60 protein-coding genes (1 of these 60 cut by a window edge) are annotated in these 55,816 nt (G+C 64.9%); 36 read left to right on the top strand and 24 right to left on the bottom strand.

Annotated elements, in window-relative coordinates; all coding sequences use genetic code 11:
• From C2I35_RS21105 to C2I35_RS21095, 3 genes are all read left to right on the top strand, one after another.
• On the top strand, positions 1–267 hold the 3' end of the coding sequence (locus C2I35_RS21105; RefSeq protein WP_103765015.1) for a porin. Its footprint begins 834 nt before the window's first position; only the last 267 of its 1,101 coding nucleotides appear in the window; its start codon lies off the left edge, out of view; its stop codon occupies positions 265–267.
• 104 nt (positions 268–371) lie between these two features.
• The gene (locus C2I35_RS21100; RefSeq protein ID WP_103765033.1) at positions 372–1,205 is read left to right on the top strand and encodes a sulfotransferase domain-containing protein; all 834 of its coding nucleotides are present in this window, start codon (positions 372–374) and stop codon (positions 1,203–1,205) included.
• Complete coding sequence (locus C2I35_RS21095; RefSeq protein WP_103765014.1) at positions 1,198–2,064, top strand: sulfotransferase domain-containing protein; 867 nt, start codon at positions 1,198–1,200, stop codon at positions 2,062–2,064. Before C2I35_RS21100 ends, C2I35_RS21095 begins: the two co-directional genes overlap by 8 nt.
• An 82-nt stretch (positions 2,065–2,146) precedes the next feature.
• Here C2I35_RS21095 and C2I35_RS21090 read toward each other — a convergent pair whose 3' ends face one another.
• Positions 2,147–2,743 (bottom strand): YceI family protein, encoded by a 597-nt coding sequence (locus tag C2I35_RS21090; protein WP_103765013.1) that lies wholly within the window; start codon positions 2,741–2,743, stop codon positions 2,147–2,149.
• 83 nt (positions 2,744–2,826) lie between these two features.
• Between C2I35_RS21090 and C2I35_RS21085 the strand changes: the two genes are divergently transcribed.
• The 10 genes from C2I35_RS21085 (at position 2,827) to C2I35_RS21040 (ending at position 12,153) form a co-directional block, all read left to right on the top strand.
• On the top strand, positions 2,827–3,570 hold the full coding sequence (locus C2I35_RS21085; RefSeq protein WP_103765032.1) for an endonuclease/exonuclease/phosphatase family protein: 744 nt from the start codon (positions 2,827–2,829) through the stop codon (positions 3,568–3,570).
• A gap of 79 nt (positions 3,571–3,649) precedes the next feature.
• Positions 3,650–4,375: a CDP-alcohol phosphatidyltransferase family protein gene (locus C2I35_RS21080; protein ID WP_245890586.1), complete on the top strand. Its 726-nt coding sequence runs from the start codon at positions 3,650–3,652 to the stop codon at positions 4,373–4,375.
• Positions 4,376–4,383: 8 nt separating this feature from the next.
• Complete coding sequence (locus C2I35_RS21075) at positions 4,384–5,985, top strand: sulfatase-like hydrolase/transferase (protein ID WP_245890585.1); 1,602 nt, start codon at positions 4,384–4,386, stop codon at positions 5,983–5,985.
• Positions 5,982–6,881: a lysylphosphatidylglycerol synthase transmembrane domain-containing protein gene (locus C2I35_RS21070; protein ID WP_103765011.1), complete on the top strand. Its 900-nt coding sequence runs from the start codon at positions 5,982–5,984 to the stop codon at positions 6,879–6,881. The genes C2I35_RS21075 and C2I35_RS21070 overlap by 4 nt, the downstream gene beginning before the upstream one ends.
• Entirely contained in the window at positions 6,878–7,930 is a 1,053-nt protein-coding gene (locus C2I35_RS21065) for a glycosyltransferase family 4 protein (RefSeq protein WP_103765030.1), read from the top strand. Before C2I35_RS21070 ends, C2I35_RS21065 begins: the two co-directional genes overlap by 4 nt.
• Before the next feature lie 93 nt (positions 7,931–8,023).
• On the top strand, positions 8,024–8,389 hold the full coding sequence (locus C2I35_RS21060; protein WP_425442954.1) for a 6-pyruvoyl trahydropterin synthase family protein: 366 nt from the start codon (positions 8,024–8,026) through the stop codon (positions 8,387–8,389).
• Positions 8,373–9,173, top strand: coding sequence for a methyltransferase domain-containing protein (locus tag C2I35_RS21055; RefSeq protein WP_103765009.1), 801 nt, complete (start codon positions 8,373–8,375; stop codon positions 9,171–9,173). The genes C2I35_RS21060 and C2I35_RS21055 overlap by 17 nt, the downstream gene beginning before the upstream one ends.
• Positions 9,174–9,185: 12 nt before the next feature.
• Positions 9,186–10,010, top strand: a complete 825-nt coding sequence (locus C2I35_RS21050) for a RibD family protein (RefSeq protein WP_103765008.1) — start codon at positions 9,186–9,188, stop codon at positions 10,008–10,010.
• Between the two features lie 53 nt (positions 10,011–10,063).
• A complete protein-coding gene (locus C2I35_RS21045) occupies positions 10,064–11,179 on the top strand; it encodes a GTP cyclohydrolase II (RefSeq protein ID WP_103765007.1) in 1,116 nt (371 codons plus the stop codon).
• 8 nt (positions 11,180–11,187) lie between these two features.
• Positions 11,188–12,153, top strand: a complete 966-nt coding sequence (locus C2I35_RS21040; protein WP_245890584.1) for a zinc-dependent alcohol dehydrogenase — start codon at positions 11,188–11,190, stop codon at positions 12,151–12,153.
• Positions 12,154–12,162: 9 nt separating this feature from the next.
• On the opposite strand, the gene C2I35_RS21035 is transcribed toward C2I35_RS21040, so the two are convergent.
• The 3 genes from C2I35_RS21035 to C2I35_RS21025 are packed head-to-tail and all read right to left on the bottom strand — an operon-like array spanning position 12,163 to position 14,242.
• On the bottom strand, positions 12,163–12,951 hold the full coding sequence (locus C2I35_RS21035) for a metal ABC transporter permease (protein ID WP_103765029.1): 789 nt from the start codon (positions 12,949–12,951) through the stop codon (positions 12,163–12,165).
• Positions 12,951–13,727, bottom strand: a complete 777-nt coding sequence (locus C2I35_RS21030; RefSeq protein WP_103765005.1) for an ATP-binding cassette domain-containing protein — start codon at positions 13,725–13,727, stop codon at positions 12,951–12,953. Before C2I35_RS21030 ends, C2I35_RS21035 begins: the two co-directional genes overlap by 1 nt.
• A complete protein-coding gene (locus tag C2I35_RS21025; protein ID WP_103765004.1) occupies positions 13,724–14,242 on the bottom strand; it encodes a Fur family transcriptional regulator in 519 nt (172 codons plus the stop codon). The genes C2I35_RS21030 and C2I35_RS21025 overlap by 4 nt, the downstream gene beginning before the upstream one ends.
• Before the next feature lie 56 nt (positions 14,243–14,298).
• Between C2I35_RS21025 and C2I35_RS21020 the strand changes: the two genes are divergently transcribed.
• On the top strand, positions 14,299–15,378 hold the full coding sequence (locus tag C2I35_RS21020; RefSeq protein ID WP_103765003.1) for a zinc ABC transporter substrate-binding protein: 1,080 nt from the start codon (positions 14,299–14,301) through the stop codon (positions 15,376–15,378).
• A 6-nt stretch (positions 15,379–15,384) separates the two neighbouring features.
• On the opposite strand, the gene C2I35_RS21015 is transcribed toward C2I35_RS21020, so the two are convergent.
• Both C2I35_RS21015 and C2I35_RS21010 read right to left on the bottom strand, forming a co-directional pair.
• A complete protein-coding gene (locus C2I35_RS21015; protein ID WP_103765002.1) occupies positions 15,385–16,086 on the bottom strand; it encodes a histidine utilization transcriptional repressor HutC in 702 nt (233 codons plus the stop codon).
• A complete protein-coding gene (locus C2I35_RS21010; RefSeq protein ID WP_103765001.1) occupies positions 16,083–17,447 on the bottom strand; it encodes a formimidoylglutamate deiminase in 1,365 nt (454 codons plus the stop codon). The genes C2I35_RS21015 and C2I35_RS21010 overlap by 4 nt, the downstream gene beginning before the upstream one ends.
• 72 nt (positions 17,448–17,519) lie before the next feature.
• Between C2I35_RS21010 and hutI the strand changes: the two genes are divergently transcribed.
• The 7 genes from hutI to C2I35_RS20975 all read left to right on the top strand — a co-directional run bounded on the left by hutI (position 17,520) and on the right by C2I35_RS20975 (position 26,120).
• Positions 17,520–18,722: an imidazolonepropionase gene (hutI, locus tag C2I35_RS21005; protein WP_103765000.1), complete on the top strand. Its 1,203-nt coding sequence runs from the start codon at positions 17,520–17,522 to the stop codon at positions 18,720–18,722.
• Positions 18,719–20,239 carry a histidine ammonia-lyase gene (gene hutH / locus C2I35_RS21000; RefSeq protein WP_103764999.1) on the top strand — a complete coding sequence of 507 codons (1,521 nt, stop codon included), beginning with the start codon at positions 18,719–18,721 and terminating at the stop codon, positions 20,237–20,239. The genes hutI and hutH overlap by 4 nt, the downstream gene beginning before the upstream one ends.
• Positions 20,236–21,024 (top strand): N-formylglutamate deformylase, encoded by a 789-nt coding sequence (gene hutG, locus C2I35_RS20995; protein ID WP_103764998.1) that lies wholly within the window; start codon positions 20,236–20,238, stop codon positions 21,022–21,024. The genes hutH and hutG overlap by 4 nt, the downstream gene beginning before the upstream one ends.
• Positions 21,021–22,694: a urocanate hydratase gene (gene hutU, locus C2I35_RS20990; protein WP_103764997.1), complete on the top strand. Its 1,674-nt coding sequence runs from the start codon at positions 21,021–21,023 to the stop codon at positions 22,692–22,694. Before hutG ends, hutU begins: the two co-directional genes overlap by 4 nt.
• Before the next feature lie 233 nt (positions 22,695–22,927).
• A complete protein-coding gene (locus C2I35_RS20985) occupies positions 22,928–24,013 on the top strand; it encodes a TRAP transporter substrate-binding protein (RefSeq protein ID WP_103765028.1) in 1,086 nt (361 codons plus the stop codon).
• Between the two features lie 62 nt (positions 24,014–24,075).
• A complete protein-coding gene (locus C2I35_RS20980; protein ID WP_103764996.1) occupies positions 24,076–24,573 on the top strand; it encodes a TRAP transporter small permease subunit in 498 nt (165 codons plus the stop codon).
• Positions 24,570–26,120, top strand: coding sequence for a TRAP transporter large permease (locus tag C2I35_RS20975; RefSeq protein WP_211286206.1), 1,551 nt, complete (start codon positions 24,570–24,572; stop codon positions 26,118–26,120). The genes C2I35_RS20980 and C2I35_RS20975 overlap by 4 nt, the downstream gene beginning before the upstream one ends.
• A 219-nt stretch (positions 26,121–26,339) precedes the next feature.
• Here C2I35_RS20975 and C2I35_RS20970 read toward each other — a convergent pair whose 3' ends face one another.
• The 11 genes from C2I35_RS20970 to C2I35_RS20920 form a co-directional block, all read right to left on the bottom strand.
• Positions 26,340–26,810 carry a Dps family protein gene (locus C2I35_RS20970; protein ID WP_103764995.1) on the bottom strand — a complete coding sequence of 157 codons (471 nt, stop codon included), beginning with the start codon at positions 26,808–26,810 and terminating at the stop codon, positions 26,340–26,342.
• Between the two features lie 119 nt (positions 26,811–26,929).
• Positions 26,930–27,352: a hypothetical protein gene (locus C2I35_RS20965; protein WP_103764994.1), complete on the bottom strand. Its 423-nt coding sequence runs from the start codon at positions 27,350–27,352 to the stop codon at positions 26,930–26,932.
• A 67-nt stretch (positions 27,353–27,419) separates the two neighbouring features.
• A complete protein-coding gene (locus tag C2I35_RS20960; RefSeq protein WP_103764993.1) occupies positions 27,420–27,680 on the bottom strand; it encodes a DUF1289 domain-containing protein in 261 nt (86 codons plus the stop codon).
• 49 nt (positions 27,681–27,729) lie between these two features.
• Positions 27,730–27,897: a hemin uptake protein HemP gene (gene hemP / locus C2I35_RS20955; RefSeq protein WP_103764992.1), complete on the bottom strand. Its 168-nt coding sequence runs from the start codon at positions 27,895–27,897 to the stop codon at positions 27,730–27,732.
• A 168-nt stretch (positions 27,898–28,065) separates the two neighbouring features.
• Entirely contained in the window at positions 28,066–28,434 is a 369-nt protein-coding gene (locus C2I35_RS20950) for a glyoxalase superfamily protein (RefSeq protein ID WP_103764991.1), read from the bottom strand.
• On the bottom strand, positions 28,431–28,757 hold the full coding sequence (gene hmuQ / locus C2I35_RS20945) for a heme-degrading protein HmuQ (protein ID WP_103764990.1): 327 nt from the start codon (positions 28,755–28,757) through the stop codon (positions 28,431–28,433). The genes C2I35_RS20950 and hmuQ overlap by 4 nt, the downstream gene beginning before the upstream one ends.
• Before the next feature lie 10 nt (positions 28,758–28,767).
• Positions 28,768–29,517 (bottom strand): ChaN family lipoprotein, encoded by a 750-nt coding sequence (locus tag C2I35_RS20940; protein WP_245890583.1) that lies wholly within the window; start codon positions 29,515–29,517, stop codon positions 28,768–28,770.
• 11 nt (positions 29,518–29,528) lie between these two features.
• Positions 29,529–30,311, bottom strand: coding sequence for a heme ABC transporter ATP-binding protein (locus C2I35_RS20935; protein ID WP_103764989.1), 783 nt, complete (start codon positions 30,309–30,311; stop codon positions 29,529–29,531).
• On the bottom strand, positions 30,308–31,375 hold the full coding sequence (locus C2I35_RS20930; protein WP_103764988.1) for a FecCD family ABC transporter permease: 1,068 nt from the start codon (positions 31,373–31,375) through the stop codon (positions 30,308–30,310). The genes C2I35_RS20935 and C2I35_RS20930 overlap by 4 nt, the downstream gene beginning before the upstream one ends.
• A gap of 3 nt (positions 31,376–31,378) precedes the next feature.
• Positions 31,379–32,272, bottom strand: a complete 894-nt coding sequence (locus C2I35_RS20925) for a heme/hemin ABC transporter substrate-binding protein (RefSeq protein ID WP_371931660.1) — start codon at positions 32,270–32,272, stop codon at positions 31,379–31,381.
• Entirely contained in the window at positions 32,272–33,324 is a 1,053-nt protein-coding gene (locus tag C2I35_RS20920) for a hemin-degrading factor (protein WP_103764987.1), read from the bottom strand. The genes C2I35_RS20925 and C2I35_RS20920 overlap by 1 nt, the downstream gene beginning before the upstream one ends.
• A gap of 202 nt (positions 33,325–33,526) precedes the next feature.
• Here C2I35_RS20920 and C2I35_RS20915 point away from each other — a divergent pair, with 202 nt between their 5' ends.
• Positions 33,527–35,572: a TonB-dependent receptor domain-containing protein gene (locus C2I35_RS20915; protein ID WP_103765024.1), complete on the top strand. Its 2,046-nt coding sequence runs from the start codon at positions 33,527–33,529 to the stop codon at positions 35,570–35,572.
• 191 nt (positions 35,573–35,763) lie between these two features.
• On the opposite strand, the gene C2I35_RS20910 is transcribed toward C2I35_RS20915, so the two are convergent.
• Both C2I35_RS20910 and C2I35_RS20905 read right to left on the bottom strand, forming a co-directional pair.
• The gene (locus tag C2I35_RS20910) at positions 35,764–37,209 is read right to left on the bottom strand and encodes an FAD-binding oxidoreductase (protein ID WP_245890581.1); all 1,446 of its coding nucleotides are present in this window, start codon (positions 37,207–37,209) and stop codon (positions 35,764–35,766) included.
• 91 nt (positions 37,210–37,300) lie between these two features.
• Positions 37,301–38,206: a LysR family transcriptional regulator gene (locus tag C2I35_RS20905; RefSeq protein ID WP_103764985.1), complete on the bottom strand. Its 906-nt coding sequence runs from the start codon at positions 38,204–38,206 to the stop codon at positions 37,301–37,303.
• 142 nt (positions 38,207–38,348) lie between these two features.
• Here C2I35_RS20905 and comD point away from each other — a divergent pair, with 142 nt between their 5' ends.
• The 6 genes from comD to C2I35_RS20875 all read left to right on the top strand — a co-directional run bounded on the left by comD (position 38,349) and on the right by C2I35_RS20875 (position 43,633).
• Complete coding sequence (gene comD / locus C2I35_RS20900) at positions 38,349–38,846, top strand: sulfopyruvate decarboxylase subunit alpha (RefSeq protein ID WP_103764984.1); 498 nt, start codon at positions 38,349–38,351, stop codon at positions 38,844–38,846.
• 1 nt (position 38,847) lies between these two features.
• Entirely contained in the window at positions 38,848–39,411 is a 564-nt protein-coding gene (gene comE / locus C2I35_RS20895; protein ID WP_103764983.1) for a sulfopyruvate decarboxylase subunit beta, read from the top strand.
• A 46-nt stretch (positions 39,412–39,457) separates the two neighbouring features.
• Entirely contained in the window at positions 39,458–40,414 is a 957-nt protein-coding gene (locus C2I35_RS20890; protein WP_103764982.1) for a tripartite tricarboxylate transporter substrate binding protein, read from the top strand.
• Between the two features lie 24 nt (positions 40,415–40,438).
• Positions 40,439–41,941 (top strand): tripartite tricarboxylate transporter permease, encoded by a 1,503-nt coding sequence (locus C2I35_RS20885; protein ID WP_103764981.1) that lies wholly within the window; start codon positions 40,439–40,441, stop codon positions 41,939–41,941.
• The gene (locus tag C2I35_RS20880) at positions 41,941–42,396 is read left to right on the top strand and encodes a tripartite tricarboxylate transporter TctB family protein (RefSeq protein ID WP_103764980.1); all 456 of its coding nucleotides are present in this window, start codon (positions 41,941–41,943) and stop codon (positions 42,394–42,396) included. Before C2I35_RS20885 ends, C2I35_RS20880 begins: the two co-directional genes overlap by 1 nt.
• A gap of 73 nt (positions 42,397–42,469) precedes the next feature.
• Complete coding sequence (locus C2I35_RS20875) at positions 42,470–43,633, top strand: mandelate racemase/muconate lactonizing enzyme family protein (RefSeq protein WP_103764979.1); 1,164 nt, start codon at positions 42,470–42,472, stop codon at positions 43,631–43,633.
• A gap of 414 nt (positions 43,634–44,047) precedes the next feature.
• Here C2I35_RS20875 and C2I35_RS20870 read toward each other — a convergent pair whose 3' ends face one another.
• The 5 genes from C2I35_RS20870 to C2I35_RS20850 form a co-directional block, all read right to left on the bottom strand.
• Positions 44,048–45,547 (bottom strand): AMP-binding protein, encoded by a 1,500-nt coding sequence (locus C2I35_RS20870; RefSeq protein ID WP_103764978.1) that lies wholly within the window; start codon positions 45,545–45,547, stop codon positions 44,048–44,050.
• Positions 45,544–46,947: an acylating sulfoacetaldehyde dehydrogenase gene (gene sauS / locus C2I35_RS20865; RefSeq protein WP_103764977.1), complete on the bottom strand. Its 1,404-nt coding sequence runs from the start codon at positions 46,945–46,947 to the stop codon at positions 45,544–45,546. Before sauS ends, C2I35_RS20870 begins: the two co-directional genes overlap by 4 nt.
• Positions 46,948–47,010: 63 nt before the next feature.
• On the bottom strand, positions 47,011–47,973 hold the full coding sequence (locus tag C2I35_RS20860; RefSeq protein ID WP_103764976.1) for a Bug family tripartite tricarboxylate transporter substrate binding protein: 963 nt from the start codon (positions 47,971–47,973) through the stop codon (positions 47,011–47,013).
• Between the two features lie 43 nt (positions 47,974–48,016).
• Complete coding sequence (locus C2I35_RS20855; RefSeq protein WP_103764975.1) at positions 48,017–48,481, bottom strand: tripartite tricarboxylate transporter TctB family protein; 465 nt, start codon at positions 48,479–48,481, stop codon at positions 48,017–48,019.
• Positions 48,478–50,007 carry a tripartite tricarboxylate transporter permease gene (locus C2I35_RS20850; protein ID WP_103765023.1) on the bottom strand — a complete coding sequence of 510 codons (1,530 nt, stop codon included), beginning with the start codon at positions 50,005–50,007 and terminating at the stop codon, positions 48,478–48,480. Before C2I35_RS20850 ends, C2I35_RS20855 begins: the two co-directional genes overlap by 4 nt.
• A 112-nt stretch (positions 50,008–50,119) precedes the next feature.
• Between C2I35_RS20850 and C2I35_RS20845 the strand changes: the two genes are divergently transcribed.
• From C2I35_RS20845 to C2I35_RS20810, 8 genes are all read left to right on the top strand, one after another.
• A complete protein-coding gene (locus tag C2I35_RS20845) occupies positions 50,120–51,139 on the top strand; it encodes a LacI family DNA-binding transcriptional regulator (protein ID WP_103764974.1) in 1,020 nt (339 codons plus the stop codon).
• Between the two features lie 599 nt (positions 51,140–51,738).
• Entirely contained in the window at positions 51,739–52,536 is a 798-nt protein-coding gene (locus C2I35_RS20840; RefSeq protein ID WP_103764973.1) for a sterol desaturase family protein, read from the top strand.
• Positions 52,537–52,608: 72 nt separating this feature from the next.
• Positions 52,609–52,980, top strand: coding sequence for a hypothetical protein (locus C2I35_RS20835; RefSeq protein WP_103764972.1), 372 nt, complete (start codon positions 52,609–52,611; stop codon positions 52,978–52,980).
• A gap of 57 nt (positions 52,981–53,037) precedes the next feature.
• On the top strand, positions 53,038–53,232 hold the full coding sequence (locus tag C2I35_RS20830; protein WP_103764971.1) for a hypothetical protein: 195 nt from the start codon (positions 53,038–53,040) through the stop codon (positions 53,230–53,232).
• Positions 53,229–53,534, top strand: coding sequence for a DUF6166 domain-containing protein (locus C2I35_RS20825; RefSeq protein ID WP_103764970.1), 306 nt, complete (start codon positions 53,229–53,231; stop codon positions 53,532–53,534). Before C2I35_RS20830 ends, C2I35_RS20825 begins: the two co-directional genes overlap by 4 nt.
• Positions 53,531–54,700 (top strand): Zn-dependent alcohol dehydrogenase, encoded by a 1,170-nt coding sequence (locus C2I35_RS20820; RefSeq protein WP_211286205.1) that lies wholly within the window; start codon positions 53,531–53,533, stop codon positions 54,698–54,700. Before C2I35_RS20825 ends, C2I35_RS20820 begins: the two co-directional genes overlap by 4 nt.
• Entirely contained in the window at positions 54,697–55,479 is a 783-nt protein-coding gene (locus C2I35_RS20815; protein ID WP_103764969.1) for an alpha/beta fold hydrolase, read from the top strand. Before C2I35_RS20820 ends, C2I35_RS20815 begins: the two co-directional genes overlap by 4 nt.
• 114 nt (positions 55,480–55,593) lie before the next feature.
• On the top strand, positions 55,594–55,816 hold a 223-nt coding region (locus C2I35_RS20810; RefSeq protein WP_146050103.1), incomplete at its 3' end, for a GntR family transcriptional regulator.

The raw sequence follows: 55,816 nt of genomic DNA, 5'->3' as shown, positions 1-55,816 counted from the left end.
GTTGGTGACCAAGAAGGTTACAGCGTTGGTGTGGCATACGATGCCGCTGGTCCCTGGACCTTTGGCCTCGAAGCCTACATCGGTGAAGTCGACAACGGCGCAGGCAATCCCGACGGCGAATACGAGTACTACAAACTCGCCGCCAACCGGGACCTGGGACCGGGCGTCAGCTGGACCACCTACCTGCTTCAGGGTCAAACCCAAGACGCAGTTGGTGGCGACATCGACGGTACCGCGATCGGCACCGCGATCAACCTGAGCTTCTAAGCTTAGCTTGAACGACTTTGAACGGCGGGGGAGTGTACTCTCCCGCCGTTTTCTTTTAGGGAACGGGAAACCGTTCCCTTTTTGATGTGCCTCGAAGGATGGACATGAAACGAAGTATTGTCTGGCTGGCCTCTTACCCGAAATCCGGAAATACGTGGATGCGGATTTTCCTGGCCAACTATCTTTCCGATGCGAAGAAACCGTTGGAAATCAACCAGATCCAGCGTTTTGGATTTGGGGATTCCAAGCCGAATCGATACATGGCGGCGGCAGGCCGAAAGATTGACATTACCGATCCCGAAGCAACGCTGCGCGTGCGTGATCGGGTCCTCCAGGGGATCGTGGCGAATAATGCGGATGTGAATTTCGTCAAAACGCACAACTGTCGGAACCAGGCGTTTGGTGTTGAGCTTATCCCGGCGCGCTATACCAGGCAGGCGATCTACATTCTGCGCAATCCTTTGGATATGGTTTTGTCCTACGCGCGCCATTACGGCATGACACATGAGCAAACCGTTGAGTTCATCGGTCGAGCGGACAGTGCCAACCAGGCCGATGCGACAACCACCTGGCAGTTCCTGGGCAATTGGAGCGATCACGTCAAGGATTGGACCCAGGGCGGGGCCTTTCCGGTATTGGCACTGCGCTACGAGGACCTGCTGGACGACCCGCAGACGCATTTCGCCAAGACGCTGGAGTTCATGGGGGTGCCGATCGTGCCCGAGAGGCTGGACCGGGCGATCCGCTTTGCCAGTTTTGATGAGCTGAAAAAGCAGGAAGACAAATCGGGATTCCAGGAAAAGTCGCCTCATTCCGAACGGTTTTTTGCCAAGGGTCAGGCAGGGCAGTGGAAAGATGACCTGGATCCCGCGTTGGTCGCGAAGGTCCGGCGGGACCATAAGCGGATGATGAAGAAATACGGGTATTACAGTGTCTGACCTGAGACGGATCATCTGGCTGGCCTCGTTTCCGAAATCGGGCAATACGTGGCTGCGCAGCCTTTTGGCGCATTATTTCATGCCGCCGGGAATGGCGCCTGATATCAATAACTTGCGCCAGTTCACCACTGCCGATATTCGGCAGGATTTCTTTGACGCCGCCAACGGAGCGCCGTTCCGAGGCAAGAGCGTGGACGATTGGCTGAAGGTGCGCACCAAGGCGCTGCACATGATCGCGGGGGCCAAGCCGGGCAAGCATTTCGTCAAGACCCATTGCACGCCGATCCGGGTGGGCCCGGTGGACCTGATTCCGCCAGAGGTCACGGCGGGAGCGCTTTACATCATGCGCAATCCGTTCGACGTGGCGCCGTCCTTTGCCCGGCATACCTCCGTTTCGCTGGACGAGGCGATTGCCAAGATGTGCGACCCGGACAACGTGATGGGCACCGAAAGCGGCATTCTGGATGCGCTGGGGCGCTGGGACGATCACGTAAACCGGTGGGCCACGGTGCCGGGAATGCCGCGGCATTTGATCCGGTACGAAGACCTGCTGGAAAAGCCGGCCAAGAGCATGGAGCGGTTGCTGGATTTCCTGAGCGTCAAGCCGGACCGGCCGAAGTTGGCCAAGGCGATCAAGGCCACCAGTTTCGAGGCGATGAAGAAACAGGAAGAAAAGCACGGTTTCACGGAGCGGCCCGAGGGCATGAAAAGCTTCTTCGCCAAGGGCAAGGCTGGCGGGTGGAAGGACGATTTGACGCCGGCGCAGGTGGGCCGTATCCGCGAGGCTTTCGCGTCGGTGCTGGAACGCTGGTATCCCGAGATGATGGACGAAACAGCTCAATTCGCCGCCTCGGCCTGACGCCGCCCGCATCAGGAGCGGGTGGCAACGCCATGTCAGATAACGAAATTTCGCGCTCGCGGCCTTTGGTCCGCCCGCCGGGTCAGTCCATCCGCATCGCTTCGGTCTCGATCATTATGTCGACCGTATCGCCCACCAACCCGTTCTCGACCCCGTAGGTCATGCCGAATTCGCTGCGCTGGATGCTGGTCTGCATCGACAGGCCCAATACGAAACGCTCGTGGCCGAACGGATACTCGGCGGCCTTGTTGAGCGTGACATTCAACGTCACCGGGCGGGTTTCGCCCAGGATCGTCAATTCGCCCTCGACGGTGCCTTCGGTGTCGGAGGTGGCGGTGCCGCCATTTGCGGTGAAGGTGATCTCGGGGTGGTTGGAGACGTCGAGGAAATCCGCCTTGCGGACATGCTCGTTACGGCCTTCGTGAAAGGTGTCGACACTGGTGGAGGCGATGGTGACGCTGACCTCGCCCAGTTCCCGGGTTTCGCTGTCGTAGTCGAAGCTGCCCTCGACGCCGGGAAAGATGCCGAGGGTTTTGGCATAGCCGATGTGTTCGACGGTGAAAAAGACGGTAGTGTGGCTGGCATCGAGCTCGTACCGGGCCATTTCTGCGTGGGCGGTGACCGGAACGGCGGCGAGCGTGATCGCGGCCAAAGCGCAAGTCGGGAATTGAAGTCGCATGAGGTCTCCTGTCATTGAAAGAATATGAAAGGTTATCACGGAAAGGTAACGCAACAGGTGAGCCCAGCAAGATGGAAATGCCGATGAGCGGCCCGCGCCTGAGGTGTGCCAGCTGGAATGTGCACCGTGCGAAGGGCACCGATGGGCGTGTCGATCCCGGCCGGGTGCGTGCGGCCATCGCGTCGGCGCTGGCGCCCGGGGGGCTGGATGTGCTCGCGTTGCAGGAGGCGGACGCGGAGTGCCGCCCGCACGGGCGTATCCTGGATGTGGCGGGAATTTCAGCCGATACCGGTCTGATCTGGCAGCATGAGCGGCCCGAACTGCGCTGGGGTGCGCAGAGCGACGGGTTCCTGGGGACGATCCTGTTCCTGGCCCCCCGTCTGGAGGTCGGGTTTCGCGACGTCATCGACCTGCCGGGGCATTGTCATCGCGGCGCGGTGGTGGTTGAGGCGCGCGCGGAAGCGGTGCCGGTGCGGATCATGTCGATGCACCTGTCGCTGTCGCAGCCGTTGCGGGTGGTGCAGATGCGCATTATCGGCCAATACCTGCGCCGCAGGCCCGAGATGCAGACGATCCTGCTGGGCGATTTCAACGAATGGCGGCCCTGGGGCGGGCTGATGTTCAACGCGCGGCTTCTGGGGCGGCGCTTTCATGGTCCGGCGCGGCGCAGCTTTCCCTCGACCCGGCCATTGTTGCCGCTGGACCGGATCCTGACGGACAGGGCGGGGGCGCTGTCGGATATCGAGGTGGTCGACACGGGCCCGGTACGTGCGGCGTCCGATCACCTGCCGGTACGCGGTGACGTGCGTCTGCCGCGGCAGGGCTAAACCTCCGGCGTTGAACGATTTGTGATCTGGTCGCCGGTTCCGTGCGTTCTATCTAGTGCGGAACGCGCAAGGATACTAAATGGTCGACATAACCCAGCAGAAACGAACCGCGATGCCGTCGGCGCGACCGCCGATGGCGGAGGTCGTTGTAATCGCGGCAGTGCTTGCGCTTGCGCTGGCCGCGTTCGGCGCAGCGGTGCTGCCGTCACCGGGCTGGGCGATGGCGATGTTCGGGCTCTCCGTGGCGCTGGTGGTGCCGGGGGTTTGGCGCAGCTATCCGCACGCGGTGTTCGGCCTGTGCAACACCGTCACGCTTGGGCGTGCCGCGCTGCTGTCGTTGTTGGCCGGGGCGTTGTTCGATGCCGGGGCCGTGTCGCCGTGGCTGGTGTTCTGGGTCGGATTGACCATTCTGTCGCTGGACGGGGTGGACGGTTGGCTGGCGCGGCGGTCGCAGCTGAAATCCGACTTCGGGGCGCGGTTCGACATGGAAGTGGACGCGGCGCTGGGCGCGGTGCTTGCAATGTGGCTGCTGCTGACGGGCAGGACGGGTGCGGAGATCCTGGTGCTGGGGTTCATGCGTTATGCGTTCGTACTGGCCGGACTGATGTGGCCCGCGCTGCGCCGGGAGTTGCCCGAGTCGATGCGCCGCAAGACGATTTGCGTCGTGCAGATCGGCACGCTGATCGCATTGGCCTGCCCGCTCTTCCCGGTGGCGCTTGCGCCATGGGTCGCGGGACTGGCATCGGCGCTGCTGGTGCTGTCGTTCGGCGTCGACACGGCATGGCTGGTGCGGCACAGTCGATGATCCGAACCGTGACCCTGTTCGCTTCGGCGGGCGTGATGCTCGCCGTGCTGGCGCTGCCCAACCATCCGGGGCAGATGAATTACAACGGGCTGGTCTATTGGCCGATCGAGTTGTCGGTGCTGCTGTTCGCGATGCTGGCGCTGGGGCGGACCCGCGGCGTGGCGTCGGTTCTGGCGCTGGTTCTGGTGGCGGTCACACTGCTGAAGCTGGCGGACCTGGCGAGTTTCGCGGCCTACAACCGGGCCTTCAACCCGGTGTCGGACCTGTTCCTGGTCGAGGCGGGGGTCGGACTGCTGAGTGACAGCGTGGGAGCGGCGAGCGCTTATTTCGTGGTAGCGAGCTGCGTCGTGGCGACCGGGTTCCTGTACATGCTGTTGCGCGGAGGGCTGAAGGCGTGGGAGCGCGTGGCGTTGCCCGGACCGGCGCGGGTCGTGGCGCTGGCGGCGGCATTGGCCACGGGCGGCTGGGCGGTGGCGGATACCGGGCACCACCTGGGCTATTGGACGTTCGAGAAAAGCCCGCCGGGATCGGCCCGGACCACCCGCGTGGCCGTGGCCCGGATTGGCGACGTCCGCGAGACGGTGGCGGATCTCGAGCGGTTCCGGCAGGCGGCGCAGGTCGATCCGATGCGCGATATTGTCGGCGCGTTCGACCGTCTGGAGGGGCGCGACATCCTTCTCATATGGATCGAAAGTTATGGCCGCGCCAGCATCGACAACCCGGAATATGCCCCGACGCATCTGGACACTCTGCGCCGCGCCGAACGGCAGATCGCCGGGGCGGGGCTTGAGATGAAAAGCGGGTGGGTGACCTCGCCCACGGCGGGCGGGCAAAGCTGGCTGGCGCATGGGGCGCTCGGCAGCGGGCTTTGGACTGCGGACAATGCGCGCTACAGGGCGATGATCGCAAGCGGGCAGAAATGGCTGTTTCACCTGGCCGCCGAGGCGGGCTATCGCACGGCGGCTGTGATGCCGGCGATCACGATGGCCTGGCCGGAAAGCGCGGCGATGGGATTCGAGCATGTGTTCGAGGCCAAGGACATTCCCTACGCGGGCGAGCCGTTCAACTGGGTCACGATGCCCGACCAGTTCACGCTGGCCGCCTATGACGCCCTTTTGCCCGACGATCCCCGCCCGGATTTCATCCAGGTCGCTCTGATCTCGTCGCACGCGCCGTGGACGCCGGTGCCGGAGATGCTGCCATGGGACGAGATCGGAAACGGGACGGAATTCAACGAGATGGCGGCACGCGGCCCGACGCCCCGCGACCTCTGGAAGGACCGGGATGCGGTGCGCGACGCCTATCGCCGGTCGGTGGACTATTCCCTGAACGCGGTTTTTTCCCACGTGGCGCGGCTGGGCGAGGATGCGCCGCTGGTGATCGTGGCGGGTGACCACCAGGCGGCGGGTCTCATAGCGGGCAGCGACAACCGCGATGTGCCGGTGCATATGATCGCGCCGCCCGGCGTGCTGTCGTTGATCGACGGCTGGGGCTGGACCGGGGGCATGATCCCGGCACCCGAGCTTGAGGCGCAGCGCATGGACGGGTTCCGCAACGCGTTCATCCGAGCGTTCTCGTCGGTCGAGCAGGTGGCGGAGGTTGCGCCATGAAGGTGTGGGCGATCAAGCTTCTGGCCTCGGCGGGGCTGATGGCGGCAATGTTGTGGTGGACCGACACCGCCGAAGTGGGCGCCCGGCTGGCGCGGGCCGACTGGCCTTGGCTGGCGGTGAGCCTTGTGGCGCTGACGCTGGCCACGCTGTCGATGGCGCGGCGCTGGCAATTGACGGCGCAGGCGCTGGAGATACCGATCGGGTTCGGCGCGGCGGTGCGGGAATATTACCTGGCGCAGCTGATCAATTCGGTCTTGCCGGGTGGCGTGCTGGGCGATGTGGGCCGCGCGGTACGGGTGCGGCGGCAGGCCGACCTTGCGCGGGCCGGGCAATCGGTGGCGGCAGAGCGGCTGATGGGGCAGGTGGCGATGTTCGCGCTGTTGGCGCTGGGGCTGATCGGGGCGGTGCTGGTGCCGGGCGGAATCGCCTGGCCCGGCGGGGTGTGGGCGCTGCTGGCGGCCCTACCGGTTCTGGGTGCGGTGGTCGTGTGGGTGACGCGCCGGTTCGAGGCAACGCGGTCCTTTCCCGGGCTGGTGTGGCGGCTGATCGGGCACGGGCCAATCTTGATGCACGCGCTTTTGGGGGCAGTGTTGCTGATCGGCGGGCTTTATGCGGCGGCGCGGGCGACCGGGTCGGTCATTCCGCCGGAAGGCCTGTTGACGGTGCTGCCGCTGGTGTTCTGCGCGATGCTGGTGCCGCTGTCGGTCGCGGGCTGGGGCTGGCGCGAGGGGGCCGCGGCGGCGCTGTTTCCGGTCATCGGGCTGGACGCGAATGCGGGCGTGGCGATGGGGATTTGCTATGGCGCGATAATGCTGGTGTCGGCCCTGCCGGGCCTTGCGTTCCTGTGGGTGCCGGGGACCGTGCACGCGGCGCCGGAAGGGGCGGGCCCGTCATGAGCCGCGCGGTGTTTGCCATTCCCGGAGACAAGGACCAGCGCACCGGCGGGTACGTCTATGACGCGACGGTGCTGGACCGGCTGAACGCGCTGGGGCACGAGACGGCGCATTTGGAATTGCCGGACAGTTTCCCCGCGCCGTCGGACGCGGACATGCAGGCCACCTTCGACGCGCTGGCGGCTGTGCCGCGCGGGCGGCCGATCATCGTGGACGGGCTGGCGCTGGGGGCGATGGACCCCGCGCGAATGGACCGGGTCGAGGCGCCGGTGGTGGGCATGGTGCACCATCCGCTGGGTTTGGAAAGTGGGCTGGAGGCCGGGCACGCGCGGGCGCTGTTGCGCAACGAGGCCGCGGTGCTGGGTCGGGTGGCGCATGTCATCGTGCCGAGTGAGCATATCGCGGCGACCGTTGTGCGGGATCTTGGCGTCGCGCGTGACAAGGTCACGGTCGCGCATCCGGGCTTCGAGCGGACCGCGGACGGGACGCGGCCCGCCGCAAAGAAGGCGCATCCGCCGCTGATCCTGTCGGTGGGACTGTTGGCGCGGCGCAAGGGGCATGACGTGTTGCTGAAGGCGCTGGGCCGGCTGACCGGGCTGGACTGGCAGGCCGAGATCGTGGGCAAGGCGCATGACGCATCCATCGCAGGAGCGCTGGAGGTGCAGGTCGCCAAGCTGGGGTTGCAGGACCGCATGAGTTTTGCCGGAGAGATCGGCGCGGAGGCCTTGAAGGACGCCTATGCCCGCGCCAGCCTGTTTGCGCTGGCCACGCGGTATGAAGGCTATGGCATGGTCCTGAGCGAGGCGATGCTGCACGGTTTGCCCGTGGTGTCGTGCCGGGTGGGTGCGGTGCCCGAGACGGTCGGAGAGGCCGCAGTGCTGGTGGCGCCGGATGATCCCGACGCGCTGGCCGGGGCAATCGAACGCCTGCTGACGGACCCCGGCTCGTCGGAGCGGTATGCCGCCGCCGCGCGGCAGCGCGCGAAGGCCCTGACCGACTGGGATCATACCGCCCGCATTTTCGCCGGCGTTCTGGAACGGATCACCTCATGAGCCGGTTGACCCATCGGATAAACGCGGGGTTTGCCCCGCATCACCCCAAGAAATGGAAGTGTTATGTTCGCTGTTGAAGTTCGTGATCACATCATGATCGCACATTCCCTGCCATCGCCTGTCTTCGGACCGGCACAGGGCCTGCACGGCGCGACCTTTGTCGTCGATGCCGCCTTTTACACCGAAGATCTGGACGAGAATGGTCTGGTCGTGGATATCGGGCTGGCGACCGAGGCCTTGAACGCCGCGCTGGAGCCGTTGAAATACGGTAACCTGGACGACAAGCCCGAGTTCGCGGGCAAGATCACCACGACCGAGTTCCTGTGCCAACACATCTGGGCGCAGTTGCGGGACCACACGAAAACCGAAGGGCTGGGCGATGGCGGGCGCGTGAAACGCATCCGCGTCCAGCTTCATGAAAGCCATGTGGCGCGTGGGTGGTATGAATCAGATATCTGACACCCAGTTCCAGGCCGACTGGCTGAGCCTGCGCGAGGCGGCGGATCACGCCGCGCGGGATGCCGTTCTTCTGGCGCGGGCGGCGCAATGCGTGCCGCCGGGTATGCGGGTGCTGGACCTTGGCAGCGGCACCGGATCGACCGCGCGGGCCTTTAACGGGGCAGGGTATGACAGGGTGCAGTGGTGGTTTCTCGATACGGACGAGGCGCATTTGCAGGTGGCCAAGGCGCGCCATCCCATGGCCGATTGCGTGATGGGCAGCGTGACCGATGTGGAGGCCCTGCCATTGGAACATGTGGGGCTGGTGACGGCCTCGGCCCTCTTGGACCTGATGAGCACGGCCTGGGTCGATGCGCTGGCGGCCCGGCTGGGGCAGGCGGGTATCCCGTTCTACGCCGCGCTGAGTTTTGACGGCCGGATGCGGTGGGAGCCGCCCATCGCGGCGGATGCGGACGTGACCGAGGCGTTCAACCGCCACCAGCGGGGCGACAAGGGCGGTCAGGCCGCGATGGGCCCCGATGCCGCGGCACTGACCGCGAAAGGGTTCGAGGCGCGCGGGTTCGCAGTGACTTTGGCCGGGAGCGACTGGGTGCTGGGACCGGACGATGCCGCCTTGCAGGATGAATTCGTGGCCGGCGTCGCCCGGGCGGCCGCGGAGGCCGGGGAGGCGCAGGCAGAAAGCTGGGCCGGCGTCCGACGCAAGGCGGCGGGGCATACCGCGTTGCGGGTGGGGCACAAGGACCTGCTGGCGGTGCCCGCGGGACACGAGGCCACAGCAGGATGATCGGAGATGAGCATGGAACTGATTGATGTCACCCCCAGGGCCTGGGCCCGTATCCTGGCCGCGCGCAACGACGAGGCCTGTCTGTGCTGCGGCGACTGGAGTTCCGGCGAACGCGCCGCGCTGACGCTGTATGGCGGCATGACGCGCACGGTGTCGGGGCAAAGCGTGATCGCCCAGATCGGGCAGTCGCTTGATGGACGTGTCGCCACGGAGTCGGGCGATGCGCAGGAAATCTCTGGCAAGGACGGGCTGGCGCATCTTCACCGGCTGCGGGCACTGGCGGACGCGGTGGTGATCGGCGTGAAGACGGCGCTGCACGACAACCCGCGCCTGACGGTGCGCCTGGCCAAGGGGCGCAATCCGGCGCGGGTGGTGATCGATCCGAATGGCCGCTTGCCCAACGATGCCGGCCTGCTGCGCGACGCAAGCGCCCGGCGGATCGTGATCCAGGCGGTGGACAAGCCCCGGCCCGATGACGTGGAGGTGATCCGCCTGCCGCGCGGCGAATGGATTTCGCCGGCGCAGATCCTGGCCGCGCTGCGGGGGCTGGGCCTTGACCACGTGCTGATCGAGGGCGGCGGGATCACCATCGCGCAGTTCCTGGAGGCGGGGTTGCTGACGCGGTTGCACGTGGCCGTGGCGCCGCTGTTGATCGGGGCCGGGCCGACGGGGCTGAAAACTTCGCCGGTGCCGTGCCTGGCCGAAGCGTTGCGACCCAAGACCGAGGTGTATGGCCTGGGGTCGGACGTGCTGTTCGATTGTGCGCTGGCGCCCGAGCCCCCGGCGCAGGTGCTGTGGCCGCATCGCGTGCGGGAACGCCCCGCACTGCGGCACTGAGTGAAGCCTGCCCAATGCCAGATACCCTGTCCGTTCATCCGAAAGAGTCCCCAATGTCCCGAGTTGCCGAAAGCCTTCTTCCCAATGTCGCCGAACGTCTGAGCCGGGTGCAGTCCGACCTGCGGCTGGGTCTGCCATGCCTTCTGACGGATGGACCGGACCGCGCCGTGGCGGTGGCGGTCGAGACGCTGAGCCAGGCGCGGCTGGACGGGTTGCGGGAGCTCTTCGGCGTGCCGGAGCTGGTTCTGACCAGCAACCGGGCGCGGGCCGCGATGGCGCCGGTCCAAAGCGCGGATATTTCGGACCTGCCGGTGCGGATCTGCCCGCCGAAGCACGCCGACATGGGCTGGTTCCTGCGGCTCGCCGATGCCGGGCAGGATGCTGCGGGGCCGGTGGCGCCACTGCACCGGATCCGCGACCGGGAGGTGCGTCTGCACGGGCTGGCGCTGAGCCTGGTGAAGTCGTCCGAATTGCTGCCTGCCGCGCTGATCTTCGGGCTGGCCGGGAATGCGGCACTGCCGGAGGGGCTGAGCATGGCGGCGGTGGAACATTCCGACGCGCTGGAGCACTTCGCGCAGACACCGGCGCTGTCGCCGGTGGCGGTGGCCGGCCTGCCGGTGGAGGCGCATGACGCCGGAAAGCTGCACGTATTCCGCGACCCAGATGGCCGGACCGAGCATTACGCCTTCGAGATCGGCACGCCCGATCCCGCGCGCCCGGTGCTGGCGCGGCTGCATTCGGCGTGCTTTACCGGGGACGTGCTGGGCAGTCTGAAATGCGATTGCGGTCCGCAACTTCGCGCGGCGATGCTGCGGATGGGCGAGGAGGGCGCGGGCCTGCTGCTTTACCTCAACCAGGAAGGGCGCGGGATCGGGCTAGCCAACAAGATGCGGGTCTATGACCTGCAATCGCGGGGGCTGGACACGGTGGACGCGAACCATGCGCTGGGGTTCGAGGATGACGAGCGGGATTTCCGCGTGGCGGCGGTGATGCTGCGCAACCTCGGGTTCGGGGCGGTGCGGCTGCTGACCAACAATCCCGCCAAGGTGCACACGTTCCGGGCGCAGGGGATCGAGGTGGTCGAGCAATTGCCGCTGCGGGTGGGCAAGAACATTCACAACAGCGGCTACCTGGCGGTGAAGGCGCTGAAATCCGGGCACGCGTTGTGAGGGAAGGCGTGGCGCAGGCCCTGTGGATCACCGGCCCGGGTGCGGTCGAGATACGCGAGACGGCGTTCGGTGCCGGGTCGGGTATGGTCGAGGTTGAGACGCTCTACACGGGGATCAGCCGGGGTACGGAACGGCTGGTCTGGAGCGGCGGTGTGCCGGAGAGCGAGCACGAGACGATGAAGGCGCCGTTCCAAGAGGGGGAGTTCAGCTTTCCGGTGAAATATGGCTATGCCGCCGTGGGCCGCGTGGCGGGCGGAGAGCGCGAGGGCGAGACCGTGTTTGCCCTGCACCCGCATCAGGATCGGTTCGCCGTGCCGCAGGAAGCCGCCGTGCCGGTCCCGGCGCCTGTGCCGCCCAAGCGCGCCGTGCTGGCCGCCAACATGGAAACCGCCCTGAATATCGTCTGGGACGCGGGCGTTTCCGCCGGGGACAGGATAACGGTGGTTGGCGCAGGTATCGTCGGGGCGTTGGCCGGATACCTGTGCGCGCGGATGCCGGGCACGGAAGTGTGCCTTGTGGATGTTGATGAGCAAAAGGCTGCACTGGCAGAGGCCATGGGCTGCGAGTTCGCGGCACCGCGGCAAGCGGCGGGCGAGCGTGACGTGGTGATCCACGCCTCGGCCAGTTCGGACGGTCTGGCGACCGCGATCGGGCTGGCGGGTATGGAGGCGACGATCGTCGAGGCCAGCTGGTTCGGGACGCATCGCCCCGCGGTGCCGTTGGGAGGAGCGTTTCACCAGCGCCGGCTGCGGATCGTCGGCAGCCAGGTGGGACAGGTGCCGCCCGGGCGGCGGGCGCGGTGGAGTTATCGTCGGCGACTGGAGAAGGCGTTGAGTCTGCTGGCGGACCCTGCGCTGGACGTGCTGATTTCGGGCGAGACGCCGTTCGATGGGCTTGCGACGAAGTACGGCTCGATCCTCGAGGATTCGGCGACGCTGTGTCACCGGATTCGGTACGCGTCGGTGCGGGCTTGAGACGCGGTATCAGGCGCGCAGGCCGCGCAGTCCGCTGGTGAACGCAAAGAGGATTGCCGCAACGCAGACGATGGACGGCCCAGCGGGCGTATCCAGCACGTAGGCCGATTGCAGCCCCGCCACGGCCGAAACCGCACCGAGGGCCGCGGCGAAGAGGGCCATTTGCTCAGGCGTGCGCGACAAGGGGCGGGCGGCGGCGGCCGGAATGATCAGCATTGCGGCGATGAGCAGGACGCCGACCACCTTGATGGCGACGGCCACGGTGATGGCGAGGGCCAGCGTGAGGATCAGCTGTTCGCGGCGCGGGTCGATGCCGCTGGCATGGGCCAGGTCCTGGCTGAGGGTCGAGGTCAGCAGCGCCGACCAGCGCCAGCCGATCAGGCCGACCACCAGCGCCGCGCCGCCCCAGATCACCGCGAGATCGCCGCGTGAGACCGCGAGGATATCCCCGAAGAGATAAGCCATCAGGTCGATCCGGATGCCCGAGAGGAACGACACCGCCACCAGCCCGAAGGCCAGGGCGGAATGCGCCAGCACGCCCAGGAGCGTGTCCATCGCATAGCCGCGTCCGGTCAACAGGGTCACGGTCAGGGCCATGGCCAGAGCCACGGCCACGGCACCGGCGAAGATCGAGATCTGCAAGGCCAGCGACAGCGCCACGCCAAGGATCGCGGCATGGGCGGTGGCGTCGCCGAAATAGGCCATGCGCCGCCAGACGACGAAGCTGCCCAAGGGGGCGGCGGCGCAGGCCACGCCGATGCCGGCCAGCGTGGCGCGGGTCATGAAATCATCCAGCATCATTCGGCGGCCTTCGTCGTCGTGTCGTCGTGGGAATGGTCGTGCGCGTGATCATGCCCGCAGGTGGCGTCGTGGCTGTGGTCATGGTCGTGCCGGTAGAGCGCCAGCGCGCCCCCGGTGCCGGTGCCGAACAGGGCCTGGTATTCCGGGGCCGCCGACACGATTTCGGGCGTGCCTTCGCAGCAGACATGGCCGTTGAGGCAGATCACCCGGTCGGACGCGCTCATCACCACGTGCAATTCGTGGCTGATCATGACCACGCCGCAGCCGGTCGCGGCGCGGACCTCTTCGATCTGGCGGTAGAAGGCGGCGGAGCCGGGCTGGTCGAGGCCTTGCGTCGCCTCGTCGAGCAGGAGCAGGTTGGGTTGGCCGATCAGGGCGCGGGCCAGCAGGATGCGTTGCATCTGTCCGCCCGAGAGGCCCGACATCTGCCGGTCCGACAGGTCAGGTACGCCGGCGCGGTCGAGGGCGGCGGCGATCTGGGTCGGGGTCGCGCCGCCCGGCAGGCGCAGAAAGCGCGACACGGTCATCGGCAGGGTCGGGTCGATATGTAGCTTTTGCGGTACGTAGCCGATGCGCAGCCCGGCGTCACGGTCGATCCGGCCCACGCTTGGCGTGACCGCGCCGATAAGTGCGCGCAGCAAGGTCGTCTTGCCCGATCCGTTGGGGCCGACGATGGTGACGATCTCGCCCGCCTCGATCGCGAGGGTCACGTCGCGCAAAACCCGCGTGGCGCCGTAACCGACGCTGATATTCTGGACCGAGACAAGGCTCATGTGTCGGCCTTGTCCGAGCAGGTGGGGCAGAGGCCCTCGGCCTCGACGACGGTACGTTCGATCTGGAAACCGGCGGCGCGGGCGGCCGCGCCAAGGGCGCCTCGGGCGGGTGTTGCCTGTGCCTCGGCGACCGAATCGCAGGCGCGGCAGATCATGAAGGCGGGCGAGTGATGCGCGCCGGGATGGGCGCAGGCGATGAAGGCGTTGAGCCGCTCGATCTTGTGGGCAAAGCCGTTGCCGACGAGGAACTCCAGCGCGCGGTAGGCGACGGGCGGCTGCGAGCCGAACCCGGCCTCGCGCAGGGCGTCGAGCATCTCGTAGGCGCCCAGGGCGCGATGTTCGCGCAGCAGGATTTCCAACGCCTTGCGCCGGACGGGCGTGAAGCGTAGGCCTTCGCGGGCGCAATGCGCCTCGGCCTCGGCAATGGCGGCGGCGATGCAACTGGCGTGGTCATGCGACTCGAAGCCGACCGGATCGGTCGGATGCTCATCTTCTGGTCGGGAGGTGCTTGTCATATTATAACAGTTCGTGTATCCGTTGTGGAATGTTATATAATCACAAGAGGTCACCCATGTCCAGAAACCTTGTTCCATGTTTTCTCGCGTCCACCATCCTGGCCGGACCGGCCTTGGCAGAGGTGCCGCAGGTGGCGGTGGACATCGCGCCGGTGCATTCGCTGGTGGCGCGTGTGATGGACGGGGTGGGCGCGCCCGCGCTGATCGTGGCGCCGGGCGCCAGCCCGCATGAGTACAGCCTGCGCCCCTCGGAAGCGGCGGCGATGCAGGACGCGGACCTGGTGTTCTGGATCGGCCCGGACCTGACGCCCTGGCTGGAGGATGCGCTGGGCACGCTGTCGGGCGAGGCGCAGGTGGTGGGGCTGATGGAGGCCGATGGCACGGTCGCGTTGCCGATCCGGGAAAACGCGCTGTTCGAGGCGCATGATCACGGCGGGCACGGGGACGACGGTCATGATGATCACGCGGATCATGAGGAGCATGCGGATGATCATGACGACCATGCGCATAGTGACCATGATGACGATGAACATGCAGATCACGACCACGCCGACCATGACCACGCGGATCATGAAGGTCACGAAACGCACGAAGAGGACCACGCCGGCCACGGGCACGATCATGGGCATCAGGACCCGCACGCGTGGCTGTCGCCCGACAACGCGGAGACCTGGTTGAACGCGATTGCCGCGGCGCTGTCGTCGGCCGATCCGGACAATGCCGGCGCCTACTTCGCCAATGCCGCGGAGGGACGCGAGGAGATTGCCAGCCTCAGGGCCGAGATCGACGGCATTCTGGAGCCGGCGCGGGAAGGCAACTTTATCGTCTTCCACGATGCCTACCAGTATTTCGAGTCGGCGTTCGATTTTCCGGCCTCGGGGGCAATCTCGGTCTCCGACGCGTCCGATCCCAGCCCGGCGCGGGTTGCGGAAATCCAGGAGCGGGTGAGCGCGCAAGGGGTGACCTGCGTGATGTCTGAGCCCCAGTTCGATCCGGGTATCGTGGCCGCCGTTACGGACGGGGCCGATGTCAAAACCGGCGTGATGGACCCGATGGGGTCGGATCTGGAGCCCGGCGCCGGGCTTTATCCGCAGCTTTTGCGCAACCTTGCGACGGCCCTGGCGGAGTGCCTGTAGCCCGGATCAGGTGCCTGTCAGAAGCTGGTAGCCGGGGGTGGTGATCGCCTTGACCGTGGTGATCGGGGCCTCGTCGACCCAGGTGGTGCGTTCGATGACCAGGAGCGCCGCGCCCGGCTCGGTGTCCAGCAGGTCGGCCTGACGGGGATTGGCCGAGATGGCGTAGAATCGCAGGTCCAGGCGGGTGTAGGGCTTGTTCAGAACGAGCCATTCATTCGCGCTCTGCCCGGTGAAATCGAGGTCGCGCACCTCGGGCGAGGTTTCGGGGCAGATCCAGCGATCCTCGAAAATATAGGGGCGTCCGTCGGAAAGGTGCAGCGCCTCGACGCGAAGCATCGGGCGGGACCTGCTGAGCCCGAAGGCGGCGAGAACGCCGCGTGGTGCCGGCGCGGTGCGGCGGCTGATCAGCTGATAGTCATAGCGCGCGCCACGTTGTTCCACCTCGCGCCGTGTGATGGGAATGTCGAGCGTGGCGCGGGTGACGGGTTCGGCCCTGACCCGCGTACCGCCCTTGCGGCGGCGCTCAACGAGACCGCTGTCTGAAAGATCCTGCATGGCACGCTGGACCGTGGAGCGGGCGCAGCTGAGGTCTTCGGCGATGTCGGCGTCGCGGGGCAGGCGGTCTCCGGGGCCGTAGCGACCGGTGAGGATCTGTTCGTGGATACGGTCGCGCACATCCTTCCACGACAGGCGGGAGTCGGAGGTCATATGTCCTGTCCCAGCGTGGTGACGACGTCGAGGAAAGCCCGCGTGATGCGGTCGCGGTCGGCGTGGCGGCCGTCCTTGACCATGTGACGGCCCGCGCTCCAGACATCTGTGACGCAAGCGCGCCCGCGCCCGGAGAAGATCAGGCTGTCGAGAACCACGTCGCCGGTACGGTTGCAGAGGAACTCGTTGTCGGTGGAGACCGCGATGAGATCGGCCAGCTGGCCCTCGGCGACCTGGCCCGAGGCGCGGCCGGCCGCCTGTGCCCCGGCGCGGGTGGCCGCGTCGAAAAGCACGCGGCCGGTGGAGTGGTCCGCCGTGGCCATCGCCGCGCGGCTGCGGTCGCGCAGGCGTTGGGAATAGTCGAGCGTGGCCAGTTCCTCCCACAGGGCGATGTGGATGTTGGAATCCGAGCCGATGCCGAACCTTCCGCCAGCGTCGCGATATGCGGTGCCGTTGAAGATACCGTCGCCGAGACTGGATTCGGTGATGGGGCAGAGCCCGGCCACGGCGCCGGTTTGCGCTAGGGCGCGGGTTTCGGCGTCGGTCATCTGGGTGCAGTGGATCAGGCACCATTTGTCGTCGATCGGGGCTGTGTCGAGCAGCCATTCGACCGGGCGGGCGCCGTGATGGGCCTCGACCTCCTCGACCTCGGCCACCTGTTCGGCAAGGTGCATGTGGATCGGGCCATCGGGGCAGATGGACTGCGCCTGGGCCAGCGCCTCGGGCGGGACGGCGCGCAGGGAATGGGGCGCGACGCCGATGGCGAAATCGTCCGGCCCGTTGGCCACCAATGCGGCACTGTCGGCGTGCAGCCGCGCGAAAAGGTCGAGGTCGCTGCCGAAGCGGCGCTGGCCGCCTTCGAGCGCGCGCCCGTCGCAGCCGCCTTGCATGTAGTGCACGGGCAGGAGGGTGAGGCCGATGCCGGTATCCTGCGCCGCCTGGGTGATACGCCCGGCCATTTCGGCCAGGTCGGTATAGGGGGCGCCGCCGATATCGTGGTGCAGGTAGTGGAATTCGGCCACCGCGCCGTAACCGGCCTCGAGCATTTCCATGAATACAAGTTCCGCGATGGCCTGCACGTGGTCGGGCGTGAGGCGGTCGAGGAAACGGTACATCAGTTTCCGCCATGTCCAGAAACTGTCGCGCGGGTCGGGGCCGCGGGTTTCGGTCAGTCCGGCCATGGCGCGTTGAAAGGCGTGGCTGTGCAGGTTGACCGGGGCAGGCAGCAGCAGGTCGACGCACTGTGCGTCCGGCGAAGGCGTGCGGGAGATTCGCGTGATGCGTCCCTGCTCGATGGTGAGGCAAAGGTCGCTGACCCAGCCATCCGGAGTAAGGGTCTGGCGAGACTGGATTTCCTGCACGGGCGATCTCCGTTGACAAAATATGTACATACATATTAACGTTATGTCGGCCACATTGCAAGGAAAGTACGAATGCCCGATCACCTGACGATCACCAACGCCACGATTGCCTGCATGAATGCGTCGGAGGACGGCTATGGCCTGCGGCGTGATGCGGCGCTGCGGGTGCAGGGTGAGCGGATCGACTGGGTCGGCCCGATGGCCGACTTGGAAGAGCTTCCGAAGGATGCACAGGTGATCGACGCCGAAGGTCGGTTGCTGACGCCGGGTCTGATCGACTGTCACACGCATATCGTGCATGGCGGCAACCGCGCGCGGGAATTCGAGATGCGGCTCGAGGGGGCGAGCTATGAAGAGGTGGCGCGCGCCGGGGGCGGGATCGTTTCGACCGTGACGGCGACGCGGGAGGCGGACGAAAGCCTGCTGCTTGCGCAGGCGCTGCGCCGCGCGGATGCGCTGATCGCAGAAGGGGTGACGACGATCGAGATCAAGTCGGGCTATGGTCTTGATATCGAAACGGAACTCAAGATGTTGCGCGTGGCGCGCGCGGTGGGCGAGGCACGTCCGGTGCGGGTGGTGACCTCGTTCCTGGGCGCGCACGCGGTGCCCAAGGGCGCGGATGCGGACAGTTATATCGACGAGGTTTGCCTGCCCGCGCTGGAGGCGGCCCATGCCCAGGGGCTGGTCGATGCCGTGGACGGGTTTTGCGAGGGGATCGCCTTTGACACCGCCCAGATTGCGCGGGTGTTCGACAAGGCCGCGGCGCTGGGCCTGCCGGTCAAGCTTCATGCCGAGCAGTTGAGCAATATCGGCGGGACGAAGCTGGCGGCGGAGCGCGGCGCGCTGTCGGCGGATCATGTGGAATATGCGAGCGGGGCCGACGCCAAGGCGTTGGCCGAAGGGGGCAGCGTGGCGGTCTTGCTGCCCGGGGCATTCTACACGCTGCACGAGACGCAAAAGCCGCCGGTTGCGGCGTTCCGCGCGCAGGGCGTGCCGATGGCGGTGGCGACGGATTGGAACCCCGGGTCGTCGCCGATGGGCTCGGTCCTGCTGGCGATGAACATGGCTTGCACGCTGTTCGGCCTGACCCCGGCCGAGGCGCTGGCGGGCACGACGCACCATGCCGCGCAGGCGCTGGGGCTGTATGACCGGGGCGAGATCGCGCCGGGGATGCGGGCGGACCTGGCCATCTGGGATGTCGAGGAACCGGCGGAGCTGAGCTATCGCATCGGGGTGAATCCACTGCACAAACGAATATTCGGAGGCCGAGCATGACCCTGACGCTGGTGCCGGGAGAGACCCGGCTGGAGACGCTGGAGCGGGTGTGGCGCGAGGGTGTGGCGGCGACGCTGGTGCCGGACGCGCGGGCGGCAATCGAGGCGGCGGCGGAAAAGGTCGCCGAGGCGGCGCGGGGCGACGTGCCGGTTTACGGGGTGAACACCGGCTTTGGCAAGCTGGCCTCGGTGCGCATTCCGCCCGAGGATGTGGAAACGTTGCAGCGCAACCTGATCCTCAGCCATTGCTGCGGTGTAGGCGAGGTTATGGAAGCCGAGACCACGCGCCTGATGATGGCGCTGAAGCTCTTGTCGCTGGGGCGTGGCGCCTCGGGCGTGCGGTGGGAGATCTGTGCGCTGATCGAGGGAATGCTGGCGAACGGCGTGGTTCCGGTGATCCCGTCGCAAGGATCGGTTGGCGCGTCAGGCGACCTTGCGCCGCTGGCGCATATGGCCGCCACGATGATCGGTGAAGGCGAGGCGTTGCTGGACGGTGTGCGGATGCCCGCCGGCGAGGCGCTGAAGACGGCCGGGCTGAAGCCCGTGGTGCTGGGGGCCAAGGAGGGGCTGGCCCTGATCAACGGCACTCAGTTTTCGACCGCCTGCGCATTGGCGGCGTTGTTCGACGGCGTCCGCGCACTCAGGGCGTCGATCGTGACCTCGGCACTTTCGACGGATGCCATCATGGGCTCGACCCAGCCATTGCAGCCAGAGATCCACACCCTGCGCGGCCATGCGGGGCAGATCGACGTGGCCACGGCCATGTCGGCCCTGATGGCGGGCAGCGAGATCCGCGAAAGCCACCGCGAAGGCGACAGCCGCGTGCAGGATCCGTATTGCATCCGCTGCCAGCCGCAGGTGGCGGGGGCGGCGCTGGACCTGTTGCGCTTTGCCGCGAAAACGCTGGAGATCGAGGCGAATGCCGTCACGGATAATCCGCTGGTGATCGAGGCCGGGATCGTCTCGGGCGGGAATTTCCATGCCGAGCCGGTGGCCTTTGCCGCCGACCAGATCGCGTTGGCGCTGTCGGAAATCGGGGCCATCGCGCAGCGGCGCGTGGCGCTGATGGTGGACCCGGCCTTGAGCCATGACCTGCCGCCCTTCCTGACGCCGGTGCCGGGTCTGAACTCGGGCTTCATGATCGCCGAGGTGACGACGGCGGCGCTGATGAGCGAGAACAAGCATCTGGCGAACCCGTGTTCGACCGATAGCACGCCGACCTCTGCCAACCAGGAGGATCATGTGAGCATGGCCGCTCATGGCGCGCGGCGGCTGCGCCGGATGAATGTGAACCTGTCGATGATCCTTGGTGTCGAGGCGCTGTGCGCCGCGCAAGGGATCGAGGCGCGCGCGCCGCTGGTGACATCGGACGCGTTGCGGCGTGCAATTGCGACGATCCGGGCGGAGGTGCCGCGGCTGGAAGAAGACCGGATGATGGCGCCAGATATGGAAAAAGCCGCAGCGCTGGTGCGCGAGGACGCGCTGGCACGCGAGACGGGCGTGGAGGTCAGGCTGTGAGTTTTGTCGAGGTGACGCGCGGGCAGAGCCCGCTGGTTCTGGGCCTGCCCCATACGGGCACGGATGTTCCCGGTGATATCGCGGAAGGATTTAACGAGACCGGGCGTGAGCTGGCCGATACGGATTGGCATATTCACGAGCTTTACGCCGGGATGGTGGGCGACGTGACCACGGTGCGCACGACCATCCACCGCTATGTCATCGATGTGAACCGCGACCCGGAGGGCGCGAGTCTCTATCCCGGTCAGAACACCACGTCGCTGTGTCCGGTGACCGACTTTGATGGACAGCCTATCTGGCGCGAGGGGGCGGAACCCGACGCGGCCGAGATCGCGCGGAGGCGAACGGCGTATCATGCGCCTTATCACGCGGCGCTTTCGGCGGAGCTGGAGCGCGTGCGCGGGATTCACGGGTTCGCGGTGCTCTATGACTGCCACTCGATCCGCTCGGAAATTCCGTTCCTGTTCGAGGGTGTCTTACCTGACTTCAACGTGGGCACGGATGAAGGCCGGACCTGCGCGGCGTCGATCAAAGACAGCGTTTACGGCACGTGCGAGGCCGCCGAGGGGTACAGCGCCATCCTGAACGGACGTTTCAAGGGGGGCTGGACAACGCGGCACTACGGCCGGCCGGACGAGGGACTGCACGCGATCCAGATGGAACTGGCGCAGTCCACCTACATGCTCGAAAGCCCGCCATGGGATTATGCGCCTGAGCGTGCGGACCTGTTGCGCGCTCACCTGAAAACCATTCTAGACGACCTGATCCGTTGGAGGCCCGAATGACCAATCCCCGCCATAACCTGCGCGACATTTACCCGCCGACCGGCACCGAGATCAGCGCGAAAAGCTGGCAGACCGAGGCGGCGATGCGGATGCTGATGAACAATCTGCACCCTGACGTGGCCGAGAACCCGCATGAACTGGTGGTTTATGGCGGCATCGGGCGTGCCGCGCGGACATGGGATGATTTCGACCGGATCGTTGCCGGGCTGAAGGACCTGGAGGCGGACGAGACGCTGGTGGTGCAGTCCGGCAAGCCCGTCGCCATCGTGAAAACCCATGCGGACGCGCCGCGCGTTCTGATCGCCAATTCCAATATCGTGCCGCATTGGGCCAACTGGGACCATTTTAACGCGCTCGATAAGAAGGGCCTGATGATGTACGGCCAGATGACGGCCGGGTCGTGGATCTATATCGGGTCGCAGGGCATCGTGCAGGGCACCTACGAGACCTTTGCCGAAGCCGGGCGTCAGCATTACGACGGAGACTTGACCGGCAAGTGGATCCTGACGGGAGGCCTGGGCGGCATGGGCGGGGCACAGCCCTTGGCCGCGGTGATGGCGGGGGCGTGCTGTCTGGCGGTGGAGTGCAACCCGGACAGCATAGATTTCCGTCTGCGCACGCGGTACGTGGACGAGAAGACCGACAGCCTTGATGAGGCGCTGGAAATGATCGAGCGCTGGACCAAGGCGGGCGAGGCGAAGTCGGTGGCGCTCTTGGGCAATGCGGCGGACATCTTTCCCGAGATCCACAAGCGGGGCGTGCGGCCCGATATCGTGACCGACCAGACCAGCGCGCATGACCCGGTGAACGGCTACCTGCCGCAGGGGTGGAGCATGGCCGAGTGGCGCGACAAGCGGGAGAGCGACCCCAAGGCGGTCGAAAAGGCCTCGCGCGCGTCGATGAAGGTGCATGTGAAAGCGATGGTGGATTTCTGGAACGATGGTGCTCCGACGCTGGATTACGGAAACAACATCCGGCAGGTGGCGCAAGAGGAAGGGCTGGAGAACGCCTTTGCCTTTCCCGGCTTCGTGCCGGCCTATATCCGGCCTTTGTTCTGCAAGGGGATCGGGCCGTTCCGCTGGTGTGCGTTGTCGGGTGATCCCGAGGATATCTACAAGACCGACCAGGCGATGAAGGAACTGTTTCCCGAGAACGAGAAGCTGCACACGTGGCTGGACATGGCGCGCGAGAGGATTTCCTTTCAGGGGTTGCCCGCGCGGATCTGCTGGATCGGGCTGGGCGACCGGCATCGTGCCGGGCTGAAGTTCAACGAGATGGTGGCCAGTGGCGAGTTGAAGGCGCCCGTGGTGATCGGGCGGGACCACCTCGACAGCGGCTCGGTGGCCAGCCCGAACCGCGAGACGGAAGCGATGAAGGACGGATCGGACGCGGTGAGCGACTGGCCCTTGCTGAACGCGCTGGTGAATACCGCGAGCGGCGCGACCTGGGTCAGCCTGCATCACGGCGGCGGCGTCGGTATGGGGTTCAGCCAGCATGCGGGCGTTGTGATCGTGGCCGATGGCACCGACGAGGCCGCGAAACGGTTGGAGCGGGTGCTGTGGAATGACCCGGCCTCGGGTGTGTGGCGGCATGCGGATGCGGGGTACGAGACCGCGATCGACTGCGCCAAGGATCATGGCTTGCGCTTGCCCGGCATCCTGGGGAACTGAGTCATGGACAGGGCCGCCAGCGCTGTGGAGGCGGCTTGCCAAGTTTGGCCATGTGCGTGCCGAGGCCTGAAATTTAGTCAGACGGGTTCCGGATCGGATTGCCGAGCGGGGCCGCTTGCTGCAAACCGCTTTGCAGCCTTGAAAAACCGCAGCTTCGGCGCGACTGCTAAGACAACGTGCGCGGCGCCGCGATGAAACAATACGAAACACCAGCAACCAACAAGGAGAGACTCATGGACAGACGCAAATTTTTGACGACCGCCGCCATTGGCACTGCAGCCGCGCCGCTGGCCACCCCGGCCATCGCGCAGGACGTGCAGCAGTGGAAGATGGTCACCGCATGGCCCAAGAACCTGCCTGGCCCCGGTGTGGCCGCGCAAATGCTGGCCGACCGGATCACCACGCTGTCGGGCGGGCGGATCGAGGTGAAGCTGTTCGCCGCCGGCGAACTGGTGCCCGGGCGCGGCGTGTTCGATGCCGTCAGCGAAGGCACGGCGGAACTTTACCACGCGGTGCCGGCCTATTGGGGCTCGAAATCCAAGGGTATCCTTCTGTTCGGCTCGCAACCCTTCGGATTGCGCGCGGACGAGCAGGTGGGTTGGCTTTACCACGGCGGCGGCCAGGCGCTTTATGACGAGATGTACGGCCAGTTCGGCATCAAACCGTTCCTGTGCGGCAACTCGGGCCCGCAATGGGGCGGCTGGTTCCGCAACGAGATCAACTCGGTCGAGGACCTGAAGGGTCTGAAATTCCGCACCACGGGCCTTGCGTCCGAGATGTGTGCCAAGCTGGGCATGGCGGCCGAGGCCATGGGCGGGCCGGACATGTTCCAGGCGTTGCAGACCGGCGCATTGGATGCGGGCGAGTTCATCGGGCCGTGGACCGACAGCGCGCTGGGCTATCAGCAGGTGGCCAAGAACTATTACTGGCCCGGCGTGGGCGAGCCGTCCTCTGCCGAGGAATGCGGTGTGAATGCCGAGGTCTTCGGCGCGTTGCCCGACGACCTGAAAGAGGTCGTTTCGGTGGCTTGCGAAAGCCTCTACAACCCGGTCTGGACGGAATACACCACCAAGCACGCGGCATCGCTGAAGAAGCTGGTCGAGGAAGACGGCGTGCAGGTCAAGAAGTTCCCGCAGGAGGTGATCGACGCCATGGGCGAGGCGGCCAAGGAAGTGATCGACGAGCTGCGCCAGGACAGCGACGACCTGGTCAAGCGGATCACCGAAAGCTTTGTCGCCTATCGCGACAGCGTCGGGGCCTACATGACCTATGCCGACAACGGGCAGATGAATGCTCGCGCGGCAGTGATGGGCTACTGAGAAAGCGGGCGCGCGGGGGTGGCCTCGCGCGCCATGACCAAAGGGGCAGGGAAGGCCGGAAAATGCTGGCACTCGCAGGGATCATCGACGCGATCAATCGCGGTATCGCGTCGGCCGTGCGCTGGTTTGCGCTGGTGATGGTGCTGGTTCAGTTCGGCATCGTGATCGGGCGCTATGTGTTCGGCGTCAATTCGATCTGGGTGCAGGAAAGCGTGCTGTACCTGCATGCCACTTTGTTCATGCTGGCCGCCGGCTACACCCTGCTGGTGGACAAGCATGTGCGGGTCGACATTTTCTATGCCAAGGCCGCGCCCGCCACGCGGCGGTGGATCGACATGGCCGGGCACCTTTTTCTGCTGTTGCCCGCGATGGTGGCGCTGGTCTGGTGGTCGTGGCCCTCGGTGCGCAATTCTTGGAAAATTCTTGAAGGGCCGATCTCGGTCGGAGGCATCGAGGCGGTTTTCCTGCTGAAATCGCTGATCCCGGTGTTCTGCGTGCTGGTGGCGTTGCAATCCATCGCGATCCTGCTGCGGCTCTTCGCAGGTGAGGAGCCGGCGTGACGGACTATCTTGACCTTCTGATGTTCGTGGCCCTCGTGGTGGCGATACTGTCGGGCTTTCCAGTGGCGTTCAGCATCGCCGGGATCGCGGTGCTGTTCGCCTACCTGGGCTGGGCCGTGGGGGCGATGGACATCTCGCTTTTGGGGGCGTTCGGGCAACGGGTGTTCGGGCTGATCTCGAACCAGGTGCTGATCGCGATACCGCTGTTCGTGCTGATGGGCGCATTGCTGGAAAAGAGCCGCATCGCCGAGGAGTTGCTGGACACAATGGGCCGGGCCTGCGGGTCATTGCGCGGCGGACTTGGCATTTCCGTGATCCTGGTGGGGGCGCTGTTGGCGGCGTCGACCGGGATCGTGGGTGCGACGGTGGTGGCGATGGGGATGATCGCGCTGCCGACGATGCTACGCTCGGGGTACAATCCGAGCGTGTCGGCCGGGATCGTATGCACGGCGGGCACGCTGGGGCAGATCATTCCGCCGTCGACCCTGCTGATCATCCTCGCCGACGTGATGTCGAATGCCTATCAGCAGGCGCAGTACGAGCAGGGCAAGTTCTCGGTCGAGGCGCTTTCGGTGGGGCAGTTCTTTGCCGCTGCATTGATCCCAGGGTTGGTGCTTGTGTCGCTCTACCTGATCTACGTGCTGGTGCGCGGCGCGTTGCGCCCGCAAGACATGCCGCCCGCCGACGCGACGATGCCCCGCCCGAGCGGGCGTGAAGTGCTGGGGGCCATCGTGCCGCCCGTCCTGCTGATTTTCGCGGTGCTGGGCTCGATCCTGGGTGGGTTGGCCACACCGACCGAGGCCGCCGCCGTGGGGGCGGTGGGGGCGCTTTTGATGTCAGGTGCGCGGCTGGGCAGGTCCCGGGGCCTTATCCTGATCGCCGCCGCCGCGCTGATCGTGCTGGCCATCGCGGCGGGGGTCTTTCCGGTTCGGCTTCAGCGGGGGGATCTTGGCGTCGGATCCTACATTGCCGGTGGGATTTACATCGCGCTGGCGGTTCTCGGGCTGATCGGCGTTCTGGCCGCGCTGCGCAACGTGCTGGCCGAGCGCGTCGCGCATGATGCGGTCACGTCCACCATGACCATGACGGCGATGATCTTTGCCACGATCCTGGCTGCCGGTATGTTCTCGCTCGTCTTCATCGGATTGGGTGGAGAAGATCGCGTGGCCTATTGGCTGGCGAACCTGCCGGGCGGGGCGACCGGGGCGCTGATCGTCACGATGATCATCGTCTTCTTCATGGGGTTCTTCCTTGATTTCGTGGAAATCTCGGTGATCGTGCTGCCACTGGTGACGCCGTCGCTGATCCTGCTGGGGCATGATCCGATCTGGCTGGGGATCATTCTGGCGATCAACCTGCAAACCTCGTTCCTGACGCCGCCCTTCGGGTTCTCGTTGTTCTACCTGCGGGGCGCTGCGCCGCCGGAGATCACGACCGGCCATATCTATCGCGGCGTCATGCCCTTTATCGGCTTGCAAGCCGTGGGCGTGGCCGTGGTGTGGTTCTGGCCGTCGCTGGCGACATGGCTGCCGCGCGTGATGTTCTGAGACGCGGTGCCGCCCGGGGCAGCGCGGATCTCTGCCATGGCTGGCGGTGGTGGTGGCCTCAGGGTCTGCAGAAGGCATCGTTGGAAGGTCACGAAGCGATACTTGCAGGCCGCGCGCAGCAAAAAGCCCGGGTGGCAGGGATGTGCCATCCGGGCTGAAAGCAAAGTTTAACGACCGACCGGCCGGCCAGCGCGCCGGGCTTTGACGGCGCGCAGCCTATTATTTCAAGTGAGCGCGCAGCATCCAGGCGAATTTCTCGTGGGTCTGACCGCGGGCGATGCACAGGTCCTCGGTCAGCGTGTCACCATGCTTGGCGGCCAGTTCCCCGGCGCCCGCGATGGTTTCGGCCAGGGTTTCCTGCGCCTCTTTCAGAAGGCGGATCATCTCTTCGGCGGCGGGCGTGCCTTCGGCCTCGGGAACCTTGGAGCGCTTGATCATACCGGCAAGCACACCTTCGGCGTGTCCGTCGAGCGCCTTGATCCGCTCGGCCAAGTCATCCTGGGCCACGAAGTGATCTTCGTAGATGGTCTGGAACAGCTCGTGCAGCGGGCCGAAGGCCATGCCGGTGACGTTCCAGTGAAAATTCTGCGCCAGCATCGTGGTCACGGCGGTCTCGGCAACGCATTGGTTGAGAGCCTCGGAAATCTGGGCGTTGGCGTCGGTGGAAAGAGATTGTGCCGTTTCGGTCATACTCGCCTCCTTGGTTGTGTGGAAATGTCTGTTCGGAGCTATGCTGGCTGGCGATTGGCTGGCTTGCAGGCTCAAAATAGGGCCTGCACCAGCGTTCGGCAAGACAATTTAGAATCTTTCTAAATCTGAGGGAAATTGTCAGCCACGTTGCCCAGAAGAAAGACGAGATTGCGGTGTGCGTGTTTGGGAACGCGGGAATGCAGCAGGAAGGTGCAACTGGCCGTGTCTTCTCTCCGTATGCTGCGGGCAAGGGCCAGGAGCCAGTCCTCGTCGAATGAGATTTCGGGTTCGCCGGCGCGGAACAGGATCGGCCGACGGCCGAGCGCCTGCGACAGGCAGCGCATCAGCACGTCCGAGGCCGCTTGCCTGGCGATATCGCGATTTACAGACAGCGAGGCGCAGGCGCCGAAGAGGTCGACATAGCTTTTGCACCGCGCGTCACGCGCGGCGTGGCGCAGGTGGTCGAGCAGGGGCGTGTGGCCTGTCTCGATCCGGTTGTCATGCAGGCCGTCATAGTGTGGGAGGCGCAGTGCTGAGGTCATGAGGGGTCGGTTGTCCTACGATCTGGTCTAGTGTCTTTCGCGGTGTTGGGCGTGGGGAGATCCCGCGTCAGGCGGCCTTGCCGCCCTCGATCGCGGTGAGCGTCACTTTCTTCTTGCGGCATTTCTTTGCATAGGCGGCGTCCCAGTGCTTGTAGCGGCCCATCATGGCCTGCTGCGCCACCAGAAGTTCGACGAAGGCTTCGCGCTGCTTGTCCTTTTTCAGTTGCTTGAACAGGTTTTTCTGGGCCTTTGTCATCGAGCAGCCGATACAGTGACCCTCGCGCTTGAACTTGCAGACGTCGATGCAGGGACTTGGAACTTTCGGCATGGGGCCTCGCTGGAGTGCGGCTGGGACTGGCTTGGGATTGGATCGGGGGTCACTTGGTCAGGATCAGGTTGCCGGCTTGGGTGATGCGCAAGGTGTACACCTGGCCATCGAGCGCGATGTTGGCCGTGACACCGTTCGGAACCAGATCGCGGGCATCGTGGGTGGCAATGCCCTCCGTGTCCGGGGCGGGGCGTGAGGCGGGTTCAGATGTTGTCATTCAGCAACCTTTCCGGTGGCCTTGGCAGTACCGCGGGCGGTGTGCGGCTGCGCAGAGTTGGGCCAGAAGAAACCCGACTTTTCGAGTCGGGATTAAGGTTGTGATATCTTATTCCGATTGTTTCAGTCAAGAAATGTTCGCGGCAGGGTGGGCCCGGTCAAGATGCGATTAAGTGCCATCCGCTTGATCCAGGAACCGAAGGCGGTTTCCGAACGGGTCGGTCACTTCCATCTGAAGCCCCCACGGCAGCGGCTCCAGCCCGGGGCGCATGTACGGATTTGCGGGCAGGGTGGCGTGCCAGTCGCGCAGGTTGTCGACATGGACCATGGCGGTCGAACCCGGCGTGGCGTCGCCGTGGTGTTCGGTCAGATGAAGGTGGAATGCTCCCAATCGCAGGAACGCATAGAGCGGAGCGCCGTCGAACACGCGGACCTGACCCGTCCAGTCGAAGCCCAGCCAGTCGACGTAGAACGCACGCGCGCGGGCCTCGTCGAAGCTGCGGAACACGGGTGCGGTGCGCGTGACCTGCGGGGTCATGCCGGGGCGTCGGCGTCGATTTTCTGGATCGCGCGAAACCCTTCGAAACGCGGCGTGCCTTCGTGCAGTTTGCGGCTTTGGCCGGCACGGGCGTGGGAGGCGCGGAACTCCTCGCTGGTCGTCCAGGCGCGGAAATGCGCCTCGCTTTCCCAGACGGTGTGCGAAGCATAGAGCACGCGGCCGTCTTCCTCGGGGCCCTTGAGCATGTGGAACGACACGAAGCCGGCCATGTCCTTGAGGCGGCTTTCGCGGCTGAGCCACAGATCCTCGAACTCGGCGGCGTTCTCAAGGGGCACGGTGAAGCGGTTCATGGCAAGATACATCCTGGGGTCCTTACTGGTTGGTGAGCGAAGCACAGGGGTCGTCCCGCTGGGCCGTGGGCACGGTGCGGGTTTCATCGAAGGGCGTGTCGGTCCCGGCCTCGACAAAGCCGATGGAGTGCGTGCTGACGTCGGGTGCGGCCCGGGCGATCATCGCGGGGATGCCCCAGTCGGTGCGGGCGTGGCCGTTTCCGGCGATCACGACGATAGGCGCGCCGTGGGTGTCGAGCGCGTCGAGTGCTGCGCGGGCGAACACCGCGTCGCGGTAGCGTTGCACGGCGACCATCCCGGCCATCATGTCGCGTGGCATGGCCTCGCAATGGGCGGAGAATTGCATCTCTTCGCGCAAGGCCTGTTGATCGTCGGGCAGGACCGTGTCCAGGCCAAAACGCGCGGCGTCGGTGCCGAAGATCTTGGCGGCACCCTCGGTATAGACCGTGCGCACGCTGTCGCGTGGGGCGGCGGCGCCGATGATCGTTACGCCCTCCAGCGCGTCGAAGATGGGGGCGTAGAGGTCGAAATCGCTCCAGCCGCTGGCTGTCCATGCCTCTTCGGCCAACGACCGGTCGGTATTGACGCGGGCACCCTCGCCAGCGGTCAGCATCTCGAAGACGACCGCGCTGGGCTGCAATTCGGAAATCGCCGCGGCCTGGCCCAGATGGGCGTCGGGATTGTCATGAACTTCGCCCAGAATGACGATATCCGCAGCGGGCTGGGCCAGCGCGGGCGCCGCGAAGCAGGAAAAGAGAATGGCAAGGCGCACCGGGTATCCTTTCAGGCAGAGGCCGCGTGCGGCAGTATATAGGGCACACCGGCGGGCGGTGGAGAGCAAACACGCAGCTCGCAGCCATACGCCAGCGAGAGGGTTTCATCGGTCAGCACCTCGGCGGGCGTGCCGAAGGCCAGGCGCTGCCCTTCGGACAGGACGGCGACGCGGTCGGCAAAAAGGGCCGTCAGGTTCAGGTCGTGCATGACGGCAATCACGCCGCCGCCGGCGCGGGCGAAGGTACGGGCGATCTCCATCACCTGCAACTGGTGCGCGATATCGAGGCTGCTGACGGGTTCGTCCAGCAACAGCCAGCGGGGGCGACCATGCTCGACCGGGCTCCAGACCTGGGCCAGAACGCGGGCCAGCATGACGCGCTGCGCCTCGCCGCCGGACAGCTCTTGAAAGGTGCGGTTGGCGTAATGAGCGAGGCCGACGCGGGAGAGGGCCTGCATCGGCACCTCGGGGCGGTCGCCGGCGGTGCCCGATTGCAGGCCGAGGCGCACCACCTCGATTACCGTGAACGGGAAGGCCAGGCGCGCCGCTTGAGGCAGGACCGCACGTTCGGAGGCCAGTTCCCACGGTTTCATCGCCGCTATGTCGCGGCCGTTCAAGCGGACCGCGCCGGTATGGGGCAGGGAGGCCGTCATCGCCCCCAGCAGCGTGGACTTGCCCGAGCCGTTGGGGCCGACGATGGCAGTGAACGCGCCGGGATCGGCGTTGAAGGAAACGCCGCGCAGGGCCTCGCGGTTGCCATAGGAGACGCGGATGTTCTCGGCGATGAAGCTCATAGATCGGCAAGCCCCCGGCGTGTCAGCAGGATCCACAGGAAGACCGGCGCCCCGAGCACCGCCGTGACGATCCCGATGGGCAGTTCGGCAGGGGCGATCACGACCCGTGCGATGACATCCGCGAGGATCAGCAGGATGGCGCCAAGCAGCGCTGAGTTCAGAAGCAGCGTGCGGTGGTCCGGGCCGGAGGCGAGCCGCAGAAGGTGCGGTACGACGATGCCGACGAAGCCGATGCCGCCAGAAACCGCGACGGCGGCACCGGTGGCCGCCGCGACAGCGAGGATCGCGATGGTTTTCAGGCGCTGGACGCTGACGCCGATATGGGCCGCCGTCGCCTCGCCCAGGGCCAGCCCGTTCAGGCCGCGCCCCAGCGTCAGCGCGGCGCCTGGCGCCAGCAGGATCATCGGCCCCGCCGTCAGCACCTTGGCCCAGCTGGCCCCTGCCAGAGAGCCCAAGCCCCAGAAGGTCAGGTCGCGCAATTGCGTGTCGTCGGCGATATAGACCAGAATGCCCGACACCGCGCCGGCCAGCGCCCCGAGCGCGATGCCCGCCAGCAGCATCGTGGCCACAGACGTGTGTCCGTGGCTCGTGGCGACGCGGTAGAGCAGGAGGGTCGAGCCCCATCCACCGAGAAACGCGGCGAAGGGCGTCAACTGGTTGCCGGTGAGGGTATTGACCCACGGCGGCAGGAGCCCGCCCAGCACGATGGCGAGGATGGCCCCCAGCCCGGCGCCGGCACCCACGCCGACGATACCGGGATCGGCCAACGGGTTGCGAAAGAGCCCCTGCATCGCGGCCCCCGACACCGCAAGTGCCGCACCGACAAGGCCGCCCATGGCAAGGCGCGGCAGGCGGATATCCCACAGCACGACGCGATCCATCCGGGTCAGCGCCTCGCCCTGCGCCAGCTTGGCCGCGAGGTTCGAGAGGCTCACGTCGGTCGCGCCGACCTGAAGGCTGGCGAGGGACACGAGGATCAGCGCGGCCGCCAGCGCCCAATGCAGGGCGCGCGCGCGGGATGCGCGGTCACGTGGGGCGGCGTCGATATCGGTGACGGCGGCCATGGTCTAGCTGTCCGTGCCGTAAAGCGCGGCGTTGAGCTGGCGGATACCAGTCGCGGTGCGGGGGCCGAAGCCCAGCAGCAGAAGGCCGTCCATGCGCACCACTGTACGGTCCTGTGCCGCGGGCGTCAGGCGGATCGCGGGCATGGCAAAGAGCGTATCATCGTCGGCTGCATGATCGCCGGTGCGGTCCATCATCAGGATCACGTCAGGTGCGGCCGTGCCTATCGCCTCGTCGGTGACCTGCTTGTAGCCTTCGAATTCAGAGATCGCATTCACGCCGCCGGCCATGCGGATGATCGCGTCGGCGGCGGTGCCGGTGCCCGAGGTGTTGATCCGGCCGCCTTGGGTCGACAGCACGAAAAGCACGCGCTTCTTGTCGGCCTCGGGGCGGCGGGCGTCCTCGATGGCCGCCTGCATCTCGGCCTCGACCTCGGCGGCGAGCGCATCGGCCTGCTCGGGCACGCCAAGCGCGTCGCCCACGATGTCGATCTTGCGCAGGATGCCGTCGGTGGTCAGGGCGTCGGGCACCTCGACGAACTCGACATCGGCGGCACGGATCACGTCCAGCGCCTCGGGCGGGCCGGCGCCTTCGCCTGCGATGATGAGGGAGGGGCCAACCGACAGAACGCCCTCGGGCGAGAGCGCGCGCATGTAGCCCACGTCGGGCAGGTCCTGCACCGAGGGCGGGTAGGTCGAGGTGGTGTCGCGCGCCTTCAGCCGGTGGTCCTGCCCCAGCGCGACGACGATCTCGGTCACCGCGCTGCCGATGGACAGGATCTCGGCATGTGGATTGGCGGGGGTCTCGGCCTGCTGCGCGCTGACGGCCAGCGCAACGAAGGCACCGACCATCGACGTGCAGAGCGTGGCGATCGCGACGCTTTTCGACTTTCCGCACATCATGCCGGCACCTCCTCGAGCGAAGGCAGGTCCGCGACGATCCGGCCCCATTCGGGCCGCGAATCGCGTCCTTCCTTGCCCAGCCCGAAGGTCTGGAAGATCAGGCCGCCTTCGGCATCGAAAGCCTCGACCGAGATGGCGGGGCCGCGTTGGGTGGGTTTTTCGACCGCCCAGACCTCGGCCACCTTGTCACGCCGCAGGTGCAGGTTGAATCCGGGATCCATCACGTTCTGCCACGGTCCCATCGGGCGCAGGTTGCGGATCGGGCCGGAATGGATCTGGATGCAGCCGCGGTTGCCGACGAAAAGCATGATCTCGATCCCGGAATCGCGTACGGCGTGCAGCATCGCATCGACCGCGGTGGGATCGAGCTGTCGCACGAAGGGCGCGCCCGCGATGCGATAAGCGCCCAGCCGGTTCATCTTCAGCTTCGAGCACAGGCGCAGGAATTGGTGCGTGTCGGTCAGGCGCGCCCATTCCTCGCGCAGGATGTCGAGCTTGTCGGGCCGCGATTTTGGTGCTTCGACGGGTTGTCGCTGCGCGACTGTCTGACCTTCGGCCTGAGTCTCGTGCGCGAGGCCGCCCGTGATGCCTGCCCAGGCATCATGATGCGAGGTGTCACGCAGGTGGATCTTGTGCACGGCGTCGCCGGCGGCGTCGAACACCTGGAGCGACCGGCGCGGGCCTTCATCCGACGGGGTTTCCACGGCGAAGGCGTGAACCCAGTGCGACTGGAAAATCCGCAGGTCGATATCCTCGGTCAGGGTCATCGCGGCATGTTCGCCGGGATGGTAGTTGCCGTATTCGCCCACCTTTTCGTGCACGCAGGCCTCGACCCGGGTCAGGGCCATGACCTCGCCCAGCTTCTCGGCGGCGGGGATGATCCGGTCGGGATGCGCGGCAACCCGCACCGTGCCGCGACCGACATGGGCGGCGACAAGCTCGGCCTCGGACATCCCGAGCGCGTCGGCCTGATCGCGGGTGCGCATCTTGGGGTTCTCGGCCTGGAAGGCGCGTATCGAAGCGGGGGTGGGGGCAGATCGCTCGCTCATTGGGCATCCTCGGAGTGAAGGTGGGTCCGATGGCTTGGCTCGCGATGCTTTGGAGCGTGGCTGTCGATAAATTACTTGACTGTTTTACTTGGTTATGAGTAACGGTGCAACCCATCGTGGTGACCTTCACCGCAAACCAATCAATCTACCGCGCCAGCCCTTCGCAAGCACCGGTTACAAACGTGCAACAAGGATGGCGTTCATGCTTACCACATTCATGCGTGGGACGACCGCGCTCGTCTGCCTGTCCCTGGCCGGAACGGCCATGGCGCAGGACGAGCCCGGCTTTCTGGGGACCCTGGTCCTGACACCCGGCAAACGGGACCTGACATTCGGCACCGCGCTGCCGCGGACCGTTGTCGACGAAGAGGAAATCAAGGACCGGCAGGCCAGCACCGTCGCGCAGCTGATCGACTCGGTTCCCGGTGTGACGTTGGTGAACGGCACCACGCCGCAGGGGTCGGGGATCAACATTCGCGGGTTCGGGGCCAACACCACTTACGGTTCGGACCAGAAGATCGCCGTGCAGATCGACGGCGCCTCGGTCGGTTCGGAAGAGATCTATCGGCTGGGCACGCAGCTCTTCACCGATCCGCTGCTCTACAAGGAAGTCGAGGTGATCCGCGGCACGATCGGCAGTTTCGCCTATGGCTCCGGCATCGTGGGGGGCGTCGTGAAGCTGGAGACGAAAGACGCGTCGGATTTCACCGGCGGGGTGCCCGGGTTTGGCGGGTCGCAGACGCTGGAGTTCAGCTCGAACGGACATGGGTTCACCAGTTCGACGAACCTTGCGTGGATGCCCGCCGAGGGGGCCGAGTTCCTGTTGAACTACACCTGGCGCGAGCAGGGCACGCTGGAGGCCGGGGACGGCACGAAGATCGGCAACAGTTCGTTCGAGACGCCGTCCTTCCTGGCCAAGGCCCGGTTCACCTTTGGTCAGGACGATGCGCATTCGCTGATGTTCAGCCATTCACGGACCGAGGCCGACGACAAGGACGTGCCCTATGACCAGTTCCAGACGACATCGGGCGACTTTGGCCGGGTCGACCGCATCACCGACACGAAACAGACGACCGTCGAATACCGGTTCAACCCGGTCAACGACCTGATCGACCTGCGGGCGAACCTGTCCTATGCCGACCAGAAGATCGACACGACCTATATCGACGGAAGCTCGCCCTTCCAGGGCGGACAGCCCGTGGCGGTGTTCTGCGCCAATCCGTTCTTTGGCGTGATCTGTGCCGACAACCGTTACGAGACGACAAAGCTGACCCTCTCGAACCGGGCGCTGTTCACGACGGGGCAGGTCGAGCATGACATGCTGGCCGGGATCGAAGGTATTCACAAAAAGCGCCTTGACGCGGCCGCGGCACCGGGCGGCACGGATGACCGGTTTGCCGCCTTCGTGGTGAACGAGATGACGATCGGCCCGGTGACGGTAACGCCGGCGCTGCGCTATGAAAGCTCAAGGATCGAAAGTTCGGCGCCGCTGGCCGGGGTGCCCGACAGCTACAGCAACGATGCGCTGATGGGGGGGCTGGCGCTGGCCTATGATTTCGGCAACGGGATCTCGGTGTTCGGCAGCGCCGCTTATACCGAAGGCCTGCCGCTTATCGATGACCTTGATTCCACGCCCACCTCGCAGCGCCGGCTGGCCATGACGGAAAAGTCGCACACGTTCGAGATCGGTGCCGCCTATACCGGCACCGACGTGTTCGCAGGAGGCGACTCGTTCACCGTGCGCGGCAACCTTTACCAGACGAAGCTGTGGGACATCACCACCTATACGGTGGCCGGAGCGACGGGGACCGACCTTGACGGCGTGACGACCGAGGGGCTGGAGCTTGAGGCGTCCTATGGCACGGCGGGCGGTTTCTATGTCGATTTCGCCGGGCATGTCGGCGAGGGGCGGGAATACAACCCCGACGGCACCTCCGATACCTGGCGCAATAGTGCGGCGGACCGGCTGCAACTGACGGTCGGCCAGCGGGTCGGTGACGACCTCGACCTCAGCTGGGAGATTGTGCATGTCGCCGACCGTTTCGACGCGCTGGGCGCGGATCTGGGCGACACGACGGTGCATAATCTGCGCGCCACCTGGAAGCCCGAGACAAACTGGCTGGAAGATACCGAGGTGCGGTTCGGGATCGAGAACGCGTTCGACAAGAATTATGTCGGGCATCTGTCCTCGCCCACGCGCAAGGCGCCGGGGCGGACGTTCAGGGTCTCGCTCACGCAGGCATTCTGAGGCGGCGCTTGGTGCTTTGCCTCCGACACCTATCGAAAAGGGCCGGTTCGCGCAGGATCGGCCCATCGTGGCAAACAACCATTCGCAAGAGGGGCCACTGTTCGCTGTCCTTCCCAAGCGTCACTCACGGCCCAAGCTGGACTATGCAAAGTCTTCCGAACTCTTTTGAGCGTCTTGCCGGGACTGACGTCTCAGTCCGCGCAGCCGCTCCAATCCACAAGTGCGCCGGGGTTCATGATGTTTTTCGGGTCGATGGCCTGCTTGATCTGTCGGAGGAGGACCATCTTGCTGGCACTTGCATGCCGCTTCAGATCATTCCGTTTCAGGCGACCGATCCCGTGTTCGGCACTGATCGATCCGCCCAGTGCCAAAGTCGCTTCGTTGATCGCCTCCCGTACGCGGTTGGCGATGGCGGGGTGAGCTTGCAAAAAGTCGGCCTTGGCGATGCCCTCCGGCGGAAAGACGTTGTGGTGAATGTTCCCGTCGCCGATGTGACCATAGCTGTTCGTCCGCAGCCCTTCGTGAACGCCGGTGATCGCCGCATGCGTCCCCGACACGAACGCCTCGATCTGGCCGATCGGCACCGCGGTATCGCTGCTGCAAAACGCGCCGGTCTTGCGGTTGGCGTCGGGCGTATGCTCGCGCAGCGACCAGAGTGCGCTGCGCTGAGCTTCGGATTCGGCCATCACGACGTCGAGCATGAACCCCTTCTCGATACAGTCCGCCAGCGCCGCCTCGGTCTCATCCCGCACGCCCGGGTTCCCCGCGGCATCGATCAGCAGGTACCAATGATGATCCTCGGCAAAGGGTTTCCTCAGCGTCGGGAAATGCGCGCAAACGAGGTCCACGCCGAAACCGCTCATCAACTCCATCCCGTTCATGCGATTGCCGATGGCCCTGCGCAGGGTGCGCAGGGTCCGCAACGCATCCGCCGGTGACGAGATGGCGCAAAAGGCGGTCACGGCCTCCGGGTCGAGCGGTTTCAAGGTCAGGCTGGCGGCGGTGATGATGCCAAGGGTGCCTTCGCTGCCGATCAAAAGGTGCCGCAGGTCATAGCCTGTGTTGTTCTTGCGCAGGGGGCTCAACTCCTCCAACACGTCGCCCGACGGCATTACCGCCTCGATCCCCAGGCAAAGGTCGCGGGCATTGCCATGGCGCAGCACCTGGATGCCGCCCGCGTTGGTGGCCAGGTTTCCGCCGATGGTGCAACTGCCCTTCGACGCCATACTGAGCGGGAACATCAGGTCGTGTCGTGCGGCCTCGGCGTGGATGTTTTCCAGCACGCAGCCGGCCTCGGCGACCATCACGAAATCATCCGGCGACACGCTGCGCACCCGGTTCATCCGCTCCAGCGACAGGATGATGGCCGCGTCGCTGTCCAGCGAAAGCTGTCCTGCGACCACGCCTGTGCCTCCGCCATAGGGAATGATCGCGATGCCGGCGGCGTTGCACAGCCGGACGATCTGTGACACCTGGTCGGTGGTTTCGGGCAGGACGACAACACAATCCTTGCCGGTGAAGCTGCCGCGTGGGTCTTCGTAATAGCGCGCGGCATCCTGACCGGACTTGCAGGCGGTCTCCCCGACGATCGCCCTGATATCATTCAGTGTTCTGTCATCCACGGTCTTGAACGCCACCAACTGCCCGGTGCTCCTGTCGTCTGATCCTCGTTCGGGCTCATTCTGTGGCAAAAGCGGCCTTTAGCAAGGCAAGATAATTTGCGATTATCTAAGCCATCTCTTTAGAAACCGTCCGCCCGCCATGGGCCTCGACAGTCTCGATGAGTTCGTCGAGGAACCGCTCGACCAGCCGGTATTTCGAGCAATCCGCCCGGCTCAGAATGCCTAATGTCCGAGACGGCGCCGTGGGCCCCAGCGACAGCTTGCGAAGGCTGCCGAAGATCGGGTCCGGAACGCAGAAATCCGGGCCGATCGACACGCCCAGATCATGCGCCACCATGCTCGCGATCGTGTCGAGAGAGCTCATCTCCATCATGTCGCGCACCTTCAGCCTGCGTCGCGCCAGCCAATCCTCGGCCATCACCCCGATGGCCGACAGCGCGCTGTGCCGGATGAAGGGTTTGGCGGACAGGATGCGCTCGGGGTCGGTTTCGGTTACTTCCACCGAGGTAAGCAGCACAAGCTTTTCCACCGCGAACGGCATCCAGGTCATCGTGGCCGGCGTCCGGCTTGGCTCGCTGACCAGCGCGGCGTCGACGGTGCCGGTCTCGACCATCTCCTGCAAGGTCGGGCTCAGCCCCGGCACCAACCGGATGCGCAGGTCCGGATACTGTCCAATCAGCCCCTTCATCGCCTTGGGCACAAGCCCGCGCAGTGTCGACGGCACCGCCCCCAGCACGATATCCCCGATCAGGCGCGGATCGCCGGTCAGGTCGTCGAGGATCGTCTCGTAGGAGGCGACGACCTCCTTGGCCTTGGGCACCATGGCGCGCCCCAGCTGGTTCAGGCGCGGGGACTTCTGCGAGCGGTCGAAGAGCGCCACGCCCAGCGTCTCTTCCAGTCGCTTCATCTGCTGGCCCACCGCCGCATGGGTGACGCAGACGCGGTCTGCCGCGGCATTGAAGCTGCCTTCCTCGGCGACGGCGATAAGGGTCTTGAATAGCGTGATCGACATGGCAGAACGCTTTCATAGCAGGACCAAAGGCGCGCTTTACTAAAGCAGAGATTTACAAATGAGAAAAGAATGTTGGTTTGTTAAAGCTTCTCTTATCGCGCAAGATCGTGGAACATGAACGCATCGAGGGGGAGGCCTGCGCGTGAGCATCGACGCAAAGATCGTCGCGGATCTGGTCAAGAACGACGTCAAACTGGTCACGACGGTCCCGTGCAAACAGCTTGCCGGTGTAATTGCCGAAATTGACCAATGCGAGGACATCCATCACATCCCCGCGAACAAGGAAGACGAAGGCATCGGCATCTGCGCCGGCGCCTTCATGGGCGGCAAGCGGTCCGCGATCATCATGCAGAACACCGCCCTGGGGGTGACGATCAACACGCTGGTGACGCTGACACAGTTCTACCGCATGCCGCTGCCCATGCTGATCTCCTATCGCGGAGAGTTGGGCGAGCCGGTGGCCTGCCAGGTGGAAATGGCGGTGCACACCAAGGCGCTGCTGAATCAGCTTCACATCCCGACCTATCACTTCCATCATGAATCCGACGCCGAAGAACTGGACCGGATCCTGGAATATACCTTCATGTGCAACAAACCGGTCGCGATCCTGACGGATGCCACCTTTTGGAAAGGGTACTGACATGATCCGATCTGACGTCCTGCGCACGCTGGTCCCGCTGATCTCGGATCATTTCGTGGTCTGCAATATCGGCCTGCCCAGCCAGGAATTGCACATGCTGGATGACCAGCCGACGAATTTCTACATGTTGGGCACCATGGGTCTCGCCTCGTCCATCGGGCTGGGCGTGGCCCTGGCCCAGTCGAAAAAGGTGATCTCGATCGACGGTGACGGCTCGGTCCTGACCAATTTCGGCACGCTGCCCACCATCGCCAACAACGTGGCCGACAATTTCATCCTGCTGATCATCGACAATGGCAGTTATGGCTCCACCGGCGACCAGCCGACTTATGCCGGCATGAAGACGTCGCTGGCCAGGGTGGCGGAGGCCTGCGGGTGCGAAAACGTCATCGAGTGCCAGGCCGAAGACTGCGCAGCCGTCATGAAAGACGCGCTGGACGGTGACAAGATGACCATAATCGTGTGCAAATGCGAAAGCGGGAACATCCCGGTTTCGGTCATCACGACCGATCCGGTGGTGATCCGCGACCGGTTCATGAACGCGTTGAAGGAGGCCAACGCATAATCAAGACGGCGAAAACGCCGATAGTAGGCAACTCTGGGAGGAATACATGCTGAAGAGAACATTTCTGAAGATGAGCGCGGCGCTGGCCGTGACCGCATCGCTGGCAACTGGTGCCGCTGCCGCCGAACTCAACGGGCCGGTCAACTATATCATCCCGTTCGGACCCGGGGGAGAGTCCGACATTTCCGCACGCTTTCAGCAACCGTTCTTCAAGGACACGTTCGGCCAGGACATGGTGATCTCGTACCAGCCCGGCGGCGGTGGCGCGGTCGCCTGGGCCACGCTTAACGGCCTCAGCGATGACGGTCAGACAATCATGGGCGTCAACCTGCCCCATATCATCATCAAGCCGGCGCAGAAGGATGTGGGGTTCAAGACCGAAGACCTGAACGTCTTCCACATGTTCCACTTCACGCCGGATGCGATCATCGTGCGGGCCGACAGCCCCTACCAGACGCTTGAAGACCTGGTCGAGGACGCCAAGGCGAATCCGGCGCAGGTCACCATGTCGGGCTCGGGCAAGGCCACAGCGAACCACCTTGCGCATATCAAGTTCGACAAGATGGCCGAAATCCAGACCACCTACGTTCCCTTCAAGGGCACCGGCGCGGCCGTGACGGCTCTGCTTGGCAACCAGGTCAAGGCGGAGTGGGGCTATTCCACCGTCGCCGCGACGCAGGGCGAAGAAGTTCGCATGCTGGCCGTCGCGATGGAAGAACGTCATCCGCTTTTCCCGGATGTTCCGACTTTCAAGGAGCTGGGCTATGACATGGTGGGCGGCGCCTATCGCGGGATCGCCTTGCCCAATTCCGCCAGCGACGAGGTCACCAAAATGTGGTCTGACATGATCGCCGAAATCAACAACGACCCCGAGTTCCGTCAGCAGATGCTGGATAACGGCTTTGCGATGCTGGATGTCGAGGCGGACGGCATGGACGATTTCATGGCCGCGCGCAGCGAGGAATATCTCAGCGATGCGCGCGAAGCGGGACTGATCGAATAAGCTGACCGCGCAAAGGCCCGACACATGGAATTCGGTCACTTCCTGTCCGCCCTGACACCCTTCAACCTGGTCCTGGCGTTGTTCGGTGTCGTGGCGGGCACGATCGTCGGCTCGATTCCGGGCCTTACCGCAACGATGGCGCTGGCCGTGCTGGTGCCGATCACGTTCAGCATGGATCCCGCCTCGGCGCTGATCCTGCTGGGGGCGATTTATACCGGGGCAATCTATGGCGGGGCCTACGCGGCGATCCTGCTGAACACGCCCGGCACGCCCTCGGCAATCGCCACCACGTTTGACGGCTACCCCATGGCGAAGCGCGGGGACGGCGACCTCGCGGTGGCACTCGCCTGCTTCGCCTCGGTTGTCGGTGGGCTTGTTGGGGCGTTCTCGCTCCTGCTGCTGGCGCCGCCCCTGTCGAAGGTGGCGCTGGCCTTCGGGCCGATCGAGTATTTCTGGCTGTCGATCTTCGGTCTCTCACTGATCGCGTCGCTGTCCACCGGGAACCTGATGAAGGGGCTGGCGGGTGGCGCCTTCGGCATGCTGCTTTCCACCGTCGGCGTGGCCGAGGTTTCGGCCGATATCCGGCTTACCTTCGGCAGCCAGATGCTGGTCGGCGGCTTCGGCGTTATCGGCGCGCTGATCGGGCTTTACTGTATCCCGGTGCTGATCGACCTTGTTGCGACGCCCGACCGCCACCTCAAGATGGAAGAGGACGTGCGCTCGGTCCGCATCGGCGAGGCGTTCCGCATCGCGACGCGCTCCAAGTTCAACCTGATCCGGTCGTCGGTCATCGGGACCCTGATCGGCATCCTGCCCGGCGCGGGCGGCTCGGTCGCTGGGCTCGTCGCCTATTCCGAGGCCAAGCGCACCGGCAAGCCCGACCAGAAATTCGGCGAGGGCGAACCCGACGGCATCCTCGCGACCGAATCCGCCAACAACGCCACCGTGGGCGGCGGCTTTATCCCGACGCTGGTTCTGGGCATTCCCGGCACGCCGCCCGATGCCATCGTGCTTGGTGCCCTGCTGGTGCAGGGTGTACGTACCGGCCCCACGATGTTCACCCAGAGCGGCTCTATCGTCTTTACCTTCATCTACGGCCTGCTGATCGCCACCGTCCTGATGCTGCCCGCGGGCCTTCTGATCGGGCGCTACGCTTACAAGTCGATCGTGAATATCCCCAAGGCCGTGCTCGTGCCGACGGTGGGTTTCATGACCATCATCGGCACCTTCTCGATCCGCAACAGCGTCACTGACGTGATCCTGATGCTGGGCCTCGGCGTCTTTGGCTGGGTCGTGGGACGCTTCGGCTTCGCCGCCTCGCCCATCGTGCTGGGCTTGATCCTGGGCCCCATTGCAGAACAGGGTTTCGTACAGGGCTGGACCATCGGTTCGGCCACGGGCAACCTCTTCGGCATGTTTTTCGGGCGTCCCATCTCGCAGGGGATTATCGCATTCACGCTGATCACCCTGTTTCTGCCGCTCTACACGGCCAGGCGGCGCCGCAAGAAAGCACGGGAGCAGACCTGATGCCAGACCAGCAACGCCACCGGGAAGGCCATATCGGATCGCTGGTGATTTCCGCGCTTTTCGTGATCATGGGGATCGTCGCGCTCTATGACACCACGGGGTATTCCGACCGTGACAGCCAGGTGTTTCCCCGCACCGTCGCGATCCTGATGATCCTGACGGCCGGGCTGTCGCTGGTCACGCGCTTCCTGCATCCGAGCGATAGCGGCGGCTTCGGAACCGGCACCTGGTGGCGCAGGGTCTTGTTGATGGTGGCCATGTTCGCGGGATGCCTCGCCATCCCTCATATCGGCTTTCTGGCCAGTGGCGCCATCGCCTTCGCGGGCGGCCTCGTCGCGGCGATGCATGACAAATGGACGCCGATGACTGCAATGCTCTACGCTGGCAGTGGCGCGGCGGTCATGATCGCGTTCTTCGCTCTTTTCCGCTACGTTCTGCACGTTCCGCTGCCGTGATATTAGGCCTCCGCTTACCAAGCGTACGTGCCAGAAACCAAGGCGACAGCAAGCCCGAACAAGGAACACGCCCATGAAAATCGTTGATATCCGTGAGGTGACCAAGCCGATCTCGTCACCCATCCGCAATGCCTATATCGACTTCAGCAAGATGACGGCGAGCCTGGTGGCCGTCGTGACGGACGTGGTCAGGGATGGACGCCGGGTGGTCGGCTATGGCTTCAACTCCAATGGCCGTTACGGCCAGGGCGGTCTCATCCGCGAGCGCTTCCGCGACCGCATCCTCGAGGCAGAACCCGCATCGCTCCTGAACGACGAGGGCAGCAATCTGGACGCGCACAAGGTCTGGGCGGCCATGATGCAGAACGAAAAGCCGGGCGGCCACGGCGAACGCTCGGTCGCGGTTGGCACCATCGACATGGCCGTCTGGGACGCAATTGCCAAGATCGAGGAAAAGCCCCTGTTCCGCCTGCTGGCCGACCGCAAGGGGCGCGAGGCGGACCCGCGCGTCTTCGTCTATGCCGCCGGTGGCTACTACTATCCGGGCAAGGACGACACCGCGCTTTGCAATGAGATGCGCGGCTACGTCAACCGCGGCTACAACGTCGTGAAGATGAAAATCGGGGGCGCGTCCATCGACGAAGACCAGCGCCGGATCGAAGCGGTGCTGACGGAGATCGGAACCGAGGCGCAACTGGCCGTGGATGCCAACGGGCGCTTCGATCTCGAGACCGCGATCTCCTATGCCAAGATGCTGCGGCAATACCCGCTCTTCTGGTTCGAGGAAATCGGTGATCCGCTTGACTATCAGCTTCAGGCCGCGATGGCTGAATTCTATCCCGGTCCCATGGCGACCGGTGAGAACCTGTTCTCGCATCAGGATGCGCGCAACCTGTTACGCCATGGCGGGATGCGGCCCGACCGGGACTGGCTGCAATTCGACTGTGCGCTGTCCTACGGGCTTGTCGAATACCTGCGTACGCTCGATGTTCTAAACGAACTCGGATGGTCGCCGTCGCGCTGCATCCCGCACGGCGGCCACCAGATGTCACTGAACATCGCGGCTGGGCTCGGTCTGGGCGGCAACGAAAGCTACCCGGATCTCTTCCAGCCCTACGGCGGCTTCCCAGACGGGGTGCAGGTCGAAAAGGGGCACATCCTCATGCCTGAACTGCCCGGTATCGGCTTTGAAGGCAAATCCGACCTGATAGAAGTGATGCGCGCGCTGGCAGAATGAATTCATTCAGGCGTTCAGCCAAATTAAGTTTAGACCGCATACCAATCGCACTCCCGTGAGTGCCGTGGCCACAGTGCCATAGCCTACATCGATGAGCGAAAGATTTAGCCGATGCCACTGCGCCATGTGAACCATCAGTATCCACGGGCGACGAAGATGAGGCCCATACCCATCCCGGCAACCCCAGGGGCAGGTTCGATGCTGTGCAGCACCCATAGAGCAAAACCGTATAGAGCGAGCGGGGCCGCGTAAGGCATCGCGGAATGGTGCCGTTCGCATGTTCCGCCCGGGCCCCCGAGCCGCGGCCTCTTGCCAAGAGACGTAAGAGGTCCCGGGTCTGGCCCGGGACGGGTGTTCGGAGAGGTATTCCCGGAACGCTGAAGGTTGGGTGCAGGTCGAGACGGGGATGTGCCGTCAGCGGTCGGCGGGTTCGAGGATTTCCGCGAGTTTCAGTCGCTGGATCTTGCCCGAGGGGCCTTTGGGCAGTTCGTCGAGGAAGTGGATCTCGTCGGGGGATTTGAACGCGCCGAGACGGTCGCGGCAGATATCGATCAGGTCGGCGCTCTTGAGGGTGGAGCCGTCGCGAACGCGCACCGCCGCCTCGACGGTTTCGCCATAGGTGGTGCAGGGCCTGGCGAAGGCGGCGGCCTCGATCACATCGGGATGGGTGTAAAGCGCCTCGTCCACTTCGCGGGGGGCGATGTTTTCGCCGCCCTTGATGATTAGTTCCTTGAGGCGCCCGGTGACGAAGACGTAGCCTTCGGCGTCCATGCGGGCGAGGTCGCCGGTGCGCAGCCAGCCGTTGCGGAACGTGTCGCGGGTGGCTTGCGCGTTTTTGAGATAGCCCTGCATCACGTTGGCGCCGCGCACGGTGATTTCGCCCTCCGTATCCGCGGGTACGGGGGCGCCGGTCGTGTCCTGGATCTGGATGTCGCAGCCATAGGCGATGCCCGAGGAGCCGATCTTGCGTGTGGCGGGGGGCAGTGGGTTGGAGAGGATCTGGGCGGCGGTTTCGGTGAGGCCCATGGTTTCAATGAGGGGCACGGAAAAGCGGCTCTCGAAGGCGGATTGCGTCTCGACCGCCAGCGCCGAGGAGGCGGAGCGACCGAAGCGAAGGCGGTTGCGGACCTCCGGGCTGGGCTCGTCAGTGCCGTGCAGCAGGTGCGAGATGATGGTTGGTACGGCGGAGAACCACGTGACCTGGGCCTGTGCCGCCTGATGCCAGAAGCGGGAGGCGGAGAACTTCGACGTGACGGCGAGGGAGCCGCCTGAGACAAGGCTGCCCATGACGGTCACGCAGAGGCCGTTGATGTGGTAGATCGGCAGAATGCAGAAGCCGCGGTCCGCCTGGGAGAGGTCGTGGGCGATGGCGGTGGTCCAGCCCCCGGCCAGAAGGCTGGCATGGGTGTGCAGCACACCCTTGGGGCGGCCCGTGGTGCCCGAGGTGTACATCAGGAGAGCATGGTTGTGGGGGGCGACATCGTGCAGGTCGGCGTCAGCCTGTTCGGAAAGGGCGACGGGAATGACGCTGGTGGCGTTGGCGGCGGCGAATTGATCGGCACAGGCGTCGTGAACGAAGCCGAAGCGGGCCTCGGAATGCTCGAGCGCGTAGGCTATGGCATCGCGGCCTGCCGCGAGGTTGATCATGGTGGCGCGGAAGCCCCCCGCAAGCGCGCCGTAAAGGGCGGTGAGCCCGTCGCGGCTGTTGGGGGCGACGATGGCGACGCTTTCGCCGCGGGCCGCGCCACGGGCTGTCAGTGCCCGGGCGAAGGCGAGGGCGGCGTCCCGCAGGGCAGGCCAGTCGAGGCGGGTTCCGTCCTCGGGGAAGACGATTGCGGTGCCGCCCCGATCCGCGCGGGCGGCAAGCCAGTCACGAACGGTGCCTTCGGGCGGTGTGTCGCAGCGCAGCTTCATTGGCCGGTGGCTTTCCAGTAGTCGGAGAAGATATCCTCGAGCGTGGGCTCGTTGGCTGGAATTTCGCGCACGATCTTGGTCGATTGCAGGAAATGCTTCCAATGGACGTTCTCGTCTATGGAGTTGCCGCCCCAGCTGCCACAGCCCATGGAGAGCGAGAAGGGCATGCCGTTGGTGAAGGCGCCTCCGGTGGCGAAGGTATGAGCCTGGTTGACGATGATGCGGCTGGTGGGGATGGCGCGGGCCAGCGTCATAGGGCGCGTGTCGTCCGTGCTGTGCAGGCCGACGGAGTGGCCCGCGCCCTGAAACAGCTGGATGTCGCGCGTGATGCGGAGGGCGTCGCCGAAATCCTTCGCTGAATAGAGCGCAAGCACGCGGCTGAGTTTCTCACCCGAGAGCGGGTTTTCCGGGCCGATGCGGGCGGTGGGCACGGCGATATACTCGGTGCCCTCGGGGACCTTGCCCGACAGTCCCAGCGCGTCGATCATCTTGTCGGCGTCCTGGGCGATGACCTCGCGGTTGAGATGCCCGTCGGGCCAGAGGGCGGCGAGGACGGCGGCCTCGTCCTCGACCGTAGCGCCGCCCGCGCGTGCCATGGCGGCGAGGAAGGCGTCGCGCACGGCCTCGACCACAACGACCGAGTTCTCGGACGAGCAGGACGTGGCGTTGTCGAAGGTCTTGGACGCGCGGATCTTTTCGGCGGCGGCGTCGAGATCGGCGGTTTCATCGACGATGACGGTGACGTTGCCCGCCCCCACGGCGACGGCGGGTGTGCCGGAGGTCTGGGCGCGGTGCACGTTGTTCTGGCTGCCGGTGGCGACGACCATGTCGCAGGTTTCCATGAGGCGCTGTGTTTTGTCCTTGGAGCCGGGCGCGGGGACCATGCCGACAAGGTCGGGATCCTCGCCGATCTTGGCGAACTCGGCGTGGATGAATTCGAGCAGTTTCTCGCAGCTGGGCACGCCCTTGGGCGAGGGGGCCACGACGATGGCGTTGCCGCATTTCAGCGCGTTGATGATGTTGTTGGCGGGCGTGGCGGCGGGGTTGGTCGAGGGCACGATAGCGGCAACCACGCCCTTGGGGCGGGCGATTTCTGTGATGCCGGTGGCGGCGTCGTCGCGGATGACGCCATAGGTGGTGACGCCCTTTATGTCGCGCATTAGACCCAGAGTCTTGCGGTGGTTCTTGGTGATCTTGTCGGGCACGTTCCCGAGCCCCGTGGTTTTCACGGCGAGTTCGGCCAGTTCCCGGTTGCGGTCCGGTTCCATGATCGCCCATGCGACGGCCTTTGCGGCGCGGTCGTAGCGCTGTTGGCTGCCTTCGGCCTCGTACCGGCCTTGGGCGGCGCGGGCGCGGGCTATGATGGCATCCAGGTCTGCGATGGGGTCAGGGGCGTTCATGATGCAAAACCTTTCTGGTGAGGGGCGCGCAATTGATGGCGCGCGCCCCGGTGGCATGGGGGGTCAGAGACCGGAGAGCAGTTCCTTGAGAGTTTCCTCGCGGGCGGCCCACATCTCGATCACCTCGTCGCGGGTCATGACGTGCATGGGCGAACCGCCCGCTTCCATCTTTCCCTTCACGCGATCGTTCTCGAACATGGTGGGGACGATCTCGGCCAGCTTGTCGATGATCGGCTGGGGCGTGCCCTTCGGCACCATCACGCCGCGGAAATTGACCGAGGCGTTGTCGATGTCATAGCCCTGTTCCTTCATCGTCGGAACATCGGGCAGGAAGTCGCTGCGCTCGTTGTCGAAGACGCCGAGGATCTTGACGTTGCCGGCCTTTTCGGCGCGAAACGCGTCGGACAGGTTGTTGACCCCGCCCAGCACGTCGCCGGCGATGACGGCCTTCATGGCGCCCGCACCACCCGCGTTGTTGGGGATGTAGGCCAGCTTGACGCCCGCGGCCTTTTCAAGCTGAAGCGCCGCGATGTGGTGGCCGACATAGAGCCCGGCGCCGGAAAAGGTGAGGCCGCCGGGATTTTCCTTGGCGTAGTTCACCACGTCTTCCATGGAGTTGAACTGGCTGTCGGCACCGACGACGAAGACCGCCGGGTCGGCGCCCCAGTTGGCGATGGGCTCGAAGCTGTCGGTGCTGTATTCGACACCGCCCTCGATGGACTGGGCGATGAAGTGGGGCACGTTGTAGGCGCCCAGGGTGTAGCCGTCGGCATCGACCTGCGTCGCGAGCCAGTTCCAGCCGACGCGGCCGCCCGCGCCGGGCTTGTTGACGATGGCGATGGGCATCCCCAGAGCGTCTTCGTTGCCGGCCGTCATTGTGACGATGCGGGCCTGGAAGTCGGTGGCGCCGCCGGCGCCGTAGCTGACCATCATCATGACGGGGCGCTCGGGGTAGTTGTCCTGTGCCGGAGCGGCGCCGGCCAGGCCCATGAGCGCGATGGATGCGGCTGCAATCAGTTTCTTCATTGGTGGTTCCTCCCTTGGAAAGTTGTCTTTCGCTTCTTGGTTTTCAGAATAGGATCTCTCGCGGGGTGAAGACCCCGAGCAACAGCGCGAAGAGACCGTACATCACGGCCAGGAAACCGGCCGTGATCAGCACCCGTTTGACCCATGTGCGGATCTCGCCGTGTGGGGCGGGGTCGTAGAGGGACAGCAGGATGAAAAAGGCGATGGTGGACGCAGTGTAAAAGCCCAGTGTCTGCGCTGCCCAGAACACGTAGATCAGCATGACCACGATTCCGGGCAGTATGTTCAGGGTCGCGATGCGGCTGAGGCCGGGGCCCACCTTGGTCTTGCCCAGGAGCGCCTTGCCGAAGGTCCAGACGGCCAGCGCCACGAAGACCACCGAGATGATGCGCGGAAATAGGAAGGCGCGGGCGGGCTCGCCGGTGAAGCTGAGCCAGGCAACCCAGATTCCGACAAGCGCGACCAGACCGCTGGCGAGGATGTGCTGGGTGCGGGGCAGGTTGGTCATGACGGCTGCTCCTCGCGTTCGAGTGTGTCTTCCTTGCTGAGGTAGCGCCGTTGGCGCAGCTCCATCCAGACCGAGTAGGCGATGGAGGCCAAGACGATGGTGATCAGCGTGAGGTTCAGCGCGCCGGTAAAGAAATAGCCGGCCATGCTGGAGGTGGCGTTGGCGATCATGGCGCCTTGCACGAAATTGGCCTCGGCGATGGGGCCGAGGATGAGGCCAAGCACTAGCGGCGCGGCCGAGAAGCCGAAGCGTTCGAGGAAGTACATCCCGGTGCCGAGGGCGGCCATGATGTAGACATCGCCCATGGAGTTCTGGACCGAGTAGCTGCCGAAGACGGCGAGGGCCAGCACCACGGCGGCCATAACCGCGTTGGGCACTTGGGCCACGCGGGCGGCCAGCCCGGCCACGTAAAGCCCGAATATGCACATCAGTATCTGGCCGATCAGCATCGAGTTGATGAAGGTCCAGGCGACATCGGGATAGTTCTCGAACAGGTCGCTGCCCGGGAAGATGCCGTGGATCAGCAGGCCGCCCAGCAGCACCGCAGCGGTCGGCGAGCCGGGGATAGACAAGGTCAGCAAAGGCACCAGAGAGGGGCCGACCATAGCGTTGTTGGCGCTTTCGGCGGCGATCACGCCTTCGCTGTGGCCGGTGCCGAATTTCTTTTGCTCGCGGCTGGTCTTCCGGGCCTGGTCATAGGCGACAAGCCCCGCGATCTGGCCACCGACGCCGGGGATGAGCCCGATGAACGAGCCGGTCATCGTGCCGATACCGAGGGCGCGGGTGCGGCGGAAAACCTCGCGGATGGACTCCATGATCGGGCTTTTTTCGACTTTTATGACCTCGGCCCCATGCTGCTGCCGGCCTCTGGCGAACATGGTAATGACCTGCGGGATGGCGAAGAGGCCGATAAGAGCCGGGATGATGTTGATTCCTCCCGACACGCTGGAATGAAAGATGAAGCGCTGCGCACCCATCACGTCGTCAAAGCCGATGGTTGCGAGCCACAGCCCGATGCACCCCGACAGGAGACCCTTGACCACGGAGCTAGAATCGAGCGAGCCGATGACCGTGACGCCGAGGATAGCCAGCCAGAAGAGATGCGACGGTCCGAAGGCCAGCGCCCATTGGGCCAGCACTGGCGTCAGGAAAATCAACAGCATCACGCCGAAGACGCCGCCAATCGCCGAGGAGATGAAGGACAGTTGCAGCGCGCGGGCGCCTTGGCCGTTCTTGGCCATGGTATGCCCGTCGAGAGTGGTCGCGATGTTGGCCGGGGCGCCGGGAATCTTGAGCAGGATAGCACTGACCGCGCCGCCGGCGACCGTCGAGGTATAGGCTGCCCCCAGCAGGATCAGACCCTGCGTTGCGTCGAGCTTGAACGTGAAGGGGATCAGCAAGGCAACGGCCATGGTCGGCGACAGGCCCGGCGTGGCACCCAGGATCAGCCCGCCAATCGTGCCGATCAGCAGAAGCATGAAGTTGAATGGCGAGAATACGTCGCCGAAGTAGAGCAGGAACTCCAAGCCGTCACCTCCCAGTGGCTTGTCGCGTGAGGATTGAAAGGGTATGGAATGAAAATAATATTGCAAATGTTTTCATTTCTCCCTGCTGAAATCGACATATGTGTTTGAAAAAATGAAAAAAAAGACAGATATCATCGCCGTGGCAAGGGCCGCGCGGGTGTCGCCTTCGACAGTGTCTCGCAGCTTCAACCACCCTGATCTGGTGAAGGCGTCGACTCGGAAGAAGATAGATGCCGCGGTGCGGCAATTGGGCTATATCCGCAACCGCGCCGCACAGACGATCCACGGCATTCGCAGCGGCACAATCGGGCTGATCGTGCCCACGGTGGACCAGGCGATCTTTGCCGAACTGATCCAGAGTTTTTCCGAGGCGGTGGAAAATCTGGGGTTTACCATCCTGCTAGCCTCGCACGGGTTCGACCTGGACCGGGAATATGCGCTGACGCGCAAGATGCTGGAGCATCGGGTTGACGGCGTGGCCCTGATCGGGATCGAGCACGCGCAGGACACGCTGGAACTGCTTGCGCAGCAGGACATGCCGACGCTGTTGCTTTGGAGCTTCTCGCCGGACGCGGCGTTTCCCTGCGTGGGGGCGGACAATTACCAGGCTGGATACCTGATCGGGGCGCATGTTGCTGCCCTGGGACACAAGCGCGTTGCCGCGATTTTTCCGCCGCTTGGCGGCAATGACCGTGCGTCGCTGCGGTTTGCCGGCGTGACTGACGCGCTGGAGGCTGTGGGCTGTACCATACCCGAGGCGTGGCGGCTGGTGGCGCCCTACAGCGTGGCGACAGCGAAAAGCGCGGTGGAGGCGCTGATTGCAGAAGGCGACCTGCCGACGGCGATCGTCTGCGGCAATGACGTGTTGGCCTGGGGCGCACTGCACGCGCTGATGCGCGGCGGGATTGCGGTGCCGGGGCAGATGACGGTCACGGGGATTGGGGATTTCAACGGCTCGAAGGAGTTTGAACCGTCGCTGACCACGGTGCGCATCCCGGCGCGCACCATCGGCGCGAAGGCGGCAGAGGCCATCGTGCGGCTCACGACCTCGGAAGAGGAGGTCGACACGGGCGCGCTTATCCCGACGGAGATAATGGTTCGAGGGACCAGCGGCCCACCGGGCAAGGCCTGAGGCGCGCGGGCGTCGCGCGCTGCGCGTGCGCCGAGAGGAACGTGCTGGTCAAGACGAAGACACCCCTGGCCGCCAGCGAAATGAGCATGAAGGCCATGTTGTACTTGCGCAGCATCGGGACGGTTCAATTTATGAGCCTCCATCTATCCGACTCGTGCACGGTTATAGGTAAATTGCGCAAACTCATGGGGACCGCGCATGTTTGTGCGCGATCCTCCTTGTGTGGTGAAATGAGTACGCCGGTCCAATGGTCGCCGTTCCGGCAAAGAAGCGCATTCCATGTGGATGGAAACATTGCTGGTCGGCTTGGTAGGGCACAGTTCGGCTGAACCCGTGCTATCTGGTCCGGATTTTCGATTTACAGCTTCTACGCGGAACGGAGCAGGGGCGGTGCCTACGCTGCCCGTTTGCGGCTTGCCTCTTGTTTGCCTTGTCGCAATCCGAGTGAGCTTGCAGGGAATGCTTGCGAGCTATTGATCCCGACACTCGACCGTATTTGACGGCCCGGATACGTTTGCAAGGCAACTGGAAGACTGTATTTGACATAAACATATTTCTAATATATCACACATCGAGAAATGGTATATCGGAGGCTGACCATGGAACTTCAAGACACCAACATGACCGAACGCCAGCGCCAGTACCGGGCCAACTACCGGCAGCGCGTGGCGGGCTGGTACAACGGTTTCCTGCATATCGTGATCATCTACACGATCGGGCTGACCGCGCTTTACATCTATACCGCGAACCTCAACCAGGTGACGCCGCTGGAATGGCTTACGGTGCCGCTGGTCTTCCTGTTCTGCAACTTCTTCGAGTGGTGGCTGCACCGCTACGTGATGCATCGGCCGTCGAAGAACCCGGTCGCACGCGCGGTCTACAATCGGCACACCCTGCAACATCACCAGTTCTTTACCGAAGTGGAGATGCGGTTCGCGGACCAGAAAGACTACCGCGTGACCTTTTTCCCGCCCTATGCGCTGGCGGCCTTCACGTTGATCTCGATCCCCGGTGCCATCGTGATGGGCTGGCTGTTCACGGCCAATGTGGGCTGGTTGTTCATCGCCACCACGACCTCGATCTACATGATCTACGAATTCATGCATTTCTGCTGTCACGTCGAGGAAAACTGGTTCGTGCGCAACATGCCCTTCATCAACACCAATCGTCGCCACCACACGGCGCATCACGACCAGTCGCTGATGATGGAGCGCAACATGAACCTCACGTTCCCGATCATGGACTGGCTGTTCGGCACGTCGGACCTGAATCGTGGCCTGATCGGGCACCTGTTCAACGGCTATGACACCAAGCACCTCCGCCAGGACATGCGCAAGGTGTCCCGCACGCCGGTGCGCGGCAAGGATGAGACGACGAACGCGACCCCCGCCGAGTAAGTGACTTCCGCCCGGGCCCGCGTGACGGGCCCGGGCACGACCAAGACATCCCGGAGCAAACGGAGCGACCTCATGGCCAATATCGAGCCGAATATCACCGCAGCCTTCATCTTTGCGCTGTTCGCCTGCGTGGCCAGCCTGGCCGCCATCGTGTTGACCGGCGTCTTCCCGCTGTCGACACGGCCCGAACTGAAGCGGCCGCTGGGCTTTGCGCTGGTGGTGGCGAACTGCGTCCTGCTGGGCGCGGTGCTGTACCTGACCTTTGGCTTTGGCCTGGCCGAACTGCGTTGGACCAGCGTGGTTATCATCGCCGGGTTCGCCCTGCTGTTCATGCCTGGCCTGTTCAACCTGTGGCCGAGCCGTTGGCGCGACGGGACCGTGGGCCTGACCGTGGTTCTGGCCGGGCTTGGCGCATCGGCCTGGACGCTGGTCGGCATGGCCTGAGCCAAGATCGCGGGTCCCGATTGACCCCGCAAACACTATCAGAAGGAGGAGGCTGAGATGCCAGTCATGATCAAAATCGCGCTGTCCACGATGGTGGCGCTCGCGGCCATCGGGGGATGGTTCTACATGGGACACCTGGGGCAGACCGGACCGCAATGGGCCATTGTCTTTCTCGGTCCGTTCAGCGTCGGATCGCTGTGGATTTTCCCGGAAGTGATGCGCTCGAAAGCCGATGCACGGGGGAAATCATGAAGACGTATCTTGGAGACAGGACGATCGACGGTGTTGTCGTGACCGTCGACGGAAAGGATCTGCCGGACTATGCGGAGGTCTGCAAGTTCACCAACGCGGGCTTTGAATGGAGCTTCGAGGGCGTGGCGGCGACACAGCTGGCCTTTGCGCTGATCTATGACGTTACCGGCGATGCGGGCCTTGCCAAGCGCCTGGCCGAGCCGTTCATGCGCGAAGTCACCGCGAATTTCGGCAACGACTGGGAAATGACCGAGGCGGACGTTCGTGCCGCCGTGGTCCAGGTTCAGCCAGAGCAGGCATGACGGCCCCACTCGACGACACGAAGACGGCACCCGCGGCGGAGGGCCCCGGGATGCCGAAGACGTTCCGGGCCGCCGTGCTGCGCGCCCCGGGCGAGGCGATGACGATCGAGGATGTCGAGCCTGGCGCGCTCGGGTCGCGCGATGTGATGGTCAAGATCCGCGCCGCGGGGCTTTGTCATACGGACCTGGAGGTGATCGACGGCTCGCTGCGGCTGGGAATGCCAGCCGTGCTGGGCCACGAGGCGGCCGGTGTGGTCACGGCCTGCGGTCCCGAAGCGAAGGGCGTGGCGGTGGGAGATCATGTGATCCTGTCGTGGAACCCCAAGTGCGGCGACTGTTTCTACTGCGACCAGAGCCTGTCGATCCTGTGCGAGACCTTCGTGGCCAATGGCCCTGCGGGGTTTGCCTTTGACGGGCGCCCGCGGGCGCGGCTGGCCGGTGGACAGGACCTGCACCAGTTGATGTATCTCGGGGCGTTCGGGGAATATTGCGTGGTCGAGGACCAGCAGGCGATCCCGGTGCCCAAGGAAATGCCATTCGACCGGGCCGCGTTGATCGGCTGCGGTGTGATGACCGGCGTCGGTGCTGCGCTGAACGTTGCCGATATCCGCGCTGGAAGTACCGCGATGGTGATCGGCTGTGGCGCGGTAGGTCTTGCGGCCGTGCAGGGCGCGGTGATGGGCGGGGCGCAGAACGTCGTTGCCGTAGACCTGAACGAGGCGCGTCTGGATGCGGCCTGCCGGATGGGGGCGACCCACCGGATCAACCCGAAGACGGGTAGCGTGGAAGAACTCGCCCGCTCCCTGACAGGCGGGCGGGGCGCGGACGTCGTGTTGGAAAGCGCCGGTAACGAGCCGGCCTTTCGCCTGAGCGTCGAGGCGGTGCGCCCGGGCGGCGAGGTGATCTGGCTGGGCAAGGTGGATGTCGAGAAGGATGTCGGTTTCCGCTGGGGCTCGCTTATGCAGGAGAAGCGTATCCGCCGGTCGAGCTATGGCGACACGCGGCCGCGAAGGGATTTCCCGATGCTGTGCCGGAAATATCTGGACAGTCAACTGGACCTCGACGGGCTGATCACCGACCGGATCACCCTGAACGAGATCAATGCCGGTTTCGAGAAGCTGCGCCGGGGCGAGAGCATCCGCAGCGTGATCGAATTCGGACCATGAGCGGCATTCGCAAAGAGTGGGTGGTGACGCCGCACGGTCCGATCGAGGTGTCTGTCGCGGGACGCGTTGTCGCCGACCGGCCCACCCTGATGCTGGTGCACGGGATACAGGGCACGAAAGCAATATGGGATGCCGTGATCCCGGTGCTTGCGCAGGACTGGCACGTGATCGCGCCGAACCTGCGGGGCCGGGGCGGATCTTTCGTGTTAAAAGAAGCCGGGCGTTATCGCATGACGGATTTCGCAGACGATTTGGCCGCAGTGATGGACGGTGTCGCGGGCGACGTCGTGCTCGTTGGCTGGAGCATGGGCGGGCTTGTTGCGCTGGAACATTTTCAGAGGCGCGGGCCGGACCGGATGGCAGGGCTTGCGCTGGTCAGCACCAGCGCCTGCCTGCACGCCGAGGGGCTTGAGCCGGCGGTTTGGTTCCGCGGGGACACGCCCGATAAACTCGTCGAGGAGGCGCGGGGCCGGGCGCAGCGGTTGAAGCTGACAGACACGGCGGTGGATATCGCGGTGGCCGGGGCGTGGTTGAGCGCCGCACAGGTCGATTATCGTCCTGTTCTGGACAGCATCGACGTGCCGGTGCTGGTTCTGCACGGCACTGCCGATCCCGAGTGCCCGCCAGATCATGGCAAGGCGCTAGCGGCTGGTCTGGCCACGTCGAGGCTGGAGTTGTGGCAGGGGTGCGGGCATGTGCCGATGGCAGAGCGGCCCGGAGTCCTCGCCGAGACGCTGGCAGCCTTCGCCTCCGGATGCTGCGCCGCCGTCGCGTCGTGACCCGCCGGCAACGCGTCCAAGCCTTGCGGCATGGAGCGAAGCACCTTAGATTTCCACATGGCGAGGAAGTATCCACCTCCGACGGCCGCAGTAAAGGTCACAGACAGGCAGAATATGAACAAAGACACAGAGAACGTGTTGGATAATGCTTCTCCGCGCGCGCGAAAGATCGACAATATAACGCTGACCGACCGTGCCTACGAGATGATCGAGACACGGATTGTGGCGCTGGACCTGGAGCCGGGGCAGGTGCTGTCTGAATCGCAACTGGTCGAGGAACTGGGCATAGGCCGCACCCCTGTGCGCGAGGCGTTGCAGCGGCTGGCGGCCGAGGGTC

It is taken from the genome of Roseovarius confluentis, from assembly GCF_002917925.1.
GTDB lineage: Bacteria > Pseudomonadota > Alphaproteobacteria > Rhodobacterales > Rhodobacteraceae > Roseovarius > Roseovarius confluentis.
This window is presented reverse-complemented; position numbering and strand designations above follow the sequence as displayed.

Bases quoted from the DNA above. Each gene is read 5' to 3' on its own strand.
- hutI (WP_103765000.1), top strand. From the start codon at position 17,520: ATGCCCGATCACCTGACGATCACCAACGCCACGATTGCCTGCATGAAT.
- C2I35_RS20835 (WP_103764972.1), top strand. From the start codon at position 52,609: ATGGCCAATATCGAGCCGAATATCACCGCAGCCTTCATCTTTGCGCTG.
- C2I35_RS20820 (WP_211286205.1), top strand. From the start codon at position 53,531: ATGACGGCCCCACTCGACGACACGAAGACGGCACCCGCGGCGGAGGGC.
- C2I35_RS21015 (WP_103765002.1), bottom strand. From the start codon at position 16,086: ATGACCTCCGACTCCCGCCTGTCGTGGAAGGATGTGCGCGACCGTATC.
- C2I35_RS20860 (WP_103764976.1), bottom strand. From the start codon at position 47,973: ATGAAGAAACTGATTGCAGCCGCATCCATCGCGCTCATGGGCCTGGCC.
- C2I35_RS21050 (WP_103765008.1), top strand. From the start codon at position 9,186: ATGGAACTGATTGATGTCACCCCCAGGGCCTGGGCCCGTATCCTGGCC.
- C2I35_RS21100 (WP_103765033.1), top strand. From the start codon at position 372: ATGAAACGAAGTATTGTCTGGCTGGCCTCTTACCCGAAATCCGGAAAT.
- C2I35_RS21055 (WP_103765009.1), top strand. From the start codon at position 8,373: ATGAATCAGATATCTGACACCCAGTTCCAGGCCGACTGGCTGAGCCTG.
- C2I35_RS20925 (WP_371931660.1), bottom strand. From the start codon at position 32,272: ATGTGCGGAAAGTCGAAAAGCGTCGCGATCGCCACGCTCTGCACGTCG.
- C2I35_RS20890 (WP_103764982.1), top strand. From the start codon at position 39,458: ATGCTGAAGAGAACATTTCTGAAGATGAGCGCGGCGCTGGCCGTGACC.
- C2I35_RS20870 (WP_103764978.1), bottom strand. From the start codon at position 45,547: ATGAAGCTGCGCTGCGACACACCGCCCGAAGGCACCGTTCGTGACTGG.
- C2I35_RS20950 (WP_103764991.1), bottom strand. From the start codon at position 28,434: ATGACCCCGCAGGTCACGCGCACCGCACCCGTGTTCCGCAGCTTCGAC.
- C2I35_RS20825 (WP_103764970.1), top strand. From the start codon at position 53,229: ATGAAGACGTATCTTGGAGACAGGACGATCGACGGTGTTGTCGTGACC.
- C2I35_RS21060 (WP_425442954.1), top strand. From the start codon at position 8,024: ATGATCGCACATTCCCTGCCATCGCCTGTCTTCGGACCGGCACAGGGC.
- C2I35_RS21080 (WP_245890586.1), top strand. From the start codon at position 3,650: ATGGTCGACATAACCCAGCAGAAACGAACCGCGATGCCGTCGGCGCGA.
- C2I35_RS20970 (WP_103764995.1), bottom strand. From the start codon at position 26,810: ATGACCGAAACGGCACAATCTCTTTCCACCGACGCCAACGCCCAGATT.
- C2I35_RS20875 (WP_103764979.1), top strand. From the start codon at position 42,470: ATGAAAATCGTTGATATCCGTGAGGTGACCAAGCCGATCTCGTCACCC.
- C2I35_RS21020 (WP_103765003.1), top strand. From the start codon at position 14,299: ATGTCCAGAAACCTTGTTCCATGTTTTCTCGCGTCCACCATCCTGGCC.
- C2I35_RS21090 (WP_103765013.1), bottom strand. From the start codon at position 2,743: ATGCGACTTCAATTCCCGACTTGCGCTTTGGCCGCGATCACGCTCGCC.
- C2I35_RS20930 (WP_103764988.1), bottom strand. From the start codon at position 31,375: ATGGCCGCCGTCACCGATATCGACGCCGCCCCACGTGACCGCGCATCC.
- hemP (WP_103764992.1), bottom strand. From the start codon at position 27,897: ATGACAACATCTGAACCCGCCTCACGCCCCGCCCCGGACACGGAGGGC.
- C2I35_RS20905 (WP_103764985.1), bottom strand. From the start codon at position 38,206: ATGTCGATCACGCTATTCAAGACCCTTATCGCCGTCGCCGAGGAAGGC.
- C2I35_RS20855 (WP_103764975.1), bottom strand. From the start codon at position 48,481: ATGACCAACCTGCCCCGCACCCAGCACATCCTCGCCAGCGGTCTGGTC.
- C2I35_RS20840 (WP_103764973.1), top strand. From the start codon at position 51,739: ATGGAACTTCAAGACACCAACATGACCGAACGCCAGCGCCAGTACCGG.
- hutU (WP_103764997.1), top strand. From the start codon at position 21,021: ATGACCAATCCCCGCCATAACCTGCGCGACATTTACCCGCCGACCGGC.
- sauS (WP_103764977.1), bottom strand. From the start codon at position 46,947: ATGAACGCCCCTGACCCCATCGCAGACCTGGATGCCATCATAGCCCGC.
- C2I35_RS20960 (WP_103764993.1), bottom strand. From the start codon at position 27,680: ATGCCGAAAGTTCCAAGTCCCTGCATCGACGTCTGCAAGTTCAAGCGC.
- C2I35_RS21065 (WP_103765030.1), top strand. From the start codon at position 6,878: ATGAGCCGCGCGGTGTTTGCCATTCCCGGAGACAAGGACCAGCGCACC.
- comE (WP_103764983.1), top strand. From the start codon at position 38,848: ATGATCCGATCTGACGTCCTGCGCACGCTGGTCCCGCTGATCTCGGAT.
- C2I35_RS21025 (WP_103765004.1), bottom strand. From the start codon at position 14,242: ATGACAAGCACCTCCCGACCAGAAGATGAGCATCCGACCGATCCGGTC.
- C2I35_RS20935 (WP_103764989.1), bottom strand. From the start codon at position 30,311: ATGAGCTTCATCGCCGAGAACATCCGCGTCTCCTATGGCAACCGCGAG.
- C2I35_RS20985 (WP_103765028.1), top strand. From the start codon at position 22,928: ATGGACAGACGCAAATTTTTGACGACCGCCGCCATTGGCACTGCAGCC.
- C2I35_RS20980 (WP_103764996.1), top strand. From the start codon at position 24,076: ATGCTGGCACTCGCAGGGATCATCGACGCGATCAATCGCGGTATCGCG.
- hmuQ (WP_103764990.1), bottom strand. From the start codon at position 28,757: ATGTATCTTGCCATGAACCGCTTCACCGTGCCCCTTGAGAACGCCGCC.
- C2I35_RS20830 (WP_103764971.1), top strand. From the start codon at position 53,038: ATGCCAGTCATGATCAAAATCGCGCTGTCCACGATGGTGGCGCTCGCG.
- C2I35_RS21085 (WP_103765032.1), top strand. From the start codon at position 2,827: ATGAGCGGCCCGCGCCTGAGGTGTGCCAGCTGGAATGTGCACCGTGCG.
- C2I35_RS20880 (WP_103764980.1), top strand. From the start codon at position 41,941: ATGCCAGACCAGCAACGCCACCGGGAAGGCCATATCGGATCGCTGGTG.
- C2I35_RS20885 (WP_103764981.1), top strand. From the start codon at position 40,439: ATGGAATTCGGTCACTTCCTGTCCGCCCTGACACCCTTCAACCTGGTC.
- C2I35_RS20920 (WP_103764987.1), bottom strand. From the start codon at position 33,324: ATGAGCGAGCGATCTGCCCCCACCCCCGCTTCGATACGCGCCTTCCAG.
- hutH (WP_103764999.1), top strand. From the start codon at position 18,719: ATGACCCTGACGCTGGTGCCGGGAGAGACCCGGCTGGAGACGCTGGAG.
- C2I35_RS20915 (WP_103765024.1), top strand. From the start codon at position 33,527: ATGCTTACCACATTCATGCGTGGGACGACCGCGCTCGTCTGCCTGTCC.
- C2I35_RS21035 (WP_103765029.1), bottom strand. From the start codon at position 12,951: ATGCTGGATGATTTCATGACCCGCGCCACGCTGGCCGGCATCGGCGTG.
- C2I35_RS21070 (WP_103765011.1), top strand. From the start codon at position 5,982: ATGAAGGTGTGGGCGATCAAGCTTCTGGCCTCGGCGGGGCTGATGGCG.
- C2I35_RS21030 (WP_103765005.1), bottom strand. From the start codon at position 13,727: ATGAGCCTTGTCTCGGTCCAGAATATCAGCGTCGGTTACGGCGCCACG.
- C2I35_RS21045 (WP_103765007.1), top strand. From the start codon at position 10,064: ATGTCCCGAGTTGCCGAAAGCCTTCTTCCCAATGTCGCCGAACGTCTG.
- C2I35_RS20965 (WP_103764994.1), bottom strand. From the start codon at position 27,352: ATGACCTCAGCACTGCGCCTCCCACACTATGACGGCCTGCATGACAAC.
- C2I35_RS20845 (WP_103764974.1), top strand. From the start codon at position 50,120: ATGAAAAAAAAGACAGATATCATCGCCGTGGCAAGGGCCGCGCGGGTG.
- C2I35_RS20815 (WP_103764969.1), top strand. From the start codon at position 54,697: ATGAGCGGCATTCGCAAAGAGTGGGTGGTGACGCCGCACGGTCCGATC.